Source organism: Lactobacillus sp. M0390 (assembly GCF_016102085.1).
Lineage (GTDB): Bacteria > Bacillota > Bacilli > Lactobacillales > Lactobacillaceae > Lactobacillus > Lactobacillus apis.
The window spans coordinates 403,700-461,370 of the sequence record NZ_JACFPH010000002.1 but is presented as its reverse complement, the minus strand read 5'-3'; the positions used below and the strand labels follow the sequence as shown (position 1 = coordinate 461,370).

Here is a 57,671-nt window from a genome sequence, read left to right as displayed (position 1 = left end):
AATTGGTAAAAAAAGAGGAGCAGATTGTTCAAGTTAAAGCGACACCAAGCTCAATTGCTGAAGTTAAAAAACTTAAAGGTGTTCACAAGGTCCTTATTATGGGCAATCCAGAACAACTTGATCAAGAGCAAAAAGATCTGACTGTCGAATATCCAGACGTGGTCTTAGTTAAATCGGCTCCCAATTTATTAGAAATAGTTGTTAATGGTGTATCTAAAGGCGAGGGAATTAAAGAACTGGCAGAAGAATTTAATGTGAAGCTGACTGATTGTTGGGCATTTGGTGACAACTACAATGATGTTTCAATGCTAGAAACAGTTGGGCATCCATTTTTGATGGGTAACGCTCCAGCAGAATTGAAAAAGCAATTTGTAAATGTGACTTCTGATAACAACCATGATGGCATTGCGCAAGTTCTTGAGGAGCTTAGCTAATTACTTTTTAAGAAGTGGGGACTGTGCTTTATCCCCAAACCACTTATGATTAATTCGGTCTAAGGTTCCATTTTTAGCAAGAATATCTAATCCCTGGTTGATTTTTCGCTGTAAAGTTATATCACTTTTGCGCATACCAACGCCAAATTGTTCCTTTGGAAAAGAACTATCAATTTCAGTGAATCGTTCAGGATGCTTTTGACGCGAAATATAGTAATTGGCATAGGAACTATCAATTAACAAGCCATCAATTCGACCTGCGTTTAGATCGATAAAGGCGTTAGTAAAGGAATCGTAGAGAATTGGATAGTGGCCTTTAATTCGGTTAGCAAGTGCCTTTGGATAATCCATGATGTCATTGTAACCTGATGAACCAGATTGGGCGCCTAGTGCTTTATTTTGCATGTCTTTAACGCTGTTAATGTGATTTTTCTTCAATGCAACTATGACCTGTGTTGTATCCAAATAGGTTTTACTAAAGTTGATTTTTGCCTCTCTAGCGGGAGTTTTACTGAAACCATTCCAAATTACATCAATTGTCCCATTTCTTAACTCAGTTGTATTCATTGACCAATCAATTGTTTGGAAGCTGACCTTGATACCATATAATTTAAAAACTGCATTAGCTAAGTCAACATCATAACCGATTAGTTTTCCGTTTTTTTGTTGAAAGTCCATTGGAACAAATGTGTCGTCAACACCAACAACTACATAGCCTCGATCCTTAATATGAGTCCAATTGTCAGCTTTGTTAGCTTGTCTGTTAACGGAAATACCGCTACAAGCAGACAGAGTAAGAGTAAAAAAGATGGTGGCAAATAATGCCATTAGACGTTTGCATTTCACTTAATCCACCTTCTTAAAATCTAACGCTTTAACCGTGAAAATTTGATCAGCTACTTGATGAGCAAAATCCATATCGTGTGTAACAATAATTTGTGTCATCTTATTGTTGTTTTTCAGTTGTAAAATAATTTCGCCGACTTTGGTACGTAATGCAGGATCCAGTGCTGAGGTCGGCTCATCATAGCATAGAATTTGTGGCTTCATTGCTAATGCTCGCGCAATCGCAACTCTCTGCTTTTGACCACCAGACAGCTGATATGGATACAGTTCTTCTTTGCCAGTTAAGTCTAGATCGTGAAGCAATTGCTTAGCTGTCTGTAGAGCCTGGCTATTATCTTCTTTTAAAACCAATCTAGGTGCGAGTGTGATATTGTCAATGATGGTCAAATTGGGAAACAATTCGTAACTTTGAAAAACAACACCAGTAATTTGATTATCTTTACTTGGTTCAGTTGGATCAAATTCTTGATTGTTCCAGAGAAACTGACCAGAATCGACTTTTTCTAAGCCACTAAGGCAACGTAGAAGAGTTGTTTTGCCGGCACCCGAAGGTCCGACTATTGCTAATATCTCTTGATCGGGAATTGTTAAGTTTAGCTTATTTAAAATTGTTCGAGAGCCAAATTTTTTAGTAATATTCTTTAATTCAAGCATGAATCATTCCCCTTATTATTTCCACTTAGAGTAACTGTGTTCGATTTTCTTTAAAATAAACGATGCAATACCGGTCATTAGTAGATAGATAATACCAACTAGAACTAATGGCACAAGTGTAACGTCTCGTGCAGTTGCAACGTTTCCTGCACGTAGGAGTTCACCCAAGCCAATAACATAAACAAGGGAAGTGTCCTTGACTAAATTGATCACTTCATTGCCAATTGACGGTATAACAATTTTGCTTACTTGGGGAATAATAATATGTCGCAAAGTTTGCCATTTTGTGAGCTGCAGAACGTGCGCACTTTCATATTGGCCGACAGGCACAGACTGAAAACCACCACGGAATATTTCTGCAAAGTAAGCAGTATAGTTTAAGATAAAAGCGAATAAGGCAGCATTGTATCGTTGGAAAATGATGCCAATGATTGGCAGTCCATAAAAAATAAAGATTAGTTGTAGTAACAATGGCGTACCACGCATAATCCAGATATAAAATTTTAAAATAGCACGTATAATTTTAAAATGTGAAATTAAACCCAAACTAACAATGATTCCAAGTGGGATAGAAATGATCAAGGTCCATAAGAATAGAATCAGGGTCATTTTAGCTCCAGAAAGTAGAGAAGGCATGATTGAGATTATATAATTCATCTTATTCTCCTTTAAAGCGTAAACTGAAATAATGAGCAAAAAATTACATTTATGACAGAATAGCACATATTTTTTTAATAATAAAATGGTAATAGTGTAAAAAGTTATTTTAGACTGCTCAGCAAGAAATTTAACAAAACAAAAAGCCGTTTTTTAGACTAAATATCTAAAAACGGCTTTTCACTACAATATGCAAGTTGATTGCTTTACTGATTATGCATCGAGTTCGACCTTGGTTGGCTTATCCCATGATTCAGGTAATTTACCAATCTCTTTTAATTTATCGACAATTTGATTTAAAACAATCTCACGATCATGTTCATTGGTCATAAAATCAAGCTCATCACCATTAATTTCCATTTTAGGTGAATAATCATATTTTTCATACCAAGGCTTATAATAACGTAATAGTCGTTTGTAATAATCTTCAAGCGTTGAATCATAACTAAGCTGTTCGTACGGGCGACCACGCTTTTGAATACGTTTAAGCATCGTCTCGTATGAAACATTGATATGGACGAGCAAATCAGGGTTCTTTTTTGGCATATTTTTGAGCTCATTCATCATATTGTTTAAAAGCTCATAGTAAGTGTCAACTTCTTCTTTAGTTGCACGTCCAATATCGGCATTCATTTGGAAGAAGAGTGCATCTTCATAGATAGAACGATCAAGCACGTTATTATCGTCGGTTAATGCGTCCTTAATGCTGCGAAAACGTGTATTAAGGAAAAACACCTGAAGCAGAAACGCATACTTTTTAGGATCAGCGTAAAAAAGTGGTAAGACTGGATTATCGTCAACACTTTCGTAAAATGGCTTAGTTCCTAAATATTTGGCTAAAATACTGGTTAAACTGGATTTACCGGCTCCAATAGGGCCACTTAAAACAATAACTGTCATCACGTTCCTTCTTATTCTAGACTGCCAATTTCACGCAGCTTGCTATCTATCTGGCTTAAAACTTCCTTTTTAGCACCTTCATCACCGATAAAGTCATACTTATCACCGTCAATTACAATCTTAGGTGAGGCATCATACTTTTCGTACCAAGGCTCATAATAGCGAATTAAGCGTGCATAATAATCTTTCAGACTGGGATCAGTCGAGATTTGCTCATAAGACCGACCACGCTTCTCGATTCGTTTTAGCATGGTATCTAGTGACACACGGATATAAATCAAGAGATCAGGTTTTTTACTAGGATTTCCTGGGGTATCTTCCATCATGTTTTCAAGTAAACTGTCGTAAATCTTAAATTCGGTAGGATCAGCGACGTTGCTTTCCGCATTCATTTGGAAAAAGAGGGCATCTTCGTAAATAGAACGGTCAGAAACACTGTTTTTCTCTTTAACTGCTTGATTGATTTGCGCTAACCGGTGGTTAAGTAGATAGATGTTAAGTAAAAAAGTGTACCGTTTCATGTCCTGGTAATATAAAGGAAGAACCGGATTACTATCAACGCCTTCATAAAAGGCTTGAGTTCCTAAATGTTCAGCTAAAATACTGGTTAAACTGGATTTACCGGCTCCAATAGGCCCGCTTAAAACAATAACTTGAATCACGCTCTTTCTTAAATACAATATATAGATTAATATCTAGTTTAATACGAGATATAGTGGTAAACAAGAAGAAATTTAATTTGCATTGAGGCAAAAATGTCAAGTGATTTTGCATAGTGCAGACTAAAAAATTTGCTTATAGTTTGATAAAGATATGTAAATATATATTTTCAAGATAAAAAGATTTAAGGATTGTTACACGTGAAACTAAGGTAAAACAAAAAGTGAAGTGCATAGTTTGAAACACTTCACTTTTTGAATAGATTGGTTAAGATGCGCTACTTAACACGATCTTCTTTCTTTTCTTCTTTTTTATCTTCAGCCTTATCTTTTTGTTCGTCAATCTTTTCTTTGGCGTCTTGAGTGGCACCGGTTAGACGATCTTGCAAGCTGACAGAGTCCTTTTCATGCTCTTCCTTGGTCTTGATATCAACTACTGTGACGTTAACTTCAACAGTATCTAAGCCTGTCATTTCTTTAACCTTGTCATAAATCTTTTGTCTAATTTCGTCATAAAGTTTAGGAATGTCAGTACCGTATTCTGCAACGATTTCAATGTCGACAGCAACTTGCTTTTTACCGACTTCGACGTTAACACCATTAGTTACGTCATCACTGTTAACAATCTTATCAGCTAAGTTAGAGAAGAAGCCGCCATTAACAGTTAATAGTCCTTTAACGTCTGCCAAAGCAATGCCGACAATCTTTTGGATTACTTTAGAGTCATATGTTAAGTCGCCTTTAACTTCTTGTTTTGAGTTGTTGTTATTTTGTACCATAATAATTCAATTCCTTTCATTTAGTGTTGTTGTTTACTTACCAAGCTTTTTAACAGGGGCCAATAATGCCCAGCTAGAAAGCCTAATGCTAGTAACACAATGACAAAAATAGTTTTAAAAAAGCCTAATCCCAAAAAACAAAATGCTAGTAACAAGCCGATTACTGCACCGCATATTTCTGGGAGGTGTTCCTGCAAAATTTTATTCATTTTTGCCTCCTTTATTGAACGCGTGTCTCGGGCTTATCAGAGTTTTGATAGTTAACAAACTTAATTTTGATTTTTGGTTTCTGCTCGATTCCCAAAAGTTGACTAAGATTACCTTTAAGCTCTTCAAGGTATTGCTCAAGAACAGCGTTAACGTTGTCGCCATGTCCTAAATTACCACTAATCCTGATTTTGATTTTATGATTAGTAAGCTTAGAATCAACTTTTGCCTTATTAATAAAAGGTAATTCAGATAAAGAATTCATGACGTAACCGTTAATCGCCTTACTATTAACTCTGACTTGTCCATCGCGCTTATGAATTAAGGTGAAGTAGCGCTGAACTGGCCAGAATAGAATGATTAATAAACTAATGATTAAAGCCAAAAGAACAATGGCACTAGCACCGATTAGATACCATTCGAAAATAGGATTTAATGTACCCAATTTGGGGATGCTAAGCCTTAAATACTTTTGCCAAAAGCCACTAGTTTCCCATAAGAGATAAATTGGCAGAGGCAGTAGTAAAAGCAGAAAAACTACCAGTAACCATTTTTTACTTCGTTTCAATTTATCACATCCTCTCATGCTCTAACCTAATCATAATACGGATTATTTTGTTAGCGTTAGTGATATGCACCTGTTTATATACAGCGCTAATACGAAATATTAGTGGCACAAAAAAACGATGCAAGTTTGCATCGTTTTTAATCTGTTAGTTAAGTTGTCTAATTAGTTCTTTGATTCTTCACTGAGCTTGCTTGCAGCAGCATCGTCAATAATTAATGTGACATTAGAGTGATTTTGTAAAACGGAAGCAGGAACGTCTTCAGTTACAGGACCTTCGACCATTTTCTTAACGGCATCAGCTTTATTTTCACCAAAAGCCATAATAACGATTTCCTTTGCACTCATGATGTTAGCAATTCCCATACAAATTGCTGATTTTGGCACATCATCAATATTGCTGAAAAAGCGTGAATTAGCTTGAATAGTGCTCTCAGTTAACTTGACTTCGTGAGTAACAGAGTCAAAAGAAGTACCTGGTTCATTAAAAGCAATATGACCATTTTGACCAAGACCTAATAATTGAATATCAATTGGGTTTTCTTCAATGATCTTGTTGTAGTCATCAGAAGCACCTTGAGGGTCATTAATGGCTTTAATACCGTCTGGAATATATGATTTCTTGAATGGCTTCTTGTCAAAAAGATTTTTTTGCATAAAGTAGTGGTAACTTTGATCATTATCAGGAGTTAAACCAGTATATTCATCAAGGTTGATACTAATAAGATTGCTATTATCAAGGTCACTTTGAGTCCATTCGTTGTATAGAGCTACAGGGGTAGAGCCAGTTGCTAAGCCGATTACCTTAGCACCATTGTCAATGCTCTTTTTAAATAGCTTAAAGCCTTCAGTACTACCGTTTTCTTTGTTGTTTGTAATGATAATTTTCATAGTTGAGCCTCCAATTAAGTTAAATTCATTATAAATTGGTATATGCCAATTTGTCAATTAGCTTTGTTAAAATTTTTTACTGCTGACGCGTTTTTAACTAAGGCCAATTTTGATAACAAAAAAGTCTCAAATAATGTTTGTTTCACATGTAACATTATTTGAGACTAATTAAATGAAATTAGCGACTATTCACTTCTTAGTGCAATTGCGGCATCTTTCTTAGCTGCCATTCTTGCAGGAAGATGTCCACCTAGCATAGTTAAGATAGTAGAAATGACAATTAAAATCAAGGCGTGTACAGGATTTAATTGAGCAACATTTGCTAAGTCAGTCATTGAATATAAAATGCTGTTGATAGGGAAGATGAGTAGTTGAGCAATTACTACACCTAAGATACCCGAGAATATACCAAGGATAAATGTTTCTGCATCAAAGACGCGTGTGATGTCTTTCTTACGAGCACCTAAGGCCTTTAAAATACCAATTTCTTTTGTTCGCTCCAAAACTGAAGTGTAAGTTAAGATACCAATCATAATCATTGAAGTGACAAGTGAGATTGCTGCAAAGGCAATTAATACAGCCGTGATACCACTTAACAAACCACCTGTCATAGAGGTAACGGCACTCGACATGTCAGTGTAGATGATTTTATCTTGTTTCTTTTTACCCTTATTCCATTGATCAAGGTAATCTAAGACTTTATCTTTTGAATCAAAATCATTTGGATAAATCATAATACCGGCAGGAAGAGAAGAACCACCAATCGATTGCATCATCAGCTTTTTAGCATTGCCATTCATGTTTTGACCAGTCATTACATTACGGTCAGATTTCTTTTGTGCCTTTACAATAGCAGAATTTTGGTTCTGCTTGATAACCTTAACAGCCAAACGATCACTATATGCAATTCCGCTTGATAATAGAGCCATTGAATCCTTATTCTTTGGTCTTATTACACTAACAATGCGTAACTTGATTTTGCTATTGTTGTACATTGCCTGGTTAGGTTTTTGTGGCACAAACATACCAGTAGGCAGTTCTTGATAATAGTCATTATTGTCGACTACTTTGAATTCTTTACCAATTAACTTATTAAAATTAAGTTTCTCATCTGCCTTAACTTTAATGCCCAGGTTTTTCAGAATGTTAATGTTAAGGGAGTTCTTGTTATCAACGACCATAACTAAATCAGTTGGTTTCGACGGCCAAGCACCAGATAGTAATTGGTAGTTATCCTTTAAGAAGTTACCTTTTTTCTTATCTAATGAGGTTGGAAAGACAGTTGAACCCATAAAGGACATGCTTGCTGCTTGAGACTGCATTTGCTCGTACGCTTGAGAAGCAGCCGTGCCAGCAGGTAGCGGTGAAAATTGAACGGGCTTAACCTTACCATTTTCCTTACCAATTAAATTGAGGTTAACACCAACTTGATAAGAAATATTGTTAGCATATTCAGGATTAATCTTCTTTACGTAATCGACGTATTTTTGTGTAATTTTATTTTTATGTGCCGATTGCTGCAATTTATCCTTTTTAGCAGTTAAATAACCACGATTTTTAACGTTCTTTTCTGAATCATCACGGTCACTGATACTATTAACGTCCGTGGCCGTTTGCGAGATTGTAACAGGATATTTGGCAAGTGCCTTACTCATCGTAGTATCAATTTGCTTCTGAAAACCATTGGATAGCGATAAAACGATGGCAATGGAAATGATACCGATACTTGAAGCAAAAGCTGTTAAAGTTGTACGACCCTTTTTGGTCATAATATTGGTAAAACTTAACTTGATAGCATTCCAATAAGACATCTTTGTACGTTTTAAGTTAAATGTGTCTTTTTCATCTTTTGGTGTGAATGGATTTGAATCATCTAAAATTTTACCGTCTTGGAAATTAACAATCCTAGTTGCGTACTCCTTTGCTAGTTCTGGGTTGTGTGTGACCATGACTACTAAGCGATCTTTTGACAAGTTCTGAATTAGCTTCATGATTTGTTCAGAAGTCTCGGTATCGAGAGCACCAGTTGGCTCGTCACAAAGTAAAATATCAGGATCATTTGCTAAGGCACGAGCAATTGCTACACGCTGCATTTGCCCACCAGATAGTTGGTTAGGATTTTTCGAAATGTGATCTTTTAAGCCGACTTGTGTTAAAGCATCAACTGCACGTTGGTGTCTTTCTGAAGCAGGAACACCAGATAAGTTCATTCCTAATTCAACGTTAGCAATGATTGATAGGTGTGAGATTAGATTGTAATTTTGAAAAACGAAGCCAACCGAGTTATTACGATATGCGTCCCAATCAGTTTCTTTGAAGTTCTTAGTGGATTTACCATTAATGATTAGATCACCGCTATCGTAACGATCTAGTCCACCAATAACGTTTAACATTGTCGTTTTACCAGAACCACTGGGGCCTAGAATTGCGACAAATTCTTGATTGCGAAACGAAATTGAGACATCGTCCAACGCCTTAGTCGTAGTATCACCAACGTGGTAAGACTTACGCAGGTTTTTTAATTGAAGCATGAGTTATTTCTCTTTTCCTTTTTATTAATTCATAAAAAATAATTTAGCACTTATAAATAAGTAACACTAAAATTCTTATTATATTAAGCCAATTAGTTAAAAAAAGCCATCCTCATTTTGAAAATTTTTAATTTAGCAATTAAAAAAGTCTCTTAAACAAATTAGAGACTTCTTATCTGAGCTATTGTGCGATTTTAGTATATTGCAATAGTGCATATACTAGGAAGAAAAGAATTATTAAGCTAATAACTATGATATGACGCTTTTTATTGGTAACTAAAATAGCTGCAAATTCGCGAACGATTGCATTGGGCAAGAAATAAAATCTTGTGTATGAACCAACTCCGTTTGCATTCAGCCCAGCTGCTTTAGCAAATAAAGCGGCACGAAAAATATGGTAGTTATTACTGAAGAATTTGGCACGATATTTTTCGCCGCCAAAGTCTTTTGCTGCTACTTTGGCTGAAAATTGCATATTTTGGTAAGTATTTTTTGATTTATCTTCTAATAAGATAGATTCAGGACTAATACCACGACCGATTGCGTATTCGGCCATTGCTTTGGCTTCCGGAATCTTTTCATCTCCTCCTTGACCACCAGACATAATTAATTTTGGCATTTTCCTTCCTTTGTCGACCTGTTTTTGCGCATATTGAATTGCTCGATTAATGCGACTAGCAAGAAGCGGGGTAACAGTCTCACCTTTTGCTAAGCCAGCCCCTAAAACAATGAGGTAGTCTTGATTATATTGACGTGGTACAAATTGGTAAAGTGCTAGGTTAATAAGAAAGTTATAAGCGACTAATAATAGGTAGTTTACTACTGCAGAAGGTGTATATATTAAGGTCTTTTGCCAGGAAGGCAGTTTGCTAAATGGTGCAATAAAAATAATTAACCAAGAAACAAGTAGTGCAATACCAATGAAGAGCGTCAATAAATTTGATAGCGTATGTGCTTCTCTTTTCCAGACAAAGTAAGCATTCCACAAAAAGAAAAGCCAGGAAAAGGTGGTTACTAACGTAATTATGGCAATTATCAACACGATAATGACTTCGTAGGTTAGAATCAATGGCCGCAAACTAGTTGAAAGAACGGCAACAGTTAACCAGACACCAAGCAAGAGAAGAAAAATTGTGAATAATATGCCATTAAGTAAACGGCGTGGTTCTTTAAGCCATGAAAGTAAAAAAAGGGCTAAAGAAGCCAAAACAATTAGCGACAAATAAATAAATGGCTTGTTTTGAGTAAAAAATTGAACAAAGTTAGACATATTTTCCTCCTACAAGATATATTCTAACCTTATTATAGATTAGCTAGGTTAAAAGTCATAGTAATTGACTAGAGCAAAATACACGTTGTGTTCACTTTGAAAAAATATTCCCTAGGAAATATTCTGGTATACAAAAAAACTGCATCGAATCTATCTAAGGTGACCTAATGATAAGATATTAACGTCAGTATATGATAATATTAGTAGTTAAAGTCTGAAAATCACCACCACTTAATGTATGAAGGAAGAAAATACTAATGAAGAGATTTTTTTATTTCCTGGGTAATATTGTGACAATTATTGTGTCATTTTTTATCTATTCACTCATTCAACTGCTTTATTTTTATCCATTTAAACTACAACGAAAATATCATTTGGATAGTAAGCTCTTTATTGCCATAACTATCTTATTCACTATTATTGGCATATTAATTGTTTATGGAATGTATCGCAGACAATTAAAAAACGAAAATGATTGGGGGTTTAATAGGAAATCTCATTGGGATTGGCATCGCCTTTTGCTTTCTTTTATCGGTGCCATCTTACTGGTACTGGTTAACATAGCTGTTCAGGCTGCATTGGGACTTAGTACTAAGACAACATCAGCTAATCAGTCAGCGCTAGATGCATTGGCGCGACAGGCAGGTGATTTTTATAAGCCCATGATTGTTTTGATAGCACCAATTTTTGAAGAGACCATTTTTCGGGGTATGGTGTTCAACACTTTTTTTGCAAAGGAGACTCCTTTAAATAGGTGGGTAGGAATAGTATTTAGTGGTTTTCTATTTGCCGTCCTTCACGATTCGGGCTTTACTAAGTATATTTTTGTTTATTGGGCGCTTGGATGTGTACTTGCATGGATTTATACCCAGACAAAGGATTTGCGTTACTCAATTATTGCCCATATGCTGTATAATTCACTTGGTTTTCTCTAAATAATGGAAGAAATAAAAAAGAAAGGTTAAAAACCTTTCTTTTTTTGCTTTAGTAGTAAGTATGTATTAGTTTTTAGTCAAACTATTCTTTAGCAACAAGACCTGTTTGTTTAGGATTTTTAGGCTTAGTTTTGGCTAAAAGAGCTAAACTGATTGAAATCATATCAACAACTTCTTGTAAGATCGCGCCCCAGAATGCTGGAATAACACCAGTGAATGCAACTAACTCGATAAGAATAACAATCGTGATAGCAGTCAAAACATCAACGTTTGCTACCTTCATTGTGTGTTTCGAAATTGCAACGGCGTCATTAATTTTGGATAAATCATTAACCATAATAATGGCGTCTGCACTTTCACTTGCTGCAGATGCACCTTTGGCCCCCATCGCAATCCCAACATCAGCAGCTGTTAGACTAGGAGCGTCGTTAATTCCATCACCGGTCATAACTACAGGGCGATTATCCTTAGTTACATCTTTAATTGCTTCTATTTTTTGTGTTGGCAACAAATTAGAGCGAATATCTTTAATACCAACTGTTTGACCAATTTGATTGGCAACATCTTCATGGTCACCAGTTAGCATAATCATATGTGCATCACTTTGACGTCTTAAACGAGCAACTGTTTCAGCACTTTCAGGACGTACCTGGTCTTTAAAAGTAATGTAGCCAGCGTATTGTCCATCAATTGAGATATAAATCGCAGTAGAGTTAACCGATTTTGCGTGTTTTTCAGAAGTGACAAAACCTAATTTACCAACTTTGACTTCATGACCATCAACTGTTCCACTAACCCCTTGACTTGTTGTTTCTTTAATATTAGTAGCCGGTTTTAGCATTTTCTTGTCTGTTACACTAACGAGTGAATCAGCAATGATATGGCTGGATTGTTGTTCAACACTTGTAGCATAGCTTTGTAAAGTTTCAGCTGAAAAATCACTATTCTCTGCGGGTACGATTTGGTCGATTACAAGTTTGTTTTCTGTTAATGTACCAGTTTTGTCAAATGCAAAGGTTTTAGCAGTTGCAAGTTTTTCGATTGTCGGACCAGATTTAACAATAATATGATGCTTTGACATTGAACTCATCCCTGAAACGAGTGCAACTGGAGCGGAAATTAAGAGTGGGCAAGGGGAGGCAACAACCATTACTTCCGCAAAATTAATTGGGTTTCCTGAGTGAATCCAAGCAGCAATACCGATAGCCAAAGAGATAGCTGTAAATGGTACGGCATAGCGATCGGCCATTTTAACGAATTTAGCTGGTTTAGCTTGTGAAGATTCAACAAGTGAAACAATTGTTTGATATTCTGAGTCACTCGCCTTTTTAGTAACAACCATTTTAACGGCAACATCGCCATTAATTGAACCAGACATTAAGTCGTCTCCAACATTTTTTTGAACTGGGACTGACTCACCTGTAAGTGATGATTGATCAAAGCTTGATGCACCGTCAATCACTTTACCATCAACAGGAACCTGTTCACCGGGTTTGATTAAAACTTGATCATTGATTTCCAACTGATTAACGTCAACTGAAACCAATTCATTTCCGACAATTTTGTTAGCCGTGGTTGGAGAATTACTTAGTAATGAACGAAGCTCTTTGTCTGCTTGTCCGGTAGCGTAATTTTCAAGCGTTTCACCACCAGTCATCATTACTAGAATCATCCATTCTGCCCAGATGTCACCAATTAAAATGGTTGAAACAACGGCAATAACAGCTAAAATATCAACACCATATCGTCCTGACCTAAAATCATTGATGATTTCAAGGAGTAAGGAAAGTGCCATTGCTATTCCGATTACATCTATCAGGATAGCTTCGAAGGGAAATTGTAGATTACCGATTTGAAAAAGGCTTTTGGTATGAATACCAAATTGGCAGACAAGCCCAATTAAACCAATAAAAAGGACAAGGATAAATTTCCACTGTTGCTTAAAACTCATAGTTTGTTCCTCTCAATATAAAAATATAACTTTATGTCTTTAGATTTTAACACTAATTTTTTTAAATTAGAATAAGTCTAAACAACTTTGTTTAAAAATTTTTATTTGGCAAAGAAAAAAGCTAAACCTATTTCATAATTCATGGTAAATAGTAGAGTATGCTACTGGTTGCCAATGCATTGAAGCGAAATAGTTTAGCTTTAAACTAATAGTCCTTTAAATTAATGATATTGTCATTAGGATCTTCAGTTTTATCATCTTTATCGGATTTATGAACATTTTCCCTTTTTGGTTTTTCATCAAGCGTAAAAGTTTTAGTACGCTCAATCGAATCGATTACATCTGTTGATGAGAGGGTAACGAAATTATCGTTATCACCGTGATCAGTTGATTCCTCAAAGTATTGGTTGATTTTCTTAATACCATTTTCTGAAAAATGCTCTTCGTGTGCCAAATCAAGTAGTAGTTTCTTTAAACGGCTTGCAGAAACAAGTTCGTGTTCCAAAATTTCTAAAACCCAAGAGAAATTAGTATCCATTGACCGAAAGTGTTTAACCACTCGATCTTTATAAAAGGCATCGGTAATCACTCTGGCGTCCTTTAGATCACTTGAATTTTCTGCCATTTTTTTTAATTGTTCGGCTAGGTCGTGTCGCTCTTTTTCTGATAGTTCTAAGCCCCCTGGGTAGGTACCATTTTCGATAATAGCCTTGACTAAAAATGCTAATTGCTCAGAAATAGTTTTATTTGTCATTTTAGTATCTTCCATTCTGATTAATAAAAGAATAATTGCGCAAATCGCATTTATATAATTAGTAAATTGTTATTAAATAAAATAACTAGCGAAAGCAGCAATTATAGTTATAAATATGTATATAAATACACAAATAAGCGTATAGATAACATAAAATGTACTAATTTTTATAGCATATAGACAAGCAGTGATAATAATATATTCTCAATAAGATAATTATATTACAGTTTAAATAAAAATGGTAAAAAAAGCTTAAAATAATTTCAATAAATAAAATAACGTTAGTGACTTAATTTTTGTCATCAATTTGTTTAACTTGATATTTCTTTTCATAATTATGAGCAACGTAATTAAATGCCTTAATCCACTCGCGGCGTGTTAATAAACCTTGGAAAACACCATAGTCGTCTACTACTGGCAGAAATGCATTATCGACCAGTAAATGCAGCTGGGTTTCAAGTGTTGTTTGGGCAAAATTAATTTTGTCAAAATTTGTTTGCATGACGTCTTTTACCTTTAATTCTGTTAAAGGATCAAGCGTAATTTTGTCGGTTACCATCATTTTATCGGTAATCATGGCGAGACTTAACAGACCAACAACACGATTCTTATTGTCAAGCACCGGAATTTTTGAATATTTGACACGTGTCAATATCATAAATGCATGGTAGAGAGGATTATCATCTTCCACAAATGCAATACGCGATGCAGGAATAATGAATGAGCCGGATTTATCTTCTAATAAACGTTGAATAGATGGTGAAAACATGTAATATGCCTTTCGTTAGTGAATAGTTGTCGTATAAAAATATCCTACAGCAAAGGAAAAAGGCCCGCAAATTATGCGAGCCTGTTAGTTTTCATCTACTTTGAAGGAGTAAGAATGAATGAAATAAAAAAGTGGGAGTATGTAGTAAGCTGCTATTACTTACTACATTTAGAATACTAACCCATAAATATGAAGTAAAGTTACAAAATATCTTATGAAATAGTAAAGAATTCCTTTAGAAGTTTTAAAGGCATAGAAAAACTCACGTAATGCACGTGAGTCGAAAGGGATAGATATGAAAACGACCGTAAAGGTCATTTCAAGTTTTTTCATTATTTATACTTGGAGGAGTATGAATGAAAAACAAAAAGTTGAGTATGATATGAGATGGAATCTCTTCTATCTCATATCACAGCTTTAGTATAGCTAGTAAATGTGAAAAAAGTATGACGAAAGCAAAAAATAGCATAAAATTTCTGATTTGCAAAAAATTGTTTGTCAAAAGGCGCATTGCTATAATTAGAAAAAGTTTTATTAATTAGTCAGATTTAACTAGAATTCAAGGGGAAATATGAAAGAACAATCAGCTCGTAAAAAAATCGTTTTTTGGCTACGTGTATCAGGCTGGCTTTGCCTATTACCAGCAGCCGCATGGCTTTATCTATTTAGAATAATGATCGGCCACCAGTATCTCTTTTTAATAGAAGTCTTTTTAATCGTCATCTTTGCAGTTTATATTTTAACTACTGCTGATAGCGAGCGCTGGCAGAATCCAGATAACATTTTCAAATTAATGATGTTTGCAATTATTTTTGTCAGTGTAATTGACTTTTTTACTTTATGGTTTGCATACAATGCTAGTCGAAAACTAAATAAGCACTAGCATCTGTAAAATTTATTTAAATTTTGTAAAAAACTTCTTAATGGTGTATTATCCTTTTAAAACAGTAGTACTATATTTGATATAGTATTGTAATGCTGAAATAATAACTGTTGAAAGAGAATGAAGATATATGGTTAAAAAAGAAAGAAAAACTTCGCGGGCGCAACAAATTGGCAAATTTGTTTTAACGACAATCATTTATTGTGCTATCTTAATGGTATTAATTTATTTATATCAATATAGCGGCCTAACTTCGGTTCACTTTATTTACAACGAATTTTAAGGTGGTAAACAATGATTAAAGATGTAATAAAAAAGATTGATGAAATTGCCTTAAACGAACCGAATCGTATTGCGTATGACTATCTTGGTCAAACCAATACTTACGGTGATCTGAAAAAACGCTCGGATGCATGGGCATATCAAATTAACCAACTAGGTCTTTCTCCAGGTAGCCCAATAATGATCTGGGGTGGCCAAACATTTGAAATGATTGCTAGCTTTTTAGGCTGCGTTAAAGCAGGGCATGCTTATATTCCAATTGCCAGCTATTCCAATGCGGATCGAATCTTAACTATCCAGGAAGTCTCTGAAGCAGAAGCAATTATTGCGATTGATCAGCTTCCTGATATTACTCTTCCACCAATGCAAGTTATCAAGCCAGATGAAGTCAAAAATGGTGACTTTACCCCTGATGTCGAGCAATTTGTTGAGGGAGACGATAATTTTTATATCATCTTTACATCGGGAACCAGTGGGAAGCCAAAAGGTGTTCAAATTAGTCATAATAACTTACTCAGCTTTATTAACTGGGAAATGACTGACTTTGCTTTGCCGGACCATCCAAGTTTCTTATCACAGGCACCATATTCCTTTGATCTTTCTGTCATGAGCCTCTACCCAGCACTAGTTGGTGCTGGTAAGTTAGTGGTTCTGCCGCATGATGTTACAGAAAACTTTGCCCAACTATTTGCGACAATGCCTAAATTGCAATTTAACGTTTGGGTCTCAACGCCTTCATTTGCCCAGATGTGCTTTTTGGACAAAACATTTGATGGTGAACATCATCCAGATCTTACGCATTTTCTGTTCTGTGGGGAAGAACTGCCACATACAGAAGCCAAGCTGCTAAAACAGAAGTTTCCAAATGCAAAAGTTTTCAACACCTACGGCCCAACTGAAACAACAGTTGCAGTAACGCAAGTGGAAATTACCGATGAAATTTTGGCTAAATATGATCGTTTGCCAATTGGTAAAGTCAAGGAAGATACTAGAATTACCATTGACAAATCAAAGGGCGATCAGCCTAACCAAGGCGAAATTGTCATCGAAGGGCCAAGCACATCAAAGGGTTATCTAAATAACCCTGAAAAAACGGCAAAGGCATTCTTTAAAGATCCTGCTGATCAATATGCAAGTCACCGTTCAGGTGATGAGGGTTTCTTTGACGGCGAAATGTTATTTTACCGTGGCAGAATTGATTTTCAAATCAAATTTAACGGTTACCGAATTGAGCTTGAGGAAATTAACTTTTATTTGGGTAAAAACAAGTTAGTAAGCCATGGAGTTGCCGCACCGAAATATAGCAAAGATCACACTGTTAAACAAATTGTGGCTGAAGTTGAACTAAAAGATGGCGTCAAAGAGCAGTATTCAGAAGAAGAAATCACCAAAATGATTCGCGCTGATTTAGCTGAGAACCTGATGCCTTACATGATTCCGCAGCGCTATGTTTATCGGGAAAAATTGCCGGTATCACAAAACGGTAAGGTTGACATTAAAGCTGTGATTGAGGAGGTTAATAAGTAGTGAATTTTAACTTCATTAATTTACAGCCTTACGCAAATCCCCACTACTTTATTTACCTAATGATTGGACTAATTCCAATTATTTTAGGCCTATATCATGGGCATCGTTTTAAGATCTATGAATGCATCTTTTCAGTTGTTTTCTTATTTCTTGTCTTTGATGCAGATAAATGGCAACAAGGTGTTAGTTTAATTATTTACCTGTTAATCGAGCTAGTAATTACATATTGTTATCTCTATTATCGTAAAAAGGGTAAAAATAAAACGTGGGTCTTTTACCTGGCTGTTTTCCTATCAATTGTTCCCTTAATAATGGTAAAAGTACAAACGGCTTTTCCAAAAGCAAAAATACCGGGTGTATTAGCATTTTTAGGGATTTCGTACATTACGTTTAAAACCGTTCAAGTAATTATGGAAATACGTGACGGTGCCATTAAAGAGGTAAATCTTGGTACCTATCTACGTTTTCTACTATTCTTTCCAACGTTTTCATCAGGTCCAATTGACCGTTACCGGCGCTTTGCTAAAGAATGTGATATTGCCCCTAAGCGTGATCAATATGTGAATGATTTGGGCTTGGCAACACGTTACCTGTTCCAAGGATTTTTATATAAGTTTGTCTTAGGCTGGTTCTTTGGCACTTACTGGTTACCGCGCATTTCGCGGATGGCACTAATTGCTGGTACTGCGAATGGTGGGCTGAAGCTGTCATGGTGGCTACTAGCTTACATGTACTGTTACAGCATGTATTTGTTCTTTGACTTTGCGGGCTATTCACTATTTGCTGTGTCAATTTCCTATTTTATGGGTATTCACACACCAATGAACTTTAACAAGCCGTTTCTGTCACAGAACATTAAAGAGTTCTGGAACCGTTGGCACATGACGCTATCATTTTGGTTCCGTGACTACATTTACATGCGCTTCACTTTCTTTGCAATGAAGAAAAAACTGTTCAAAAATCCAGTTAGACTTTCGCAAGTAGCCTATTTACTTCTGTTTTTAGTAATGGGCTTCTGGCATGGACTGACTTGGTACTACATTGTTTATGGTTTGTTCCATGCGATTGCAATCATTATTAATGATTACTGGATTAGATATAAAAAGAAGCATAAAGATAAACTGCCATCAAACAAATTTACCAAGTGCTTGTCAATTTTTGTTACATTTAACGTTGTTTGTTTCAGCTTTTTGATCTTTTCCGGCTTCCTTAGCCAGTTATGGTTTGGCTGGATGTAGTAAAAAGTTATTTAAGGAGATTTAATTATGAATACCAAAGAAGAAGTTTTAGCAATTTTACAAGATTTAACTGGTGAAGACTTATCAGATAAAATGGACGAAAACATTTTTGCCAACGGCCTAATGGATTCAATGGCTAGTGTACAAATGCTGTTAAACTTACAGGAAAAATTTGAAATTGATGTACCTGTTTCTGAATTTGATCGTGAAGAATGGGATACACCAAGCAAAATTGTTGCAAAGGTGGAAAGTTTAGAAAATGAGTAACAAACGCCGACTGTGGCAGATTTTTGGCCCAGTTCTTTGCGCTTTTATCTTGTTACTGGTTATCTTCCTATTACCTTGGGAACGTACTTTTTCACGGGACTCGATTTACCAGGCCGCCAATTCACAAACAACGACGGTTTTTAAGGGCTCGTTAATGAAGCAGGATGCATTTGAAAATGGTTATGTACCATTTTATGGTTCTAGTGAATTATCGCGTCTTGATCCACTTCACCCTAGTGTAATTGCCCAAAAGTACCAGCGAAACTATCGTCCTTTCCTATTAGGGGGACCTGGTAGTCAGTCACTGGCTCAATTTTTAGGGATGCAAGGAACAGCAGACGAGCTCAAGGACAAAAAAGCGGTAGTGATTATTTCACCGCAATGGTTTACCAAAATGGGGCAAAACCCCGATGCCTTTGCGCTTTACTATTCGCCTTTACAAGCCTGCAATTTTTTACTAGGTATTAAGAAGGATAGTGTTTCCAGCCGTTATGCTGCCAAGCGCTTTTTGGCAATGCCTGAAGTTAAGGGCACCATTAAGCGAGGGATGAAGCGAGTAGCAGCTGGTGAAGAATTGACTGATGCGCAACGTTTTATCCTTGAAAATCAGCGGCGTGTACTTAATAACGAAGATAAGTTTTTCAGTACATTCCAGTTACGTGACCGGATTAAGAAGATTAATACGCGGGCCAAACTATTACCAGACACATATTCAGTTAAAGGCTTGAATGAGGTAGCAGACCAAGAGGCTGCTAAGAATACCAATTCAAATTCGTTTGGAATCAATAATCGTTTCTTTAAAACGCGCTTAAACAAGCGAAACTTAATGAAGTTGAAGGATAGTCAGCGTGACTTTGACTATACCAAGTCAGTTGAATACAGTGATTTTGAGTTGATGTTGCAGCAATTTGCTAAGCAGCATACTAATGTGCTATTTATCATTCCACCAATTAATCAAAAGTGGTCAGAATATACCGGTTTATCAGAAGAGATGTACCAAAAATCTGTATCAAAAATTAAGTATCAATTGGCAAGTCAAGGCTTCAATAATGTAGAAGACCTCTCAAGGCATGGTGGTGAAAAGTACTTCATGGAAGATACCATTCACCTTGGCTGGCGCGGTTGGGTTGCAGTTGATCAAGCGGTCAAGCCGTTTATGCAACGCCCTAATGGCCGTTATAACTACAACATTCATGATTATTTCTACACTAAAAAGTGGCAAAAGGAACCGCACAAGATTGGTTCAACGGATAAGAGTCCAGTAAACTACAGCTTAAAAGGAAAATAGTGCGCCAGCAAATTGATGCTTTAGGCATCAAGGGTTCAGTTTTGGTCATCAGAAAGGGTAAGATTTTACTCAATTATGCTGATAGCAATACTACTGACACTAGTTACTTAATTAATTCAGCACAAAAGTCGCTAACTGCGGCCATGGTGATGAGATTGGTTCAAGATGGTAAGCTAAGCTTACAAGACCGATTGAGCAAGTTTTATCCGGAGATTCCAGGTGCGAAAAAAATCAAAATTGAGCACTTGTTGGCAATGCGAGCAGGTTTGAACCTCAAGCCGGGTGCCAAACTTGGTAGAAAACACTTTGTTTCAGACCAAGACAATATTGCCTGCGATGTGAAAAAGACTGTTTTTGACCCTAAGTTGTTAGGAAAATGGCATTATAGTTCACTTAATTATGTCTATCTATGCGGAATTATTACTAAGGTGACCAATAAGAGTTATGAACAGTTATTCCATGAAACTTACGTTGAGCCGCTAAAGCTGAAGCATACAGAATTCTTGTGGTCAAAGCCACATCGTATTTTGAAAAGCGGACTAGTGCCCGGGTTCTTTTATCGTAATGGGCATTATGATATTATCAAGCACGAAGCAGCTCTGCGGGATGCGCATAATGAACTTGGTGCAGGCTCAGTTGTAATGTCCAATCAGGATTTGGCAAAGGCAATTCGCTACGTCTTAACAGGTAACTTGTTAACTAAGAGGAGTCGTAAGCTTCTCTATGATGCACAACCGCCAAGTTACTATAATGGTGGCTTATATCACAATGACAAGCAGAAGACTAAACTGGCCAATGGCGCAGGTGAAGGCTATTATACTTTTATGCGTACCACAAATGATGCCAAAACGATGATCATTATTCAGTCGAATCGCACACGCAAAAACGAGTTCGATAAGTTGAAAAAGTCAGTCAATCAAGTCATGCGCCAACTGCTTGAAAGCAAGTAAGGCTGTGAAAATATAATCTGCCGTATCTTGTTTTTTAGTTAATTGCATGCTAAAATTTTGTTGTGTCGCCAGAGAAGAAGTACGAGTTTTCTCCGGTAGCGAAAATATAATATTTCTATATGTGGTCAGTAATGGCGGCACAAACACTGTGTGAGCTTAGTTCCGATGTTGGTGGAACTAGGCTTTTTTGATGCCTTTTGCTAACAGATGAAAAAAAGAGTAGAATATAATTAAATATATCAATAACAGTAAATCATAAAGGGGATAAAATAATGACCAGAGCAGAACTAAAAACGGAGGCCAAAAATCAGCTTCGACACAATTGGGGTTGGGCTGTTTTAGTGACGCTTATTTTTACCGTCGTCTATATTATCTTTTTAGTGCCTAGTGTTAACCGGTCGCTTCAAACTACCAATGGCGTTAATGATGTTATGGGAGGCGCATCCATTGTTTCTATTCTTGCTCCTAATGGCTGGGCTCGTGCGCTTGGCGAAGATGTCCTAGACATTTTAAGTGGGTTCTTTTTTGTTAGTTTTCCACTTGTGTTTCTCCACTTCATTCATGGCGAAAAAATGGGCTATATTAAGGGGCTTTTCGCTGTTTTCACTGATGGCCGCTTTGTTCCTGAGTTTCTTAATTATTTTTTAAGCTACATTTTTCAATGGCTTTGGACGCTGTTGTTAATCATCCCTGGGATTGTTAAATCATACTCTTACGCATTAACACCATACATTGTTAATGATATGGTAGCCAGTGGAAAAGAAGTACACGCTACTACTGCTATTACTGCAAGTCGTCAGTTGATGAAGGGCCATAAGTGGGAACTGTTTGTCTTAGACTTAAGTTTCATTCCTTGGTACCTGCTCGGCATCATTACGCTTGGAATTGGCTATCTCTGGTTAGTTCCCTATATTTCAACCACTAAAGCCAATTTTTATCGTAACTTAGCAGGTGATCAATTCAGTAATTAAGGCTAAAAATTAGGCATGTAATGCAGAAATAACTATATTAGTTAGAATAAACCGCAGATAATAATAGAGTATCTGCTAAGAAAGCCACTTAAGTAATTTTACTTAGGTGGTTTTTTAAGGAAAAAAGAGTAGTAATGCAAAGTATCATAATCATCTTTTGAATATCTTGATCATTTAGGATAAAATGATCAAGATATTAATGGGATGAGCAAGATAAAGTGGGTGATGGCGATTAAGAAGTTTGATTATCAAAAACTCAATAATTTTAAATATACAAACACATTAATAAACAAACTAACGCAGATTTACAACCTTAGCGGAAAAACAGACAGTTATGAAACTAATTATCGCGATACTTTAAATAGATTAGTTGAAGTTGCTAAAGTTCAGAGTACTAGTGCATCTAATAGAATTGAAGGAATCTATACCACTAATGAGCGACTTAACAAAATTATGGAAAAAAAGACCGATCCTAGGAATAGAAGTGAGCAAGAAATCTCAGGCTATCGTAATGTATTGGAACTAATTCATGAGCAATATGATTATATACCGATAAATTCTAATTCAATTTTAGATTTACATAAAAGATTATTCGCTTATACTGATAGCACTTGGGGCGGACAATTTAAAGATAGTGATAACCAAATTATTACTGAATATTCTGACGGACGGCGAGAAGCTAGATTTAATCCACCATCTGCACTTCTTACACCGCGGTTGGTACAGGAGCTGTGTGATTCTTATAATCAAGCTTTACAGGCTAATACTAATAGATTTTCTCCATTGATTTTATCGGGAGCATTTGTTTTTGACTTCGTGTCGATTCATCCGTTTCGAGATGGTAATGGCCGAATGTCGCGTTTGTTGATGTTGCTGACAATGTATAAAGCAGGCTTTGACGTAGGAAAATATGTTAGTATTGAAAAATCTATAGAAGATACTAAGTCAGAATACTATCGAGTTTTAAAAGAGAGCTCGGTCGGTTGGATGGATAATACCAATGATTATTTACCATTCTTGGATTATTTTTTAAGTGTAGTTTTGGAAAACTATCGTGAATTTAATGAGCGAATGAGTATTATTAATCAATCAGATTTACCTGTCGATAAACTTGTTTTGAAGACTTTGAGAAAGGCCTTGCAGCCGTTATCTATCAAGGAAATTAATAATAGCATTCCCCAGTACAGTGAGATAACAATTCGTCGCGCGCTTAAAAAATTGCGAGAAGATGGCAAAATTGAGAAATTTGGTAACGCACGTGCAACGAAATATGGTTTGAAGATTAATAAGTATTGAGATAATAGAACAATGTAGTCTTAGAATGGACATCCTTAAGCATGACTTTATTCATAATAAAAGACAACTAAGTTGATTATTTACAGCTTAGTTGTCTTTTTAGTTTATAGATATTAATTAGAATCTGTTTAAATCATCAAGGTTAAACAATTTCCCCGCATATTCTGAACTGATATCATCAGCATCCTTTAGTGCTTCCTTGATTTGATTGGAATTTAAATGATCAATGAGGTAAGCCTTCAAAGCAGCATTGGTCAGGTCATCTAAGTCAGTTCCGGTAATCTGAAGATACTTTTCTGCCAGTTTTTCTACTTTTCCATTTAATTCGATTTTTTTCCTACTCATTTTTCCACCTTCTAATAATCGTTTCTATTATAACATTTTCGCTAGGTTACAAGACGGCAAATTGATCATTTGCTGCCACACTTAAAAAATTGAAGCCCTTAGACAATTGGAGTAATATTTTAATTCAAAGAGATACAACAAAGTAGGACTTGCTCAATGATTAACTTATCTACTAAAACTATATTAAAAATCAGGCAGTGGTCATTTTTCCGCGCCGCGCAAAGAACTCTGGTGATGTTAATGCCAATTGCTGTGATTGGAACATATTTTAATCTTTTTAATGATTTGATTTTCTCACCAGATGGCCTAATTTATAATATCTTTGGCCTAGATAAGATTATGACAGATCATTTTTGGTATGCAGGCTCATTTGTTTGTCGTGGCATGATTGAAGTTACTTTTGGAGTTTTTGGTATTTATGCCAGTTTTTTTATGGCGCGTTACACGGCGCGAATCTACCACAAAGATTCTACAATGTCGGGAATCGCTGCCGTTTTAATTATGCTTTTCTGCTCATATGCAACAAGCAATAGTCGGCCAAGACATGGCTCTTTTACAGGTGGTTTTTTACAAATAAATGCCCTTTTTATTGCGTTGCTTGTTGGCTTTGGTGTAGGGCAAATTTTTCATTTATGCGGTAAAAATTATCAGCAAGTGGAAAATGAGGACACGAAGTGGCTACGACGACGGGTTTGGAATGCTACCTTGCCATTTATGATATCCATTGCTTTTGGAATTTTGCTTGGTATTGCTCGCTATGAGTTACAAATAAAGGTGCTTGATACGGCAAGCTTTAGTGAATTAGTTGGTCGAATGCAAACGACTAATAATTTGGCAGAAGTGTTGTTTTTGTCGGCAATAACAACACTCTTGAACTGGATGGGGATTGGCTATCCAATTCACGCACTTTCCGGCACAACGAGTAATGCATATACAGCCGAAAACTTAACCTATGCGTTTCAGAACGGTAGCTCTTGGAATGTGCCTTACAAATTTCTAGGCAGTTCTTTAATCAAAACATATGGCACGATGGGTGGTGCCAGTGTGATTTTGGCAATTATTGTTGTTTTACTTATGCGGCGCACGAAGAAAAACAATGAAGCCAATGTTGCCATTGCAAAAATCAATTTGTTACCGGTAGCGTTTGGCTCAAGCTTGGGCTTTTCGGCGGGCTTGCCGGTAATTCTTAATCCACTCTTTGTTCTACCTAGTGTCATTATTCCATTGGTTAATATGGCGTTGGCTGGGCTAGCGATTAGTTTACACATGATTCCAGTATGTGCTTATCCAATATTGAAAGGAACGCCTGGAGTGTTGCTTTCCTTTTTTGGCACTAATGGCAATTGGGGGACTTTATGGTTTACTATTGCGCTTTTTGTACTCGATGTTTGTATCATGTGGCCGATTATGAAAATTAATGAACAGGTTGAGGAAATGTTAAAAGCTGGGAAAGGAAGACAGTTCTAATGCAGGTACGAAATAATCCTAATTTTAAATGGCTGCTGATGCTAGTGGCGTTGTTAGTAGTGATTGCCATTCCCAGTTATTATTGGATGGAAAAGGAGAATAATGCGCACGCAGAGCGTAGTCGCTCGCTGCTTTCACCAGTCATCATGGTACCCGGCTCGAGTGCCACAACTGAGCGCTTTAATGAACTAATTGATCAGCTGAACAAAACGACAATGAATGAGCATAGTGTTCTCAAAGTTACTGTTTCACGTGAAGCAAAATTATCGTATAGTGGTTCGATTAATAAGAATGATCAGGAACCGATAATCATTATTGGTTTTGCCAATAATAAAGACGGTTATGCCAATATAAAAAAACAGGCTTTTTGGCTAGACGTTGCCTTTACGTCTTTGATGCAAAATTATAAATTTAATAACTTTAAGGCGTTTGGGCATTCAAATGGTGGTCTTATTTGGACATACTGGTTAGAACACTACTATGCGCAGTATTCTGATGATGTAAGGATTAAGCGGTTGATGACGTTGGGAACACCTTATAATTTTACTGAAAATAACATCAATAACCGTACACAAATGCTAGCCGATTTTATTAAAAATCGTACAGCACTTCCAGAAAACTTGAAAGTCTACTCATTATCTGGTGGTAAAAGCTATGAATCGGATGGAATTGTGCCAGAAACTAGTGTTGCCGCAGGTAAGTTTATTTTTCAAAAACAGGTCAAATCTTACACGGCAATGACGGTCACTGGCGAAAAGGCAGACCACTCGGATTTGCCACAAAATAAACAGGTAATACAAGCCATTCGGGAGTATTTGCTAAAAAAACCTGATAGACCTGGGAGACCAGAAAAAAATTTAAAGCCAAGAAGAAGGAGAAGTAATCGATGAAATATCATGAACAGCCAACTAAGATTGAAGTTATCGGTGGCAAAGTTAATAACTTAAAGAACATTAATGTTGATATCCCACTACATAAATTCGTGGCAATCTCAGGCTTGAGCGGTTCAGGGAAATCGAGTCTCGCAATGGGGATTCTTTATTCAGAGGGAGCACGACGTTATCTCGATTCACTTGCAGCTTATACTAAAAGGCGGATTAGTCAGGTCGGTAGGGCACAGGTTGATGAAGTGCGTCATATTCCTTCTGCACTTGCTTTGCGCCAACGCCCAACTATTCCTGGTGTTCGGTCAACCGTAGGCACAGTAACAGAGGTTTTTAACGTCCTACGTTTGATTTTTTCACGCTTGGGCTCACCTGTATGTCCTAATGGGCATAGATTAGCGCCAACCATTAAAATTGCTGAAGCGATGGACTTAACTGGAGAGGCAATGGGACGTGTTACTTGTCCAACCTGTGGTGTTCAGTTTTATGCTTTTAGTGCTGAAGACTTTGCTTTTAACTCAGATGGTGCATGTCAAAAGTGTCAGGGGTTAGGAACCGTTGAACAAATTGACGATGATAAGATTATTGCAGATGAAAATCTATCATTGGAAAATGGCGCAGTTGCCACATGGCAAATCCCCGGAAGAAATTGGATGTGACGCATTGCCCGTGAGCTAGGTGTTCGGACAGATGTTCCGTATAAAGAATTGTCCGAGGATGAAAAAGAAATTGTTTTACACGGTGAGGAACGGAAAATACCAGTTGATATTCCAACTTCGACTGGGCGAGTTTATCACCTTGACGCACTTTATGAAAATGCCTATAACGCTGTCGCAAATTCACGCAAAACGACTAAGTCTGAACGTGGTTTAGAAAGAATCAACTCTTTTTATCGTTTCAAGCCTTGTCCACGCTGTCACGGCTATCGGATTGATCCAAGTCGCTGGAATCAGTTGGTGGCAGGGAAGAACATTATCGAGGCCGAACAACTTACGCTGGGTGAGTTAGCAGACTATTTAAAGAAAATTATGGCATGGCTTCCAGCAGACATGCATGATTTAGCTGAAAACTTAACTGGTGAACTGATGCATCAGGTTAAACCGTTACTAAAATTAGGTCTAGACTACTTAAGCTTAGATCGTCAAGCTAATAGCTTATCTACTGGTGAGTTGCAACGGATTCAGCTTGGTCGGACCTTGAGGACAGAGACGACAGGAGTGCTCTATGTTTTGGACGAGCCATCTGTCGGACTGCATCCAGATAATGTTGCTGGCTTAATTGAGGTCTTCCATGAGCTCGTCAACCAAGGTAATTCGCTTGTTGTTGTTGACCATGAAACTTCTATTATTGAGGCAGCTGATTGGATAATTGAAATTGGTCCTGGTTCGGGTTCAGAAGGTGGTCAAATAATTGCGCAAGGAACCCCGAAAGAAATTGAGCAAACTAATACTTCATTAATAGGGCAATATTTAACTGGGGATGCACCGTTATATGTAAGAAAAAGTGCTAAACCTGATGATCTTTTTAAAGATGGCACGATTGCTTTAACTGTTAATAAGCGCTTCAACTTGAAAGATGTCCATGCTGAGATACCAGTTGGACGCCTTACTTCTGTTACAGGTTTTTCCGGTGCTGGAAAAACGACTTTGATTCTAGACTCACTTTTACCAGCTCTAAAGGCTGAAAAAGAAGGCAGTGCTAAACCTGAGTGGGTGACTAGTCTTACAAGCAATGGCATCAAAAATGTAATCAGCGTTGACTCGTCACCTGTTGGTAAAAACCAACGTTCCACGGTAGCAACATACACAGACATTATGGATAACTTACGTAAGTTATTTGCACAGCAACCACTAGCTAAAGAATTGAAATATCGTGCCTCCCATTTTTCTTATAATAATAAAGAAGGAGCATGTCCGGCATGTGGTGGAACTGGGGTAATTTCACTTGATATTCAGTATTTACCGGACATGGTGGAAACATGTTCTGTATGTGGCGGCCACCGTTTTAATCAAGATGTTTTAAGGGTTAAATGGCATGATTTAAGTATTGCGGACGTGCTGGATTATTCAGTTGATGATGCATTGAAGGAAAATCTTTTTGGGGATGAACCCAAAATTGCTAAGACGATTGAAACTCTGCATGATATGGGGTTAGGTTACCTTCACTTAGGAGAATCAACGCCAGCATTATCAGGTGGAGAAGCACAACGATTGAAATTAACCAGCCATATTCACCGCCAACAAAAGGGCAGCCTCTTTGTTTTTGATGAGCCAACCGTGGGTTTGCATCCAAGCGACGTTAGAACGTTGCTGCAGGTTTTTCAAAAATTGTTAGACCAGCATGCAACAATCATTACAATTACACATGACCTCGATATTATGGCCAATAGTGATTATATGATTGACATGGGTCCGCGTGGCGGATTGAACGGTGGAAAAATAATTGCCTGTGGGACACCTGTGGATATTTCACACCAAAAAGATAGTTTAACGGCAAAATATTTGCGTGAGCACATAAATTTATATCAAAAATAAACCAAAGTCTAGGCCTTGTAGTAGTCGTAAACGCGATTACTGCAAGGTTTTTTGCTACAAAAGAAATTTCACAAATAAAATGTGGAAAAGTTTTGCAAAAAGGTTGCATTCTGTGGATAACCTGTTAGAATATTATATGTAAGCAATTAGCAGTCGAACACATCGAGTGCTAATTACAGATTTTATCCTATAAAGGGGTGCATATTTATGGCATATTTTGACAACGAATTTGATAATTTATTTAACGAACTTAACAACTCTTTCTTTAACGATGATAATAATGGCTCTATCCCAGTTCACTATTCAAGCATGAACATTTCTCCACAAGGAATTAATCAGAGCGAACAAATGCCTGGTCAACCAAAAAAGGAGAAACCAATTGGTGTTGACCTAGTTGAACAAGCTAAAAACAATAAATACGATCCGGTAATCGGTCGTGATGAGCAAATCCAAGAAGTAATAGAAATTTTGAGTAGACGTAAGAAGAACAATCCTGTTTTAGTAGGTCCTGCCGGAGTTGGTAAAACTGCAATTGTTGAAGGCCTAGCTCAAAAGATTGCACAAGGTGATGTTCCTGATAAGATGAAGGACAAGCATATTATTGCAATTAATATTAATGACATGGTTGCAGGCTCAAGTCTACGTGGTAGTTTTGAAGAGCGCCTGAAGAAAGTCATTGATGAAGCAAAGAAGAACCCTAACATCATCTTGTTCATTGATGAAATTCATAACATTGTTGGTGCAGGTTCAACAGATTCTGAAAACAATAGTGATGATGCCGCAAACATTTTGAAACCTGCTTTGGCAAGTGGCGACTTAAACTTAATCGGTGCAACTACAACAGGGGAATACCGTAGAATTGAAAATGATGCTGCTCTAGCACGTCGTTTCCAACCAGTCCAAGTTCCAGAACCTTCAACTGATGTAACTGTTAAAATTCTGGAAGGGTTAAAGAAAAAATACGAAGACTATCACCACGTTAAATACAGTGACAGTGCTTTGCGTTTAGCAGTTGAATTGTCACAACGGTATATTCAGGGACGCTATTTACCTGATAAAGCAATCGATTTAATGGATGAAGCTGGTGCTAAAAAAGGTCTCGACAGCGTTCCAAGTGATGAAGCCACTCTGAAAAAGAGAATTAGCAGCCTTGAAAGAGAAAAAGCAGAAGCAGCTAAAAATGAAGACTATGCAAAGGCAAGCGACTTGAAGAAGAGAATTGAAAAACTTCAAGAACAGGCCGAGCATATTGATGAAACTGCAACACCAAAGGTAACTGATCAAGATATTTACGCTTTAATTGAAGCTAAGACCAAGATTCCAATGAGCGAATTGCATGCTAACGAAAGTCAAAAGAATCTCAACTTGGCTGAAAAATTGAAGAAAGCTGTTATTGATCAGGACAACGCTGTTGATGTTATTACTGATGCAATTGCTCGTAAGCAAGTCTTCAAAGATAACAATCGTCCTACTGGTTCATTCTTATTAACTGGACCAACTGGAGTGGGCAAGACAGAATTGGCTAAGCAACTTGCTATTCAATTATTTGGTGGCGAAGATCACCTAATTCGGCTTGATATGTCAGAATATCAAGATCAAATGGCAGTTAACAAGTTAATTGGTTCTGCACCTGGCTACGTTGGTTATGGTGAAGGCGGCCAATTGACTGAAAAAGTTCGCCACCAACCATACAGCTTAATTCTGTTCGATGAAATAGAGAAAGCTAACCCCCAAGTCTTCAACGCATTATTGCAGATTATGGATGATGGACGTCTGACAGATGCTCAAGGCAGAACTGTTTCCTTCAAGGACACAATTCTAATTATGACCTCAAACGCTGGTTACTCTGACAACTTGTTAAAAGATGGTAAAGTGGATCACGATAAGATGATTAAGGCTTTAGAAGCATACTTCAGACCAGAATTTTTGAACAGATTAGACGCAATTGTGCCATTTAATTCATTGACTGAAACTGACATGACTAAGATCATCGACATTTACCTAAAGAAGATGTCACATGTCTTGGCAAAGAAAGATGTTAAAGTTGAAGTTTCTGATGATGCTAAAGCTTACTTCGCTGAAAAAGGTTATGACAAGAAATTTGGTGCACGTCCTCTTCGTCGAGTAGTTGAACAAGACATGGAGACGCCAATCGCTAAATTATTGCTAAAAGAGCCAGATACTAAAGAAGTTAAATTTACTGCTGATGATAAGCATGTTTATCTCAATGGTGAAGTAATTTTAGATATTGAGCCAAAAGCTGATTCAAATGATGAGCAAACTGAAGCTGAAGAAACAAAAGAATAATTGTTGCTTAAAAGTCATTCCGAAAGGAATGGCTTTTTTGCTTTATAAACTTTTTACGAGTAAATAAGGTGGTGTTTCACGTGTGACATTTTTGACGGAGAGACTCTTAGAATTAATCTTTGGAAAGCTGTTGACAGTAGTAAAATTATGGTTTACATTAGTTAACAATTAAATAATAATTAAAAGTTAAAAAGAGATTTTTAACTGATGTTTTTAAGGAAAAAGTAGGAGCATTGCTATGAAACAAAAAGTAGAAGACCTTGACTGGAAAAATTTAGGCTTTGTTTATCGCGATTTACCATATCGTTATGAGGCTAAATATAGAGACGGCGAGTGGCAAGAGGGAAAATTGATTGAAGATTCTACTCTTGTTCTTTCCGAAGGTGCAGAAATTTTGCACTACGGTCAAGAAATTTTTGAAGGATTGAAGGCTTATCGTAGAGAAGACGGTAAGATTAACTTGTTTCGTCCCGATGAAAATGCGCATCGATTTGCGTTATCTGCTGAGCGTTTGGCAATGCCACCATTTCCAGAAGATCGCTTTGTTGAAGCTGTTAAGCAAGTAGTTTTGGCAAACAAGGAGTATGTGCCACCTTATGATAGTGGTGCAACGCTTTATTTACGTCCATTTATGATTGGGACATCCAATGTTTTGGGTGTCCAGGCGGCCAATGAATATACCTTCCGCATTTTTGCTGTTCCGGTTGGCGCTTATATTAAGGGGCTTAACCCAGCAGATTATATTGTTAGTGAATATGACCGTGCTGCCTATGCTGGTACGGGTCAAGCAAAGACCTCTGGTAACTATGCCAGCAGTTTGCTGCCATCAGTTGAAGCTCATAAAAATGGCTTTGCGGATTGTTTATACCTTGACCCACGAGAGCACAAATATGTTGATGAATTTGGTGGCGCTAATTTTTACGGTATTACCCAAGAAGGTCAATTTGTTACACCAAAATCTAAATCAATCTTGATCTCAATTACCAAGAGGTCACTGCTGGAACTAGCTAAAAAGCAGGGCTTAAATCCAGTGGAAAGACAAATCACTTTAGAAGAAGCCTTTAACATGAAAGAAGCTGGAGCTATGGGCACTGCGGCAGTTATTTCACCAGTGGGTTCGATCACTTATGAAGGTAAAAAACATGTCATTTACAGTGAAACAGAAACAGGTCCAGTGACAACTAAACTCTATAATGAGCTAGTTGATATTCAATATGGAAAGCAAGAAGGTCCAGAGGGCTGGGTCCAAACAATTGATTAATTAAAATAGAAAAGGTGCCGAGATATCAAATCTCGGCACCTTTTTAATTGGCAATGTTCTTTAGAACCTGTTCTAACATTTTTGGAAAACTCTTATCAGCAGGTAGTGATTTATCCGCAAACCAACCAGTTCCAACATTTACAATATCACCGATAGTTAAATCACGAAGATAGCGACTAGCAAGCAACTGCTGTTTTGGATCTGAGTATTCAGTAGCCAATAGTTGATTTATCAAAGAGCGTAGCTGCTCAAAGGCTGCAGTTACTTCGGGATAAGCATTAGTCCGAGGCATTTTTAGAACTAGCTGAGTTAGTTTGAAATGCTTGAGTGCAAGTGTGCGGAACTCTGTAGCCAAAGCGATAATGCCCTTGATTCCTGTTTGCCCAAAGATTTTTTGTTGAAGTTGCTGACTTACTTGGTTGATAGCCCAAGCAACGACACAATAGCTTAATTCTTGTTGATTAGAGAAATAACTATAAAGTGCTTGTGAGCGTGTACCTAATTGTTGGGCAACTAGCGAAAAACTTAGTTCACTACCTGATTCGATTAAAGAAACGCTAGTTTCAATGATTTTTTGTTTGGATAAAATTTGACGTGGCATTATTAACCTCGAAAAGACTTGACTGTTACAATATGTAAACTATAATTACATATTGTAAATATAGTTTAGTGTTTAATATTTAAGAAGGCAAATATAATGAAAATTTTTCTATTATTGCTAATCGGTTTGGTGATAGGCACACTTGTTATCCTGTTTGGTGGCGGTGGTGCTGCAATTTATTTAGGAATATTAACAGGTTTATTTAGCTTAAAGGCTGCAAGTGCTTCGGCAACTTCATTAATGACCGCTTTACCTTCATTAATTATTGGCGCATGGAGCTATTATCGTCAAGGAAAAATTAATACTAAAATTGGTAATCAAATGTTATTGGCAGCAATTCCTGCCGTAATAGTTGGTGCACTCTTATCAAAATATATTCCTGCTAATTTGTACAAATGGTTGATAGGTGTGGTCTTAATTTTACTTGGCATCAACATGCTCATCCAAAAGAAAAATAAGACTTCGGATTCAATGCATAAGCAAGGCCATGCCAGATTGCAGGCAAGTTTATTCGGGATTTTTGGTGGACTAATGGTCGGTGTTGCAGGAATGAGCGGAGGAGCTGTAATTATTGCTGGACTGTTTTTGCTTGGCTTAAAGGACTTTCAGGCAACAGCTACTTCAACCTATGTTTTAGTGTTTATGACCGCTACAGGTGCACTGTTTCACATTGCAGGAGGCCAAGTAGATTGGGCAACAGGACTACCGTTAATGATTGGTGCATTAGTAGGAGCAATTATTGCCCCCAAATTGGCGCAACTACTGGCAAAAACAAAGATCACAAAGTATATGAAGCCAACTACTGGGGTGTTATTAATACTGCTAGGTACTAAGTCTTTACTATAAAAAAATCTGGGAAGCGCTTTCCAAAATAGTACAGATGTGCTACTATAAATTTACATTCAAGTTGGATCGTAACAGTTTAGAAACTGGCGAAACCGAAAAAGTATGCATAATTGTATGCTTTTTCGGTTTTTTTGTGCAATAAGGAGAGTAGAAATGGGACAAAGGCAGTATTCTGAAGAATTAATAACTGAACTACAGAAAAATGCAAGAGTAGAAGTTATCAACGGAGTAGAAGAATTAGTTAAACCGGTACCAGGTCAAAAGGGAGAAACAAGGTTAGATATCGTTGACCCACATGTCAAAACAATTATTCAGAAAAAAATGAGTGAAGGAATAGGTTCTAAACCATTTTCATTAAATTTTGATCGAAACCGACCTGAAAATATTACTTATGATTTAACAACAAGTGAAGTGAGCGAAGAAGAGCAACTAGTAGAAGTTGATCATGACCATTACGTCGATACTTTTGTCTTTAAAGCTGAGCATGCTAATAAAGCTAACCCTATTTTGGTTTATTTCCATGGAGGAGCTTTTATGACAGGCAAAATTGAAGAATTCGGTAAGCAAATGAAGTATATTGCTGAACAGGCACAAGCTACCGTTATTTTTCCGCAGTATCGATTGGCACCGGAAAATCCCTATCCAGCAGCAATTAATGATGCTATGGGGATTATTAAGTGGGCAAGTGAAAATCACGAACTACTTGGATCAAATAGTGAAAAATTAGTTTTGGCTGGTGACAGTGCGGGAAGTGGCCTAATCAATTCATGCATTGTTTTAATGAAAGATACCTCAATTATCGCTAGAGCAGTGGAATTATATCCTGCTATTGATAATGATATGAAACCTTATTATGATTGGAGTAAATTTGACGTTTGTCCTGAGGATGAACAGTATGCAAAAAATAGGGTTTGTCGAATGCTTAATTCTATTGATAATTTTGAAAAAAATTATTTACACTACAAGATAGATCCAAGGGACGAAGTAGTAGATTTCTTTAATGTTAGAGACTGGAGCAAAATACCACCAATAACTTTTATTTTAAATCAATATGATTTGATTACATTGGTGGCAGAAGAATTTATAAAAAAGGCACTAGAGCACGACGTACAGTTGAATGTTATTAAATATTTAGGGTGTGACCATGGAAGTCTCAACTTTTTTGGTTCGGAACCGCAGGCAGAAGACATGTGTATCGAGATTGCTAATATTATCAAAAAAAGCGCTTGCATGATTAATGTATAGCTGATAATATAATAAGCGAAAAATATGAATAACGGATCGTAACAGTTTAGAAACTGGCGAAACCAAAATAAGGATTATTAGCACGGACTTTTGCAGTGTTAAGGATTATTATTTTGGTTTTTTGTTTTTTAGGAGGAAAAATAATGGCAATTGTAGGAGCAAGAATTGATAACAGGTTACTTCATGGTATTGTTGCAACTAGTTGGGCACCAGATTCAGGAGCTACAAGAGTAATGGTGATTGATGACAACGTGGCAGATGACCCGCAAAAAAAGCAGGCAATGAAATTGGGACGTCCTTCGGGAATGGCTGTATCTATAATTTCTAAGCAAACTGCTCTAGATAACTTTAAGAATCATAAATATGATCGGCAAAAGGTTTTCATCATTTCACAGACGCCAGATGTTTTTCTTGATCTCCTTAATCAAGGCGAGGACCTGAATGAGCTCGTGTTAGGCGGAACATTGACCTTTGATAATGCGATAAAAGTAACTAAGAGAGCTTATATTAAGCCTGAGCAGGAGGAAACATATCAGGCCATTATTAATAAGGGATGCAAAGTAATCTCTAAATATGTTCCACAGGATGACAGTGTAGATGTAGCTAAAGTTTTACGTAATAAAAAGGCTGGTGCTTAATTATGGGGTTTACAATTTGGCAAGTAATTTTAGTCACTATTTTGGCTTATATACAAAGATTAGATTTTGAAACAACACAAATAGTTCTAATGAATTATATGTTCTGGTCCTGCACTGTAGGGGCTGTATTGGGCGACTTTCAAATGGGACTTGTTGTTGGAGCAACCATCCAATTAATGTCATTGGGAGTTGCTGCCCTAGGTGGTAGCTCTGCTCCGGATTATGCGGTTGCTGCAATGATTTCGACTGCTGTTGCAATTGGTACTGGAAAAGGTATGGCAGCAGGACTGGCATTAGGTGTTCCAGTTGGAATGATTTGTATTCAGTTAGATGTTCTATTAAAGATTCTCAACTCATTTATTACTAATAAAGCACATGAATTGGCCGATAAGCGTCAATACCGTAAGATGCGGATGCTAATTCCTGTAATGACATCATTAATGCCTCTGGAGTCAGCTGTACCTGTCTTTATTGCCGTCTTATTTGGCAGACCAGTTGTTAACGCTATTCTCAATTTTATGCCAACTTGGTTTACTGTTGGTCTGAACGTTGCTGGTGGAATGCTACCAGCGGTCGGAATGGCAATGCTTCTATCCTATATGCCATTGAAAAAATATGGTTACTGGTTATTGGTTGGCTTTGCCTTATCTGCTTATTTGAAGATGCCTGTTTTAGGAGTTGCATTAATTGGTATTGCAGGTGCAATCCCAACATTTATGAACTATTCAACTAGTAGTAATGCAGGAACAAGCGCAAATGGTTTAACTCAGGAGGATATGGAAGATGAGTAAAGAAAAAAATACTATACAAGAAGGAAGAGTTTTAAATAAAAAGGATATATGGCGTGCCATGAGACGACATTATCTAGCCATTAGTACTTACAACTATGATAGTGGATTTGCAGCTACTCTTGTATGGGAGTTGTTTCCTGCTTTAAGTAAAATATATAAAGACGACCCTGATGGTTTACAGGCTTCGATTGATAATCAGTTTAAATTTTATAATTGTAATCCTTGGATGTCTCCAATCATTACAGGAGCGACTTTGGCAGTTGAAGAAAAAGGAAAAACCAAGTCATTACAAGCGGTTCAAGACTTGAAAACTGCTTTAATGGGTCCATTCTCGGGTATCGGTGACGCACTTATTTGGGTTCTATTTCCAACAGTACTTGGTGCAATTGCTGCTTCAATGGGCAAGCATGGTAACAGCATTGGTATGTGGATTTATTTTGCAGTCTATGTTCTATTCTTTTTCTTAAGATCTTTTCTTTATAAAGTCGGTTATGAGTCTGGTGCAACGCTCATGACTAGCATGAGCGATAAGCTATCTGCATTAACAGATGCTGTATCTGTCTTGGGTATTGCAGTGATTGGTGCAATCGTACCAAGTACGGTTAATTTTAAATTGGCCTTAAAGTTTAGCCAAGCTGGTGTTTCTCTAACTGGTCAGCAGATTTTAGACCAAATAATGCCAGGGCTTTTGCCAGTATTATTAACTGGATTACTTTACTGGATGCTGAAAAAAGGGCGTAAAATGACTACACTAATTTTGATGGTAATTGTTATTGCAATGGTTGGTGCAGCACTGGGGATTTTTAAGGCATAGTTATGAAACAAATAGTGATTATTTCGCACAAAACAATGTCAAAAGGAATGACTGAAACAATTAAGTTTTTTGCGGGTGATATAGAAAACTTACATTATATTTGTGCATATGAGAATGGTGAAAATGAATTTCCACTTAATCAGCTAGTTGGATTACTTAAAAAGTTTGATGAACTGGATCAAGTCTTCTTATTAACCGATTTGTTAGGTGGTAGTGTTAATCAAACATGCAGCCAGCTAATTAAAGACTATCATGTAAAGGTTATTACTGGCGTAAATCTCGCATTAGCTTTATCGATTGTTTTAGATCCTTCTGATCAGTTGACCGATGACAAAATTTTCGAATTAATTGAAGAAGCAAAAGGCCAAATGGTTTATATGAATAACTATAACGGTGATAATGAATCAGACGATGAATAGGAAATGGACATGAAAGTAATAAAAGTCTTTAATAATAATGTTGTTTTGGTCAGTGATGAAAAGCATGAGCAAGCAATTCTTTTTGGCAAAGGAATAGGCTTTAAAAAGCAGCCGGGAGATGAAATCTCAAAAGGCAAAAATGTTCAAACCTTTATTAAAAATATTAAAGATCCAGAGTGGCTCAATTCTTTATCAAATTTGTTAGAAAACGTTCCAGTAGAATATTTAGCTGTGTCCAAAAATATTATTAAACATGCAGAAAAGGATCTTAGTACAACTTTCAATCAGTTTTTAGTTATTAGCCTTGCAGATCATATCTACTTTGCAGTTAAAAGAAGTAGCAAGCAAGATGTGTCCTCACTTGTCAGTGTTAAGGAGGTTTATCCTTTAGAATATGCAGAGGCAGAAAAAAGTGTTAAAAGAATTAATACAGCTTTTAACGTTAAATTACCTCCAGGTGAGGCAGGATTAATTGCAATTCATTTTGTTGAAAATGAAATGAGTCCGATTAATGAAAATCAAAAGTTGGGTGAAGACTATGTGAGCTTACATTTAAGTAAGATTTTACAAATAATTATTTCTGACTTGGGGTATCCTGAACAGCCTGCAACACTAGAAAGACTAACAGTTCATTTACGATTTTTAATCACGCAAATTCAAAGCGATAATAAATATATTTCAGACGCCTCCCCAGACAATAAAAAAATATTGGAATCTTTTTTAAAACAATTTCCTGAACTAAGGACTACACTTAAAAAGATCCAAGACTATTTCTATCAAGAAATGAACTACAAGTTGAATAATAGTGAGCGTCTTTACTTAGTTATTCATTTGAAGCAAGTGGAAAATAGTTCAGAAGATGAATAGGATAGTACGGCAAAAATATTTCCTGGGAAATATTTTATAACTAGTTTTTATAGCACTTTTTTAAAAAGTAATATAATAGGGTTAGGTTAATGAAACTAAGAATGATTTATTTTGAAAAGAGTGCAAAATGAAAAAATTAGTTAGAGATAAGATACCGGAATTTGCCACAGAGGCTACATATCGAGAGCTGCCTAAAGAAGAAATTGAGCCAGCCCTAAAAAATAAGTTGATTGAAGAGACGCAGGAAGTTGTTGAAGCTAAGACAGAAGACAATCTGATTGAAGAATTAGGTGATGTCTATGAAGTCTTAACAGCATATTTGAAATTTAAAGGCGTCAGTCAGGAAGAATTTTTAAATCTAGTTGCGACAAAGCGTGATTATAAAGGTGGCTTTACTAAGTTCTTAGAAATGACAACTGAGGATTAATTATTGAAAAAGTGGACTTTAGAGATGACATAATCTTTGAGGCCCACTTTTTACATACGCGTAGTAGCAAAATAACTAATAGTAATTAAGTAAGCTTAATAATAGGTATTTTTAATTTCATACTTTTTGTTAAATAATTGAGTGTATAAAAGATATAGATATTGTGATTTAGAGAAAGAAAATAAATGAAAAGTATTAAAAATCATTTTTTTGAAGGCGAACGAATTCTTTTTGGACTTAAAGATGCAGAAGTAGACGGAGTCACTTTTGGTCAAGGAGAGTCTCCACTCAAAGAAGCAAACAACATTAAAGTGAAAGATTCAATTTTTAAATGGAAGTATCCACTCTGGTACGATCAAAATGTTGAGGTGGAAGATTCTGTCTTTGAAACGATGGCTCGCAGTGGCATTTGGTACACGAAAAATATTTCTATTAAGAACTCTTCTTTACAAGCTCCTAAATTATTTAGACGGGCACAAAAAATTACGTTGGACAATGTTCATTTTGCTAATGCGGAAGAGACTATGTGGTCCTGTGATGGCCTTAAAATTACTAATAGTCAAATTAGCGGCGATTATTTTGGCAAAGACAGCAAAAACATTTACTTAGATCATGTCAGTATAATTGGCAATTACGCTTTTGATGGGGCAGAAAAAATTGAAGTACATAATTCAACTTTTGTTGCTAAAGACGCTTTTTGGAACTGTAAAAATGTAAAAGTTTATGATTCAACTATTGATGGAGAGTACTTAGCATGGAACAGTGAGAATATTGAGTTTATTAACTGCAAAATCATTAGCAGTCAGGGCCTTAATTATATTAACAATTTAAAGTTAAGAGATACTCAGCTACTGCATACAGATTTAGCTTTTGAATATGTTTCAAATATAGATGCTGAAGTGACTTCGAAAATTGATAGTGTTAAAAACCCAATTTCTGGAAAAATTTCTGCTCCTGTAATCGGCGAATTAATTATGGATAAGTCAAAAATAGATCCCGCTGATACAAAGATAGATTGTGATAAGATTGAATTGAACACAAATCAGTCAGATCGGAATCAGGAACCAAAGGATTAATAATGAAAGCTAATTACGATTTTGTTAATGTGCCAGATAGAAGAAAAACAGACTCTGTTAAGTGGGACGTTGCATCAAATGAACTACCAATGTCAATTGCTGACATGGATTTTAAAACAGCACCAGAAATCATTGATGCAATGAAGAAGAAAATTGAACTAGGTGTATTCGGTTATGAATGGCCTAAAGATGATTATTTTAATGCAGTGGCCAATTGGTATGCAGAAGAGCATGGACACCGTCCACAACAAGAATGGATGATTTTCACTACTGGTGTAGTGCCAGCAATTTCATCGATTGTTCGGCGAGTTTCACATATCGGTGATAACGTTCTAGTTCAAGCACCCGTTTATAATATTTTTTACAATTCAATTGAAAATAATGGGCGACATGTTTTGTCCAGTGACTTGGAATTTGATGATGAAAACTATGAAATTAACTGGGAAGACCTTGAACAAAAATTAGCTTTACCACTTACCACTTTAATGATTTTTTGTAATCCTCATAATCCAGTTGGTAAAGTATGGAGCAAAAAAGAAGTTCAGAAGGTTGCAGACTTATGTTTTAAACATCACGTAGTGCTCCTATCTGATGAAATTCATGGTGACTTGGTACGCAAGGGACCAGGGTATACACCTGCTTTTTCGGTTGAGGGTGCTTCACGTGAGGGTGTTATTTCGCTAGTCTCACCAAGTAAGACCTTTAATGTTGCAGCTTTACATGCGGCAACTGCAGTGGTGCCAAATGACAACTTACGTGAGACTGTTAATCGTGGTCTGAACAGTGAAGAACTTGCAGAGCCTAATTTACTAGCTATTCCAGGGACAATTGCTGCATATGAGCATGGTCATGATTGGTTACAAGCATTACTGAAGCAATTAAACACTAATTTTGCTTATACTGAGAAATTTATTAGTGAGAATATTCCAGAAATTAAGGTGGTATCAGGTAATGCAACATATTTAATTTGGCTTGATGTGCGTAAAATTACTTCGAATTCGCAAAAGCTAGCAGAATGCTTAGATAAGGAAACAGGACTAGTTTTATCGCCAGGAAGTATTTATCGCGGCAATGGTAATGATTTTCTACGCATGAATCTCGCTTATCCTTTAGCAACGGTTAAAGATGGTTTAGGGCGACTAAAAGAGGGAATAGCAAAATATTCTAACAAAGCATAAAAAAGCGACTATAGCGTTGGCTGTAGTCGTCTTTTTGGTAGGTCTTAATATATTCTAGGGAGTACAACAAGTCTTTTAGTGTGATTAAAAGCTTTTGAAAAATATGCTGTTTCATGTGAAACACAGAATTACTGTTAAATGTCGAATTGCTAATAAGACTGAATAATCTAGTATTAGTTTTTAGACTTTTTGTGTGAAAATGCTTGAGCAAGCTGAATGGCAGTTGTAACGTAATCTAACACAGTAGTTACTGCTAACGCTATGTTCTTAAAGTTGACGGAATCTTCCAAAACCAGTGGCACCTTAGCGCCTAACGCAATAAACAAAACAATTATCAATAATTTGGTTGGTTCAATCTTACTGCTATTGCCAGCAAATCTATCTAATAAAGTATGAATTTTTTGAGTTGTTTGAGGTGAAAGCTGCATTTTACTAGTAAGTAGCTTTAAAAAAGTTGGATCTTTAAATATTGGAATTAATCTTTTACTAGATACTTGAGCAAGCTTCTTTAGCTGGATTGCAATTTTTTCATTATGTTTAGCGCAGAATTGTAAAAAGCTTTGAACCTGCTCAAGGCCAGAAAGGTTCCATGAATACCTAGTAGAACGCAAAGTATGCCAAAACTGTGAAATTTGATCAGTCGATTGATCAAATAGTTTAAACAATTGCTGTGTCGGGCTTGTATGCAATAAGTTTTGTGACCAGTTTACTAGTTGAGTTTTTAGATGCATAAAAATCGCTTCCTTTTTCTAATTATAGCAAGGGAAGAAGGTGGAATGGATTTAGATGCTTTGGTAAAAGTACTTATAGCCAAAAGTTCAAGTTAGTTTGAGTTTATATCGTCAACTAATAATAGGGACTTGATTGCTTCACGGCGGTCCATTGCCTCATAAGCCTCTTGAATTTGATCAAGCTTAAAGCTTTTGGTAAAGACTCTACCTGGATGAATTTTTCCATTTAAGACAGCATCTAGTAATATTTCACGGTCATAGGTGGTAACCGAAGCTGTACCCCCGCGAATACCAATGTTTTTCCAGAACATTGCGGAAGTATCAACATCGGAATTATGTGGTACACCGACACGACCAACAATTGCGCCTGGGCGGCCGATTGCTAAAGCCGTTTGAATTGATTGATTTGTTCCAACGCATTCTAAGATTGCATCTACACCGTTGTGATTAGTGAGTGACATTACTCGTTGGACAGCTTCTCTCCCACGCTCAGGGACAATATCAGTTGCTCCAAATTCAATTGCTAACTTTTGGCGGTCACGATGGCGGCTCATTGCAATAATCCTCTTTGCACCACGCAATTTAGCAGCAATGATCCCACATAAACCAACTGCGCCATCTCCTAAAACTACGACAGTATCGCCTGGTGTCACTTCAGCACTAGCAGCTGCGTGATATCCAGTTGCCATCACATCCGCTAAAGCTAAAAAGTCATTTAGTTGATCATCACTATAATCAGTTGGCTTACCGGGGATTTTGACTAATGCCCAATCTGCATTATGAAAGTTTAGGTATTCCGCTTGATAACCGCCATTTTTAAAATTGCCTTTGTTAAGACAATTGCCATCAAACCCAGCTAGGCAAGCAGCACATTTGCCACAGCCATGTGTAAATGGGACAATGACAAAGTCACCAGGGTGAATGTTATTAACGTTTTTACCAGTTTTTTCAACAATACCAAGTGCCTCATGCCCAGTGAGCGAATTCGCATCAATCTGTGTTATTCCACGGAACCACCATAGGTCAGAACCACATACGGATGAACGAATAATTTTTAATATTGCATCATTTTCTGATTCTAGCTTAGGCATAGGGTAATCTCCTAGCACTATTTTTCTAGGTTCAATAAATGTTCCTGCTTTCATATAATATCTCCTTAATAAACTGGTCGATCTGCTCCTTGAGTATCTGGATCGGCAATTCTAATATTATCCTTGACATATAAGTTAAGAATTAAATGTAACTTACATAGTTTTCTGCATATGTGCACTTGCAAAAGACACACCTCTTTTGGTGTCAGCTGTAAGTATAGTGGGTTCGAGTAGCTCTAAGTCAAATCTTTTTTGAAAATTACTTTTTGACTGAAAGTGTTAGTATTAGTACAACTTAAATTATTGAACCGCTTTAACTGAAAGGAAATAATATAATGAAAAAATATCGGATAAAGGATGTTAGTGATCTACTGGGAATTAGTACATATACTTTGCGCTATTATGAAAAAATAGGTTTATTAAAGTTTGTTAAGCGTGATGAAAATGGTGTTAGAGAATTTGAACCTGACGACCTTATGACACTCTGCACTATTATTTACTTGAGAAAAACAGGGATGCCACTTAAAGACATTAAAGATTATCTGCATTTGGCTGAAAAGGGCATTGATACGATTGATCAACGAAAAGAAATGTTCTTAAAGCAAAAGCAAAAAGTGCAAGAAAAAATGACGACTTTAGAAAAATCTATGGAAGTAATTGATCGAAAACTAAATTTTTATAGTGAAGCCAGCAAAAAGCATAGTATGAATGTTTGCCAAGATGAGCGTGAAAAATGGTTGAAGGATATACTAGCAGGTAAAGAAAAAGTGCAGTAATACACTAATGAAGTAACTTCTAAATGTAGTGGTTATTTTTATGGTTAAATTGTCAAACAAAAAAGTGAGTAAACATTTTTACTCACTTTTCTTTTAATTTGTTAATAAGTCACCCGGATACTTACCAATAAGAAGTATAGGTGTTTCTGATATATTACCGTACTTTAAAAAACGTTTTAATTGTTTTGCTTATTTTTACTAGCCATTGCCCTTAGTTCGAAAATAGGTTGCAAATCCTTATTAGGTAGATTTTTGTTATAAATATCATTCACGCAATTTGTATAGCACTTTATATTTACCACCCTTAGAAACCATCAGGAACGCAGTTTTTAATGATTGACGGCTTTTTAACCTTAAATAGTGTGGTTCTTAATAAGTTTCTTTAATACCTTTTAGTTGTATGGTTTACCGCCGTAAAGTACTTGAATAAATAAAAATTAAACCGAAAGCAACATAATACCTCTTTATTTTGACATACATAGTCTTGCTTGAAAGATTTGCATTTTTCTTCTAGTTCTATGGCCCAATTAACTTTATTAAACTAAGTGCGCTTTTGTAGTACTGAATTTAACCATAGTAAAACCCTCTAGATGGATTTTTGCTCCAATCTAGAGGGTTGAATTCATGCGTTAAAAGCAGTTCTGCACTTTTTATCTCATTATTGCAAAATGAAATGCTGATTATTCATAGTTATTAGCTTTTGAAGGTAGAAGCATTAAGATGACAAACCATAGTTGGCCGATGAAAGGAAGGATATTAATCAAAATCCACCAACCGGAGTGGTTAGAGTCGTGTAAACGTCTGAAGCGTAGTGAAAGTGTGGCTAGCCAGACAATAAATGAAATGATTAGAGAACCAGTTTTGGCACTCCAGTCACCCCAAGTATAGATGTCTTCAATGGAGTGGCCCAAAATCTGTTGTACCAGTGCCATCAAAATAAACCCTAAAATATAGTTAATAATAACTGGAATCCAATATTCGCCGCGACTAGCAACGCCAGAAAAGTTAAAAATGTTACTCCAGAATTTTTTGTAAGCTTTAATCATTAAGCTCAGCCTCCTTGATTACAGTACTTTACACCATCATTGTAAAACCAAACCGATCTCTGTAGCAAAGAATATGATTTGTTTATACTTTATAAGCATATGTTTTGTTTTAAAAAATGAATCGCTGTAAATTGAAGGTGGATTCTAAAGAAGGGAGATCTTTACAATGGACAATAGTTTATCTGATCCGCTAAAACGTTATCACACTGGTGATTTTTCTAAACAATCACAGGAATATCCAGGTGTACAAAGCAAAATGGATCCAGTACCTGCTGGTGATATGACTGATTACGAAGGGCATGGCTTACTTGAAGGACGCCATGCCATTGTCACTGGTGGTGACTCGGGAATTGGTCGTGCTGTTGCAATTGGCTTTGCTAAAGAAGGAGCCGATGTCGCAATCCAGTATTTGCCTGAAGAAGAAGCTGATGCCAAGGAAGTAGCAGAGTTAATTGAAAAAGCAGGCCAAAAGGCAGTTCTTTTACCAGCTGACTTCCGTAAGCGAGGTGAAGCAGAACAAGTAGTTCAAAAAGCTGTCGATGAATTCGGTAGCTTAGAATTATTGGTGATGAACTCCGCAATTCAACAGCATGTTTCAAGCTTAGATGAATTGACGATGGATCAAGTCCATGACACTTTTGAAGTTAATATTATTTCAATGTTTGAAATGGCTAAAGCTGCAGTGCCTCATATGAAACCGGGCAGTGTAATCTTAACTTCTACCTCTGTACAGGGCTTTAGTCCAACACCTATTTTGCTTGACTATGCCTCTACAAAGGCTGCGATTGCTAACTTTTCAATTAACTTGGCGCAAGAGTTAGCGCCAAAAGGAATTCGCGTTAATAGTGTAGCTCCCGGTCCAGTTTGGACACCGTTACAAACATGTGGCGGTCAACCAACAGATGCGCTTTCAACTTTTGGTCAGGAAGAACCATTGAAGCGTGCAGGTCAACCCGATGAAGTAGCCCATGTTTACATTTTCCTAGCTTCTAATTTAGCTAGTTATGTTACAGGTCAAGTTTATGGCGTAACCGGTGGACAACCAATTAATTAAAAATATAGCTAAAAACGTTTCTACATAGCTTAGTGCTTATGTAGAAACGTTTTTTTGTTGTTTGCTTTTTGAATTACCTTTGGGTATATTGGGTAATAATATAATGTAATAAGTTAATAAGGAAAACTCAAATGACTAACAGTATTTTTAAAAAAATTGACCAATTATCGCAGGCTAATGCAGAAATAATTGCTAATGATTGGCATTACGAGGGTGAATATTCTTTTTATGATATGGAAAATGATCAAGAAGATTATGACGAAATAATGTCTCAAGAATTAAGAAGTGATCACTATTATCAGGTTTTAGACGGTGACAATAAATTAGTTGCATTCTTTTGTTTGGAGCCAGATGATCAAGATTCAATGAAAGCTGAGATAGGACTTGGCTTGGCTCCATCTTTAACAGGTCATGGTTTAGGAAAAGAGTTTATAAAGGTTATTGAGGACTATGTGAAGCAAAACTTTGCTTTTAAAACTTATATTTTGTCTGTTGCGGAATTTAATAAGCGTGCAATTAAGGTTTATCAAAAAGCTGGTTATCAAGAAACTGGTTCGGAAAACGTTCATACCAACGGTGGTATTTACAAATTTATTATTATGACTAAAAGCGTTTAGCTTTTCTCAATTTATTTAGCTAAAAAGAGAGTATGATAATGGAGAAAAAAGTAGAACAATTTTGGCGTACCTTTTGTAAGAAGCATAACTTGGGGGAGGATACTAAAGTAGATGCGTGGTCATTTGGAGCAAGTAAGGAAGAAGCGAATGAATTAGCAGACTTAGTAAAAAGAGGTATTAAGACTGCAACAACTGCAGCATTTTTCCAGGAAAATGAGATGCCAAGTGTTGGCGACTGGAATATTATCCTTGATTGGAATGGTAATCCCGTTTGCGTGATTCAGGACAAGGTAGTTGAAGTTATTCCATACAATCAGATATCTGCAGAGCATGCATATCATGAAGGTGAAGGAGATCGTAGCTACCAGTATTGGCGTGAAGTTCATGATCAATTTTTTGAAGCGGAATTTGCAGAAAGTGGACAGAAGTTTTATCCTCAGGCACCAATGATCTGTGAGGTCTTTGAAAAAGTTGATTAAATTATAGCAAGCTTTACGTAGCATATTGCAATTCAGCTATTTTTACAAACCACTAGTCGATTAGACCAGTGGTTTTTGTCTTAAATAAAACTACATTATTTCCTAGGGAATAATATCCCCAAAGAAATCGTTACAAACTATTAAAGTAATATATCAATCAAATCACAACATAGTTCAGGCTCGTGCATGTATAATATATTAAAAGTAAGTTGATTTTGATTGGGGGAAAAAGATGAGTAAACCAATTATCGGCATTGCTGGTTCAGAAATTAGAGATGCAGAAGGACCTTTTTATGGTTATAGACGTAGTTACGTTAATGAGGACTATGTTGATTCTGTCGTTCAAAATGGTGGAATTCCTTACATTATCCCTTTTACTGCAAATGATGAGGTTGTTATAGGCCAAATAGAACATGTTCAAGGACTTATTTTATCTGGTGGACATGATATTGATCCACATTTATATGGTGAAGAACTGCAACCAAAGATAGGTGAAATTTGGCCAGCACGTGACCATTTTGACATGCTATTGTTAAAAATTGCAGAAGAAAAAGGTCTCCCAATTCTTGGGGTTTGCCGTGGGGCTCAACTAATTAACGTTGCTCACGGTGGTAACTTATATCAAGATGCTGGTTATCGCAAAGAAAAAACTTTAAAGCATAATCAAGGCCATACACCTGATTTACCAACGCATGGCGTTAAGCTTAAAGAAGGTAGTTTACTTGCACGGACAATAGGTAAAACTGAGTTCTTAGTTAATTCATTCCATCATCAATTGATTAAAGATGTTGCACCGGATTTGCGCGAAGTTGCGACTGCAACTGACGGTGTCCCAGAGGGCTTAGAAAACGAGAAGGGCAATATTTTGGCAGTTCAGTGGCACCCTGAGATGCTGCATAAAAATCCTAACACGCCTTATATGAATAATCTATTTAAATTTGTTGTTGAAAATGCTAAGTAAGAAAGGCTAACTATCGTGAACACAAGTAAGGATACAGAACGAGCAAATGACAAACTAGGCTTCTGGTCAATTGTTCTTTTAGCAATCAACTCTATTATTGGCTCAGGTATTTTCTTAACACCGGGAAGCGTAGTCAGCCAAGCTGGTAGTAAATCTCTAGTTGTTTATTTAATTGCTGCAATTTTTGCCGCAATTCTGGCGATTTCTTTTTCAGCAGCAGCTAAATATGTGACAAAATCAGGCGCTTCGTATGCCTATTCCAAGGCGGCTTTTGGTGATAACGTTGGCTTTTATGTCGGCATCTTGCGTTACTTTTCTGCCAGCGTGGCTTGGGGCGTAATGGCTGTCGGTGTAATTAAGTCAACCATTTCGATTTTTGGCGGCAATCCTGATAGCGTTATGAACGTTACAATCGGGTTTCTAGTTTTGATGTTGCTAATAACAATTATTAACTTGTTTGGACAAAAATTTGTTAAGTTTGTAATGAATATTGCTACTGCAGGTAAGTTATTCGCTTTGGTTTTAATCATTGTTGCTGGAGTTGTTCTATTACTTACAACAGGAGCTTCACATAATTTGGCGATGGTTGATCAAATTACGCAGAATGGCCATAAGATTGTTCCTACATTGACAACTACAGGTTTTGTAATGGCCATCGTGTCAGCTTTTTACGCTTTTACAGGCTTTGAATCGGTACCTTCAGGTTCAGATGATATGCAAGAGCCTGAAAAAAATCTACCAAGAGCAATACCATTAGCAATTTTTGTTATTGCTGCAATATATATAGGGGTTGTTGCAGTTGGGCTTGTTCTCAATCCGAAAGCTTTGATGACAACTAAGCAGGTTGTGGCAATTAGTGCAATTTTTGACAATGAGATCTTACGGGACGTGATTTTAGTTGGTGCCTTGGTATCGATGCTTGGCATCAATGTTGCTTCCAGCTTCAATGCGCCACGAATTTTAGAGGCAATGGCACGTGAAAAGCAGCTGCCGTCATCATTAACTAAGAGAACGAAAAACAATTTTCCAATTAGGACATTCTTTATTTCTGAAGCGCTAGCGATTTTGGTACCACTGGCATTCCAATATAATATGGTTAACCTAATTACATTAAGTGCAATGGTTAGGTTCTTAGGCTTTATTATTGTGCCACTAGCAGTCATTTGCTTCTATTTTGGTAAAAATAAAGAGCAGGTTTTACCAGCACCAAAAAATGTTTGGACTGATATCGTAATCCCAATATTATCAATTATTGTCGTTATTTTCTTATTAGTTAAATATAATTGGCAAGCACAATTTGGCATTATTAAAAATGGCCAAGTTGTTGGTATTAACTGGTATGCGATTTTGATGATGGTCTTTGGCTTTATCATCTTGCCACTTTTGATGTTTTTATTCACAAAGAAAAAAAGGAAATAGCAAAGAAGCTAGTCACTGCTGAAAAACTAGTTCAAGAATCAATTTCCCAATTGAAGCAATGGATTGATAACAAAGTTTATGCTAATATTCCTACTCTTTTAATCGGTAATTTTTAATTTAATGCTGCTATCAAAGTGACTCTCTTATTAATTTGCAAAACACATGGAACAGCTTAAATTGAAGATTAAAATTTTTAAATAAGCTGAAATGAAGCAATTGGGCTAATTGTGAAATTACCTGATAATGAAAAAGAAAAGACTGTTAAACCAGTCTTCCTTTTTGCTGTAAGGTTGTGGCATTATAGCTGTGAGCTTTGTAGAAATTTCATTTAATCTACACTATATTAAGTTTTTGTTATAGTTTAAATCTAAAACACATTTTTATTTTAAATGTTTTGTTTTTTTAATATTTTAATATATACTAAGGCATAACCGAATAGACAGGAACAACTGGTGCCATTGGCTCAGCCTGTTTTATGAAAGTCAGAAATGATTTGGACTATATGAATAATACACATCCACACAATTATCTTTATATGGATGTCAACCTTACAGGAACTTATACCATAGCAGCTCTTTAATCATAATTAACAGAAAGTGTGTTGAGCTTATGTTTGAATCAATAGGATACATAGCTTTTATAATCGCAATGTTTTGCTTTTCGCAAATTTATAAAGATAAACCCTTCTTTAAATTTATGAAACAAAATCGGGGTACTCTCCTGCTTTCCTGCTCGTTACTAATCCTTTTCGGATTTGGAATGGTGCAGGGATTTAGCAACTTATTCCCGCCATTTACCACAATATTATTAGTGTTCATGCTGGTTGGCGCGTTCTATATTTTTAAAGATCGCCAAATAAGCTAGATTAAATTATAATTACTAATTCTATAGCAGTCTTCTCTAACTCAATTAGGGATGATTGCTATTTTTGATATGAAAGAAGATTAGTTTGCAGCTATCAAATCAAGTAGGGGGTTCAACTTAAAATTTAATTCTTTTTGTTTAGATGTCATAAAAAAGCCCCAAAAGTTGTTCAACTTTTGGGGCTCAGTATATTTTTACTTATTTAATTAATTATGCTTTTTCTTTAATTGGAAGTAATGAACAATGCTGTAGCAGAACAGAACTGCCATACCAATTCCAGCCATTGTCATGTCAGAACGAGGAGTTCCACCGCCAAAAGTTGTACCTAACCAGTTAACAATTGTTGGTGAAGCGGCACAACCAATATTAACTAGGATTAAGGTAATGGTTGTTGCGAAGTTAACGGAGTTCTTTGGAGCTGCTTCATCAAGCCAGTTAAAGATATAAGGTACGGACAAACCGAAGCCAGCACCTAAAACAATAACGGCTACAACTAACATTGGTAGGTTAACTGCGTAAGCAATTGCCAATAAACCAGCAACTTGTAAGAATAAACCAATTGGTAAAATTAAATCCTTTAACTTCTTCTTTAAAAGACCATAGCACATTCCAACAGGAATACCGATTAAAGTAACTACACTTGAAACAAAGGCAATTTGACTAACACTAGCAAGTTTTTGGCTTGTAGCAAGTTGTGGCAACTTGAATGACATTGGCATAAAGAAGACATACATAAAGAACATGATAATTGCTATTTCAATTACAGCACCATTAATCTTGTTTTCTTCTTTAGTAGCAGGTTGCGCTTCTGTATCGACGCTTTGTGACTGTCTAGGTAATTTAACCACGCAGCCAAATAGCAATAGAATTGGCAAAGCAGCCAAGTAAATTGCAAAAGTAGCGTGCCAACCATTAACAGCTAATAAGCCAACACAGAATGAAAAGATTGCTGCACCGACACTACCCATTGAGTTTTGGAAACCAAGCATTGATGATAGTTCATCGCCTTGGTAAAACTTCGATAATAAACTAACGGCTAATGAGTTGAATAAACCAATACCAGCTCCCAATAAGAAACGAGAGATTAAAATTGTTGTGTATCCCGTTGCGTATATTGGGTATGTTCCAGCTAATAGAGCAATTACTAACCCAGTGATAACAGTGTTTTTAGTACCGATTAGTTTAATTAAAAATGGACTTATGATTAGTCCGATAACTATTCCGATGTTTGGAATTGTACTTAATGTTTCAACAGCAGCCCGTGAAACGCCAGGAAATGACGAGTACATTAGGGGCAATACTGAGGAAATTTGCGGCGCAATCATCAATAATAAGGATATTGATAATAAGGCGACTTTGAACAACCCAGATTTTGGATTAACTTTTTTCATGTTAAGTTCCTCTATTCTCTAACTTTTATTGTATTCGCTAATATTATACTTGCTTTTTGATTAACAAATAGCGCTTTCAGTCACCTTAATCTGGCGCTGAGGAACCTTCGCGTATTTGTCTGCTGGTTTGTCCGTAATTGTTAACCATTGCACGGTTAAGTGATCTAACACCACTGAAACCATTATTCATGGCAACTGCAGTAAAGGTATTTGTAGTCGTAGTAAGTTCTTGGTAGGCTTTTTGTGCACGATAATTTTTGATGTACTCTCCTAAAGTACACCCCATATTTTCGCGAAAAATTCGTTGGAGATATTGACGTGCCAAATGACAAGAATCCGCGATTTCTTGAAGAGAAAAGGGTTCGTGATAGTGCCTTTGTATAAAGTCAAGCGCGTTACGCAAATGCCCAGTGATGACTAAATTGTGTGACAGTTGGCTGTTATTTTTACGAGGTTTTAAAAAGTACTTAAGTAGTGTTTCAAGAACCTGATAGCTAAGGATAGTTAACTCGATATTTTTAAAATTACTCTCTTTACCCAGCTTAATATCAGTAATTTGCGTAAGAAGATCTTGTAAATGGTGATATTGAGCTACTTGCTGAAGTGATAACTTGCTTAATGGACCAAGCTCAAAAAAATATTGGTCAATTTTAGGAAACACTTGCAAGACCAGAGGATAGGGGAAGAGGAGCGTCAACATTAAATCATCTTTAGTGTGGATACGACTATGTACACTATGCACAATTTGAGTATTAACAATTAAGATTTCTCCAGGATGTGTTTGATGATCGACACCGCCAATTATAAAATGATCAATTTGTCCCCGAATGGTAAAACTCAATTCAATGCTTTGATGCCAATGAGACGGCACATCGGAATCATTGCGATCGTGGTGGATTTTAATGTGTAACGGTAATTCATCTAGTTGAATTAGTTCGTGTTTGTCGCCTGCCATAAGTTCCTCCTAGAAAAAAAGGTTGAACTAAATAGTTCAACCTTTATTTTACAATGAACTAAGCACTAATTGATGTACTTACGGAAAAAGTTAAGTTCGTCCAAATTACATTGCTTAGCTAAATCATCTTTTTGATTAACATTAAAGACGTGTCCACGACGATTATCTGGATCACCATAAAAATGAATTTCGTGGTAAATGCCTTTGGCACGTAAGTAGCCGGAAAGCATGTATGCATTGTCACGTAAGAAATCATCTGTGCAAGTCATTAAGAAAAGTGGTGGCAAATCTGTAGTTAAAAATTGTTCAGCGTTTAATTGATCATGTTCCGTTAAACGAATTTCTGGACGGAAATATGCTTCTGGTGCACCCGCAATTGAATTAATTTCAGTTAAGAAATATGCACCGCAATTTAATGCCGCAGCCTTAATTGTTAGGTCAGGAACAGAGTAACCAAAGTATTTACGATAGTCAGCGTTAGTATAAGCAGCTAAAATTTGTTCACCCATTTGACCACCGGCACTATCACCAACGATAAAGACATTGTCTAAGTCTAATTGATATTTGGCAGCGTTAGTTGAATCTGCTACCCAATGGAAGACGCGGTTGACGTCATCCAATTCACCTGGGTAAACAACATCTGGTGCTAGACGATAATTTGCATTTACTACTGCAAAACCCTCTTTAGCAAGTGCCATGCAGTAAAATTGATAGGTTTCTTTTGTACCGTATACCCAGCCACCACCGTGAATGTTAACAATTACTGGTAGTTTAGCGTCTGTGCGCTTGCTTGGTAAATAGACATCAAGTAATTGATATTTAGGATCTTTACCGTAAGCAATGTCATCAAAGCGCTCTACTTCAGGGATGCTGGTAGGTAAGCCCTCATCACGCTTATCATCACCATCTTTAAAAGCTTTGCGCATCTCATCGACTAATTTTTGATAATTTACTTCTGCCATTTTAATGACTCCTTTTTTGTGAAATCGCTTTATTAAAAACATTGTACTTCATTGAAAGGAAAAAGAAAGACCAAAAAAGCACCTCAAACTGGCAAACAAGGCTTTTTGCTGAAGTGCTTTCAAACATAAATTTAGGTAGAACGTAATTTTTTATTAAAAAGTTTATATATAAACAGTAAATACAAAATAACTTGGAAGGTTAGTTAGCTTTTTTTGCAATAAAAGCTTGATAAGCTTCATCTTCTTTAGTTGGAGTAACTGAAAAATCAGAAAAACTAAGGAAAGGTTGATGTAATTCACCTTCATCTACTTCAATTTCTGCCATTACAGTCGCATTACCAATTAATTCAACCCAATAGCTGTCATCTGTTTGATGAACCTTAGTTTGAACAAATCCACCAGGATTAGTAACAGTAAGTAAGCGCTCAAAAGCGTGTTCTTGCGGTTGAGTTAGGGCAAATACGAGACTTGCGGCAGACATCCCAGTGCCACAGGCATTAGTAAAACCGACGCCGCGCTCATAAGTACGGACAAAAAGATGATCAGAATCAATTACTTGTGCCAGACTAACATTAACACCGTCAGGGAAGTAGGGGTTAGGTCGGTTTAACGCTGCACCCAAAGTTTTTAGAAAATCGCTGTGTAACACATCAGCTGAAACTAAGCTGATAAGGTGAGGATTAGGCACAGCGACTGCTGTAAAGGTCAAATCATCATCAAAGGCAGGAACATTTTGGTCGATTAATTCATCAGTACCTAAATTGTTAAATGGTAAGTCTTTTGCTTTAAAGCTGATAGGACTAATTTCTACTCCGACTGCCTTAACATTTTCTGCCCAATCTGGTTGACATGTTACAGCAAGATCGGCTTGATCTGTTTCCACTTTAAAAGATGTTTTGTGGTATTTTTCCGCTAAATAACGACCAACAGTGCGCAAACCATTGCCACACATTGATGCAAACGAACCGTCTGCATTAATTACTTGCATCCTCCCTAGAGCGTCGGGATGGCTGGACTCGCTAATGACTAGTAAACCATCTGCTCCGTCCAAAAAGTTAGTTCGTCTATCCGTTAATTGACGTGCTAAGTTAACTAATTCGGGGTCGGTAAGTGGCTTTTCTAATTGAGTCTGATCTAATAAGAAAAATTGATTTTGCGAACCATGCACTTGTTGCATTTGAATCATGATTTTGCTACTCCTTTAAAAAATTGTTGATAAATTTGGCTAACAGCATTTGCTGCGTCTTCTTTCTTGGTGCCTAACATAATAGAAATACGCGATGCACCCTGATTGATCATGTGAATGGCAATATGCTCTTTGGCTAAGGGGGTAGTGATATTCTTCATTGCGCCAATTTTATTCCGCATCCCTTCGCCAACTACCATAATGATAGCATAATCATCAATCCATTCTAATTGGTCGGGATGAATCACTTTTTGAATTTCACTGCACATTTGCGCGCGCAGTTCTTCAGTAAACTGCCGTTTGTCAAAGATAACCGTTAGATCATCTATACCTGAGGGCATGTGTTCGTACGAAATATTAAACTTGTAAAATATTTCTAGTAATTTAAGAGTAAAACCAGTTTCTTTATTAAGTAGATATTTGTGTAAATATAAAGCGGAAAAGTGATTTGAGCTGGCAACTCCTGTAATCGTACTTTTAGGATGAAAATCTTTTTCAGGTACAATCATCGTTCCTGGTAATTCAGGGTGATTAGTATTTTTAACATTGATGAAGACCTGGCCTTGAATTGCCGGAATCAACGCTTCGTCATGGAAAACTGAAAAACCAGCATAAGATAGTTCCCGTAATTCCCGGTAAGTCATAATTTTAATTGGATGAGGGTTAGCAACAATTCTAGGATCCGCGGCATAAATTGCATTTACGTCAGTAAAGTTTTCGTACAAGTCTGCTTTAATTCCTCTTGCCCAGATTGAACCGGTGATATCCGATCCACCACGTGAGAAAGTGGCAATTTTGCCCTGAGTTGTAACACCATAAAATCCCGGAACTACTAGTATTTCTGGCACTTCACGCCATCTAAGTAAATTTTGATAAGTTTCAGGTAGGACTTGAGCGTCGCTGGCAGCACTGCTTACCAAAAAACCAGCGTCCTGTGGGTCTAGAAAGCGCGTTGGCAAACCTTGCTCTTGTAAAATTAATGCTAGTAACTGTGCGCAGAGTTTTTCGCCGTGTGCTTTGAAAGCTGCCATTAGGTATTCTGGCTCGTCATTAAAAACTATTGGTAAGTCAACCAACTCTTGGTGCAAGAACGCAAATTTTTGGGGCTCAAGTGCAAAAAAAGCGGCAATTTCTTGATACCTCGTCCAAATTTGCTGAATAATTTCAGTAGTGTCTTGTTGTTTCATTGTTTTTTGGGCATATTCAATTAACAGATCTGTAACTTTTACATCTTCCGCAAATCTTTTTCCTGGTGCGGAAGTAACGATTACTTTTCTGGTGGGGTCAGCATTAATGATATTTAGCACTTTTTGAAATTGTTCACCGCTTGCAAGTGAACTACCACCAAATTTAACAACTTTCATTTTTGCAACACCTACTTAATTAAAATAATTTAAATTCGATAGTAACGCATTTTAACATTTTAATTTTTATCTGCAACTAAAACATAACTGCAGTCATGTTTTTAAAAATAAAGTTAATTAATTATGAAAAAGTCGTTGACAATTAATATTAATAATAATAATATTTTTATAAATCAAACGAAGAGGTCGCAACTAACAAAAGTACCTAGTGGAGTTTCTGCAAAAACGGTGAAGCTAGCGAAAGGGGCGGTTGCCGAAGCGTTAATTATTGCGGTAGTTAATCGGCTGGGACGTAATCTAATAAATTACGGACTGTCGCAAATTTAAATTTGCGGAGCGCTATCGCCAAAACTGAATCAGATCAAGGTTTAATCTGAAAGACTCTTTTGTACGCTATGCGCGTATTAAAGGGTCTTTTTCTTTACCAAAAAACGGGGGTTATTAGATGTCAACGAATGATTATTACCAGACGAATGATCAAGGTCACTTAATGATTGGAGGTGTAGATGCACTTAAGCTAGCCGAAAACTTTGGCACGCCATTGGTGGTTTATGATGTTGCCCAAATTAGAAAACAGTTCAATGCACTTAAACAAGCTTTTGTTGCTGGACAGGTTGATTATGCCATCAGCTATGCTAGTAAAGCTTTTACCTCGATTGCAATCTATCAAGTAATCAACGAATTGGGTGGCCACATTGATGTTGTTTCAGGTGGAGAACTGTATACAGCGTTGAAAGCCGGCTTCCCAACGGAAAAAATCAGTTTTCATGGTAATAATAAAACAAAAGATGAACTGTTAATGGCCGTTGAAAATAATGTTGGGGTAATCATTCTAGATAACTTTCATGAAATTGAACTCCTGAAGCAAGTACTGCATGAAACAAACAAAAAAGTGCAAGTAATGCTCCGCATCACTCCTGGTGTGAGTGCACATACGCACGAATATGATCAAACCGGTCAAGAAGACAGTAAATTTGGGTTTGATGTTCGTTCGGGTCAAGCAGAAAAAGCCTTTTTACAAGTTGAAGCGGAAGAGCAAATGGAATTGATTGGACTTCACGCTCACATTGGTTCACAAATCCTTGAAACTGAAGGTTTTAATCTTGAAGTGGAAAAATTGATGCAGCTAGTTCACGAATGGAAGCAAAAGTATGATTATCAGCCACAGGTTCTAAATTTAGGCGGCGGTTTTGGCATAAGATATACTGCTAAAGATCGTGTGATTGGGCTAGGTACATTTGTTGAACAAATCATTGCCAGTGTCCGTACATTAGCTGAACAGTATCAGTTAAACGTACCAGCAATCTGGGTAGAACCCGGGCGCTCAATTGTTGGTGAAGCAGGATATAGTCTTTATACCGTTGGCTCCAGAAAGGATGTGCCAGGTTTAACTCCTTATGTGACCGTTGATGGCGGCATGGGTGATAACATTCGACCTGCGCTTTATCAAGCAGAATATGAAGCACTGGTTGCCAAGCGACCAGCGGCTGAACCAGTTGAAAAGATCCATTTAGCAGGACGCTATTGTGAATCTGGTGACATTTTGATTGATCAGGCATGTTTACCAAAAA

The 57,671-nt window shown here is 36.7% G+C and carries 56 protein-coding genes, 1 pseudogene and 1 riboswitch (2 of these 58 running past the window's edge); of the genes and pseudogenes, 33 read left to right on the top strand and 24 right to left on the bottom strand.

All coding sequences use genetic code 11. The annotated features are described in order from the left end of the window. Nucleotides 1-434 carry the 3' portion of a Cof-type HAD-IIB family hydrolase gene (locus H3R25_RS06185; RefSeq protein WP_198194607.1) on the top strand. The gene continues 361 nt to the left of window position 1, outside the view, so only the last 434 of its 795 coding nucleotides appear in the window; its start codon lies beyond the left edge, outside the window; it ends in the stop codon at nucleotides 432-434. Here the strand turns inward: H3R25_RS06185 and H3R25_RS06180 are convergent, their stop codons facing one another. The 11 genes from H3R25_RS06180 to H3R25_RS06130 form a co-directional block, all read right to left on the bottom strand. Continuing rightward, a complete protein-coding gene (locus tag H3R25_RS06180; RefSeq protein WP_198194632.1) occupies nucleotides 435-1,262 on the bottom strand; it encodes an amino acid ABC transporter substrate-binding protein in 828 nt (275 codons plus the stop codon). Between the two features lie 18 nt (nucleotides 1,263-1,280). Beyond that, entirely contained in the window at nucleotides 1,281-1,934 is a 654-nt protein-coding gene (locus H3R25_RS06175; RefSeq protein WP_198194606.1) for an amino acid ABC transporter ATP-binding protein, read from the bottom strand. Between the two features lie 15 nt (nucleotides 1,935-1,949). Then, complete coding sequence (locus H3R25_RS06170) at nucleotides 1,950-2,591, bottom strand: amino acid ABC transporter permease (protein WP_187158206.1); 642 nt, start codon at nucleotides 2,589-2,591, stop codon at nucleotides 1,950-1,952. Nucleotides 2,592-2,804: 213 nt separating this feature from the next. Then, nucleotides 2,805-3,491 carry a deoxynucleoside kinase gene (locus H3R25_RS06165; protein WP_046308050.1) on the bottom strand — a complete coding sequence of 229 codons (687 nt, stop codon included), beginning with the start codon at nucleotides 3,489-3,491 and terminating at the stop codon, nucleotides 2,805-2,807. An 11-nt stretch (nucleotides 3,492-3,502) separates the two neighbouring features. Beyond that, entirely contained in the window at nucleotides 3,503-4,153 is a 651-nt protein-coding gene (locus tag H3R25_RS06160; protein WP_198194605.1) for a deoxynucleoside kinase, read from the bottom strand. A 275-nt stretch (nucleotides 4,154-4,428) separates the two neighbouring features. After that, nucleotides 4,429-4,929, bottom strand: a complete 501-nt coding sequence (locus H3R25_RS06155) for an Asp23/Gls24 family envelope stress response protein (protein ID WP_046308047.1) — start codon at nucleotides 4,927-4,929, stop codon at nucleotides 4,429-4,431. A gap of 20 nt (nucleotides 4,930-4,949) precedes the next feature. After that, a complete protein-coding gene (locus H3R25_RS06150; protein WP_109716003.1) occupies nucleotides 4,950-5,138 on the bottom strand; it encodes a DUF2273 domain-containing protein in 189 nt (62 codons plus the stop codon). Between the two features lie 11 nt (nucleotides 5,139-5,149). Next, the gene (gene amaP, locus H3R25_RS06145) at nucleotides 5,150-5,704 is read right to left on the bottom strand and encodes an alkaline shock response membrane anchor protein AmaP (protein WP_162542528.1); all 555 of its coding nucleotides are present in this window, start codon (nucleotides 5,702-5,704) and stop codon (nucleotides 5,150-5,152) included. Between the two features lie 162 nt (nucleotides 5,705-5,866). Beyond that, nucleotides 5,867-6,592, bottom strand: a complete 726-nt coding sequence (locus tag H3R25_RS06140; RefSeq protein WP_187158208.1) for a glucosamine-6-phosphate deaminase — start codon at nucleotides 6,590-6,592, stop codon at nucleotides 5,867-5,869. A gap of 185 nt (nucleotides 6,593-6,777) precedes the next feature. Then, entirely contained in the window at nucleotides 6,778-9,123 is a 2,346-nt protein-coding gene (locus H3R25_RS06135) for an ATP-binding cassette domain-containing protein (protein ID WP_198194604.1), read from the bottom strand. A gap of 181 nt (nucleotides 9,124-9,304) precedes the next feature. Then, on the bottom strand, nucleotides 9,305-10,393 hold the full coding sequence (locus H3R25_RS06130) for a YdcF family protein (RefSeq protein WP_187158210.1): 1,089 nt from the start codon (nucleotides 10,391-10,393) through the stop codon (nucleotides 9,305-9,307). A gap of 257 nt (nucleotides 10,394-10,650) precedes the next feature. On the opposite strand from H3R25_RS06130, the gene H3R25_RS06125 reads away from it, so the two are divergent. Further along, nucleotides 10,651-11,328, top strand: a complete 678-nt coding sequence (locus tag H3R25_RS06125) for a CPBP family intramembrane glutamic endopeptidase (protein WP_198194603.1) — start codon at nucleotides 10,651-10,653, stop codon at nucleotides 11,326-11,328. Between the two features lie 82 nt (nucleotides 11,329-11,410). On the opposite strand, the gene H3R25_RS06120 is transcribed toward H3R25_RS06125, so the two are convergent. The 3 genes from H3R25_RS06120 to cbpB all read right to left on the bottom strand — a co-directional run bounded on the left by H3R25_RS06120 (nucleotide 11,411) and on the right by cbpB (nucleotide 14,802). Beyond that, nucleotides 11,411-13,279 carry a heavy metal translocating P-type ATPase gene (locus tag H3R25_RS06120; protein ID WP_198194602.1) on the bottom strand — a complete coding sequence of 623 codons (1,869 nt, stop codon included), beginning with the start codon at nucleotides 13,277-13,279 and terminating at the stop codon, nucleotides 11,411-11,413. Nucleotides 13,280-13,484: 205 nt separating this feature from the next. Beyond that, nucleotides 13,485-14,033, bottom strand: coding sequence for a hypothetical protein (locus tag H3R25_RS06115; RefSeq protein WP_109715997.1), 549 nt, complete (start codon nucleotides 14,031-14,033; stop codon nucleotides 13,485-13,487). Between the two features lie 289 nt (nucleotides 14,034-14,322). Continuing rightward, complete coding sequence (gene cbpB / locus H3R25_RS06110) at nucleotides 14,323-14,802, bottom strand: cyclic-di-AMP-binding protein CbpB (RefSeq protein WP_109715996.1); 480 nt, start codon at nucleotides 14,800-14,802, stop codon at nucleotides 14,323-14,325. Nucleotides 14,803-15,373: 571 nt separating this feature from the next. On the opposite strand from cbpB, the gene H3R25_RS06105 reads away from it, so the two are divergent. The 9 genes from H3R25_RS06105 to H3R25_RS06065 all read left to right on the top strand — a co-directional run bounded on the left by H3R25_RS06105 (nucleotide 15,374) and on the right by H3R25_RS06065 (nucleotide 23,504). Next, on the top strand, nucleotides 15,374-15,685 hold the full coding sequence (locus tag H3R25_RS06105; RefSeq protein WP_198194601.1) for a hypothetical protein: 312 nt from the start codon (nucleotides 15,374-15,376) through the stop codon (nucleotides 15,683-15,685). A gap of 130 nt (nucleotides 15,686-15,815) precedes the next feature. Then, nucleotides 15,816-15,968, top strand: a complete 153-nt coding sequence (locus H3R25_RS06100; protein ID WP_046308033.1) for a teichoic acid D-Ala incorporation-associated protein DltX — start codon at nucleotides 15,816-15,818, stop codon at nucleotides 15,966-15,968. Nucleotides 15,969-15,979: 11 nt separating this feature from the next. Then, a complete protein-coding gene (gene dltA, locus H3R25_RS06095; RefSeq protein WP_198194600.1) occupies nucleotides 15,980-17,494 on the top strand; it encodes a D-alanine--poly(phosphoribitol) ligase subunit DltA in 1,515 nt (504 codons plus the stop codon). Continuing rightward, entirely contained in the window at nucleotides 17,494-18,732 is a 1,239-nt protein-coding gene (dltB, locus tag H3R25_RS06090) for a D-alanyl-lipoteichoic acid biosynthesis protein DltB (RefSeq protein WP_187158215.1), read from the top strand. Before dltA ends, dltB begins: the two co-directional genes overlap by 1 nt. Nucleotides 18,733-18,759: 27 nt before the next feature. Continuing rightward, a complete protein-coding gene (gene dltC, locus H3R25_RS06085) occupies nucleotides 18,760-18,999 on the top strand; it encodes a D-alanine--poly(phosphoribitol) ligase subunit DltC (RefSeq protein ID WP_046308026.1) in 240 nt (79 codons plus the stop codon). Further along, nucleotides 18,992-20,287, top strand: a complete 1,296-nt coding sequence (dltD, locus tag H3R25_RS06080; protein ID WP_198194599.1) for a D-alanyl-lipoteichoic acid biosynthesis protein DltD — start codon at nucleotides 18,992-18,994, stop codon at nucleotides 20,285-20,287. Before dltC ends, dltD begins: the two co-directional genes overlap by 8 nt. After that, on the top strand, nucleotides 20,287-21,237 hold the full coding sequence (locus H3R25_RS06075; RefSeq protein ID WP_074426182.1) for a serine hydrolase: 951 nt from the start codon (nucleotides 20,287-20,289) through the stop codon (nucleotides 21,235-21,237). Before dltD ends, H3R25_RS06075 begins: the two co-directional genes overlap by 1 nt. 272 nt (nucleotides 21,238-21,509) lie before the next feature. After that, a complete protein-coding gene (locus H3R25_RS06070) occupies nucleotides 21,510-22,208 on the top strand; it encodes a DUF975 family protein (protein WP_198194598.1) in 699 nt (232 codons plus the stop codon). Nucleotides 22,209-22,412: 204 nt separating this feature from the next. Continuing rightward, entirely contained in the window at nucleotides 22,413-23,504 is a 1,092-nt protein-coding gene (locus H3R25_RS06065) for a Fic family protein (protein WP_198194597.1), read from the top strand. A gap of 117 nt (nucleotides 23,505-23,621) precedes the next feature. On the opposite strand, the gene H3R25_RS06060 is transcribed toward H3R25_RS06065, so the two are convergent. Beyond that, nucleotides 23,622-23,849, bottom strand: coding sequence for a hypothetical protein (locus H3R25_RS06060; protein WP_198194596.1), 228 nt, complete (start codon nucleotides 23,847-23,849; stop codon nucleotides 23,622-23,624). 156 nt (nucleotides 23,850-24,005) lie between these two features. On the opposite strand from H3R25_RS06060, the gene H3R25_RS06055 reads away from it, so the two are divergent. The 5 genes and pseudogenes from H3R25_RS06055 (at nucleotide 24,006) to H3R25_RS06035 (ending at nucleotide 32,302) form a co-directional block, all read left to right on the top strand. Beyond that, the gene (locus tag H3R25_RS06055) at nucleotides 24,006-25,316 is read left to right on the top strand and encodes a PTS sugar transporter subunit IIC (protein ID WP_198194595.1); all 1,311 of its coding nucleotides are present in this window, start codon (nucleotides 24,006-24,008) and stop codon (nucleotides 25,314-25,316) included. After that, complete coding sequence (locus H3R25_RS06050) at nucleotides 25,316-26,206, top strand: alpha/beta hydrolase (RefSeq protein WP_198188143.1); 891 nt, start codon at nucleotides 25,316-25,318, stop codon at nucleotides 26,204-26,206. Before H3R25_RS06055 ends, H3R25_RS06050 begins: the two co-directional genes overlap by 1 nt. Beyond that, nucleotides 26,203-28,734: pseudogene (locus tag H3R25_RS06045) on the top strand (ATP-binding cassette domain-containing protein). The gene H3R25_RS06050 and the pseudogene H3R25_RS06045 overlap by 4 nt, the downstream one beginning before the upstream one ends. Before the next feature lie 207 nt (nucleotides 28,735-28,941). Next, nucleotides 28,942-31,041, top strand: a complete 2,100-nt coding sequence (locus tag H3R25_RS06040) for an ATP-dependent Clp protease ATP-binding subunit (protein WP_198194594.1) — start codon at nucleotides 28,942-28,944, stop codon at nucleotides 31,039-31,041. A 238-nt stretch (nucleotides 31,042-31,279) separates the two neighbouring features. Beyond that, nucleotides 31,280-32,302, top strand: a complete 1,023-nt coding sequence (locus tag H3R25_RS06035) for a branched-chain amino acid aminotransferase (protein ID WP_198188139.1) — start codon at nucleotides 31,280-31,282, stop codon at nucleotides 32,300-32,302. Nucleotides 32,303-32,345: 43 nt separating this feature from the next. Here the strand turns inward: H3R25_RS06035 and H3R25_RS06030 are convergent, their stop codons facing one another. Next, on the bottom strand, nucleotides 32,346-32,903 hold the full coding sequence (locus H3R25_RS06030) for a TetR/AcrR family transcriptional regulator (RefSeq protein ID WP_198194593.1): 558 nt from the start codon (nucleotides 32,901-32,903) through the stop codon (nucleotides 32,346-32,348). A 96-nt stretch (nucleotides 32,904-32,999) separates the two neighbouring features. On the opposite strand from H3R25_RS06030, the gene H3R25_RS06025 reads away from it, so the two are divergent. The 10 genes from H3R25_RS06025 to H3R25_RS05980 all read left to right on the top strand — a co-directional run bounded on the left by H3R25_RS06025 (nucleotide 33,000) and on the right by H3R25_RS05980 (nucleotide 41,204). Continuing rightward, nucleotides 33,000-33,749 carry a sulfite exporter TauE/SafE family protein gene (locus tag H3R25_RS06025; RefSeq protein WP_198194592.1) on the top strand — a complete coding sequence of 250 codons (750 nt, stop codon included), beginning with the start codon at nucleotides 33,000-33,002 and terminating at the stop codon, nucleotides 33,747-33,749. Nucleotides 33,750-33,902: 153 nt separating this feature from the next. Further along, the gene (locus tag H3R25_RS06020) at nucleotides 33,903-34,994 is read left to right on the top strand and encodes an alpha/beta hydrolase (RefSeq protein WP_198194591.1); all 1,092 of its coding nucleotides are present in this window, start codon (nucleotides 33,903-33,905) and stop codon (nucleotides 34,992-34,994) included. 143 nt (nucleotides 34,995-35,137) lie between these two features. Next, entirely contained in the window at nucleotides 35,138-35,632 is a 495-nt protein-coding gene (locus H3R25_RS06015) for a PTS sugar transporter subunit IIB (RefSeq protein ID WP_198194590.1), read from the top strand. Between the two features lie 2 nt (nucleotides 35,633-35,634). After that, nucleotides 35,635-36,423: a PTS sugar transporter subunit IIC gene (locus tag H3R25_RS06010; protein WP_198194589.1), complete on the top strand. Its 789-nt coding sequence runs from the start codon at nucleotides 35,635-35,637 to the stop codon at nucleotides 36,421-36,423. Then, nucleotides 36,416-37,237, top strand: coding sequence for a PTS system mannose/fructose/sorbose family transporter subunit IID (locus H3R25_RS06005; protein ID WP_198194588.1), 822 nt, complete (start codon nucleotides 36,416-36,418; stop codon nucleotides 37,235-37,237). The genes H3R25_RS06010 and H3R25_RS06005 overlap by 8 nt, the downstream gene beginning before the upstream one ends. A gap of 2 nt (nucleotides 37,238-37,239) precedes the next feature. Beyond that, a complete protein-coding gene (locus tag H3R25_RS06000; protein ID WP_074426196.1) occupies nucleotides 37,240-37,656 on the top strand; it encodes a PTS sugar transporter subunit IIA in 417 nt (138 codons plus the stop codon). A gap of 9 nt (nucleotides 37,657-37,665) precedes the next feature. Then, nucleotides 37,666-38,523 (top strand): PRD domain-containing protein, encoded by an 858-nt coding sequence (locus H3R25_RS05995; RefSeq protein ID WP_074426197.1) that lies wholly within the window; start codon nucleotides 37,666-37,668, stop codon nucleotides 38,521-38,523. 127 nt (nucleotides 38,524-38,650) lie between these two features. Continuing rightward, nucleotides 38,651-38,950 carry a nucleoside triphosphate pyrophosphohydrolase gene (locus tag H3R25_RS05990; RefSeq protein ID WP_198194586.1) on the top strand — a complete coding sequence of 100 codons (300 nt, stop codon included), beginning with the start codon at nucleotides 38,651-38,653 and terminating at the stop codon, nucleotides 38,948-38,950. 185 nt (nucleotides 38,951-39,135) lie between these two features. After that, nucleotides 39,136-40,026: a DUF3737 family protein gene (locus H3R25_RS05985; protein WP_198194585.1), complete on the top strand. Its 891-nt coding sequence runs from the start codon at nucleotides 39,136-39,138 to the stop codon at nucleotides 40,024-40,026. Between the two features lie 2 nt (nucleotides 40,027-40,028). Then, nucleotides 40,029-41,204, top strand: coding sequence for a MalY/PatB family protein (locus H3R25_RS05980; protein WP_198194584.1), 1,176 nt, complete (start codon nucleotides 40,029-40,031; stop codon nucleotides 41,202-41,204). Between the two features lie 173 nt (nucleotides 41,205-41,377). On the opposite strand, the gene H3R25_RS05975 is transcribed toward H3R25_RS05980, so the two are convergent. Together H3R25_RS05975 and H3R25_RS05970 are read right to left on the bottom strand one after the other, a co-directional pair. Then, the gene (locus tag H3R25_RS05975) at nucleotides 41,378-41,935 is read right to left on the bottom strand and encodes a hypothetical protein (RefSeq protein ID WP_198194583.1); all 558 of its coding nucleotides are present in this window, start codon (nucleotides 41,933-41,935) and stop codon (nucleotides 41,378-41,380) included. Between the two features lie 92 nt (nucleotides 41,936-42,027). Next, nucleotides 42,028-43,080: a zinc-dependent alcohol dehydrogenase family protein gene (locus H3R25_RS05970; RefSeq protein WP_109715974.1), complete on the bottom strand. Its 1,053-nt coding sequence runs from the start codon at nucleotides 43,078-43,080 to the stop codon at nucleotides 42,028-42,030. Between the two features lie 281 nt (nucleotides 43,081-43,361). Here H3R25_RS05970 and H3R25_RS05965 point away from each other — a divergent pair, with 281 nt between their 5' ends. Then, nucleotides 43,362-43,802 carry a MerR family transcriptional regulator gene (locus H3R25_RS05965; protein WP_198194582.1) on the top strand — a complete coding sequence of 147 codons (441 nt, stop codon included), beginning with the start codon at nucleotides 43,362-43,364 and terminating at the stop codon, nucleotides 43,800-43,802. Between the two features lie 680 nt (nucleotides 43,803-44,482). Here H3R25_RS05965 and H3R25_RS05960 read toward each other — a convergent pair. Next, nucleotides 44,483-44,848, bottom strand: coding sequence for a DUF805 domain-containing protein (locus tag H3R25_RS05960; protein ID WP_074426202.1), 366 nt, complete (start codon nucleotides 44,846-44,848; stop codon nucleotides 44,483-44,485). Nucleotides 44,849-45,014: 166 nt separating this feature from the next. Here H3R25_RS05960 and H3R25_RS05955 point away from each other — a divergent pair, with 166 nt between their 5' ends. From H3R25_RS05955 to H3R25_RS05935, 5 genes are all read left to right on the top strand, one after another. Then, nucleotides 45,015-45,902 (top strand): SDR family oxidoreductase, encoded by an 888-nt coding sequence (locus tag H3R25_RS05955; protein ID WP_198194581.1) that lies wholly within the window; start codon nucleotides 45,015-45,017, stop codon nucleotides 45,900-45,902. Nucleotides 45,903-46,033: 131 nt separating this feature from the next. After that, the gene (locus H3R25_RS05950; protein WP_074426204.1) at nucleotides 46,034-46,519 is read left to right on the top strand and encodes a GNAT family N-acetyltransferase; all 486 of its coding nucleotides are present in this window, start codon (nucleotides 46,034-46,036) and stop codon (nucleotides 46,517-46,519) included. A 38-nt stretch (nucleotides 46,520-46,557) separates the two neighbouring features. Next, nucleotides 46,558-46,998 (top strand): ASCH domain-containing protein, encoded by a 441-nt coding sequence (locus tag H3R25_RS05945; RefSeq protein WP_198194580.1) that lies wholly within the window; start codon nucleotides 46,558-46,560, stop codon nucleotides 46,996-46,998. Between the two features lie 232 nt (nucleotides 46,999-47,230). Beyond that, nucleotides 47,231-47,959 (top strand): gamma-glutamyl-gamma-aminobutyrate hydrolase family protein, encoded by a 729-nt coding sequence (locus H3R25_RS05940; protein WP_198194579.1) that lies wholly within the window; start codon nucleotides 47,231-47,233, stop codon nucleotides 47,957-47,959. A gap of 15 nt (nucleotides 47,960-47,974) precedes the next feature. After that, entirely contained in the window at nucleotides 47,975-49,378 is a 1,404-nt protein-coding gene (locus tag H3R25_RS05935; protein WP_109715969.1) for an APC family permease, read from the top strand. A 1,070-nt stretch (nucleotides 49,379-50,448) separates the two neighbouring features. Here the strand turns inward: H3R25_RS05935 and H3R25_RS05930 are convergent. From H3R25_RS05930 to H3R25_RS05910, 5 genes are all read right to left on the bottom strand, one after another. Continuing rightward, nucleotides 50,449-51,633: an MFS transporter gene (locus tag H3R25_RS05930; protein ID WP_198194578.1), complete on the bottom strand. Its 1,185-nt coding sequence runs from the start codon at nucleotides 51,631-51,633 to the stop codon at nucleotides 50,449-50,451. Between the two features lie 85 nt (nucleotides 51,634-51,718). Further along, entirely contained in the window at nucleotides 51,719-52,588 is an 870-nt protein-coding gene (locus H3R25_RS05925; RefSeq protein WP_198194577.1) for an AraC family transcriptional regulator, read from the bottom strand. Between the two features lie 65 nt (nucleotides 52,589-52,653). Beyond that, nucleotides 52,654-53,550, bottom strand: coding sequence for an alpha/beta hydrolase (locus H3R25_RS05920; RefSeq protein WP_198194576.1), 897 nt, complete (start codon nucleotides 53,548-53,550; stop codon nucleotides 52,654-52,656). Nucleotides 53,551-53,749: 199 nt separating this feature from the next. After that, the gene (dapF, locus tag H3R25_RS05915; protein WP_198194575.1) at nucleotides 53,750-54,736 is read right to left on the bottom strand and encodes a diaminopimelate epimerase; all 987 of its coding nucleotides are present in this window, start codon (nucleotides 54,734-54,736) and stop codon (nucleotides 53,750-53,752) included. Next, nucleotides 54,733-56,100: an aspartate kinase gene (locus tag H3R25_RS05910; RefSeq protein WP_198194574.1), complete on the bottom strand. Its 1,368-nt coding sequence runs from the start codon at nucleotides 56,098-56,100 to the stop codon at nucleotides 54,733-54,735. The genes dapF and H3R25_RS05910 overlap by 4 nt, the downstream gene beginning before the upstream one ends. A gap of 172 nt (nucleotides 56,101-56,272) precedes the next feature. Continuing rightward, a riboswitch (Lysine riboswitch) is annotated at nucleotides 56,273-56,450 on the top strand. A gap of 95 nt (nucleotides 56,451-56,545) precedes the next feature. Here H3R25_RS05910 and lysA point away from each other — a divergent pair. Beyond that, on the top strand, nucleotides 56,546-57,671 hold the 5' portion of the coding sequence (gene lysA, locus H3R25_RS05905; RefSeq protein WP_198194573.1) for a diaminopimelate decarboxylase. Its footprint extends 185 nt past the window's final position; only the first 1,126 of its 1,311 coding nucleotides appear in the window; it begins with the start codon at nucleotides 56,546-56,548; the stop codon falls past the right edge of the window.

Excerpts from the sequence above, each read along its gene's own strand:
- H3R25_RS06135 (WP_198194604.1), bottom strand. The coding sequence starts at position 9,123 with ATGCTTCAATTAAAAAACCTGCGTAAGTCTTACCACGTTGGTGATACT.
- H3R25_RS05985 (WP_198194585.1), top strand. The coding sequence starts at position 39,136 with ATGAAAAGTATTAAAAATCATTTTTTTGAAGGCGAACGAATTCTTTTT.
- H3R25_RS06050 (WP_198188143.1), top strand. The coding sequence starts at position 25,316 with ATGCAGGTACGAAATAATCCTAATTTTAAATGGCTGCTGATGCTAGTG.
- H3R25_RS06120 (WP_198194602.1), bottom strand. The coding sequence starts at position 13,279 with ATGAGTTTTAAGCAACAGTGGAAATTTATCCTTGTCCTTTTTATTGGT.
- H3R25_RS05925 (WP_198194577.1), bottom strand. The coding sequence starts at position 52,588 with ATGGCAGGCGACAAACACGAACTAATTCAACTAGATGAATTACCGTTA.
- H3R25_RS05990 (WP_198194586.1), top strand. The coding sequence starts at position 38,651 with ATGAAAAAATTAGTTAGAGATAAGATACCGGAATTTGCCACAGAGGCT.
- H3R25_RS06065 (WP_198194597.1), top strand. The coding sequence starts at position 22,413 with ATGAGCAAGATAAAGTGGGTGATGGCGATTAAGAAGTTTGATTATCAA.
- H3R25_RS05960 (WP_074426202.1), bottom strand. The coding sequence starts at position 44,848 with ATGATTAAAGCTTACAAAAAATTCTGGAGTAACATTTTTAACTTTTCT.
- H3R25_RS06140 (WP_187158208.1), bottom strand. The coding sequence starts at position 6,592 with ATGAAAATTATCATTACAAACAACAAAGAAAACGGTAGTACTGAAGGC.
- H3R25_RS06015 (WP_198194590.1), top strand. The coding sequence starts at position 35,138 with ATGGCAATTGTAGGAGCAAGAATTGATAACAGGTTACTTCATGGTATT.
- H3R25_RS06150 (WP_109716003.1), bottom strand. The coding sequence starts at position 5,138 with ATGAATAAAATTTTGCAGGAACACCTCCCAGAAATATGCGGTGCAGTA.
- H3R25_RS06165 (WP_046308050.1), bottom strand. The coding sequence starts at position 3,491 with ATGACAGTTATTGTTTTAAGTGGCCCTATTGGAGCCGGTAAATCCAGT.
- dapF (WP_198194575.1), bottom strand. The coding sequence starts at position 54,736 with ATGATTCAAATGCAACAAGTGCATGGTTCGCAAAATCAATTTTTCTTA.
- H3R25_RS05940 (WP_198194579.1), top strand. The coding sequence starts at position 47,231 with ATGAGTAAACCAATTATCGGCATTGCTGGTTCAGAAATTAGAGATGCA.
- H3R25_RS05965 (WP_198194582.1), top strand. The coding sequence starts at position 43,362 with ATGAAAAAATATCGGATAAAGGATGTTAGTGATCTACTGGGAATTAGT.
- H3R25_RS06180 (WP_198194632.1), bottom strand. The coding sequence starts at position 1,262 with ATGGCATTATTTGCCACCATCTTTTTTACTCTTACTCTGTCTGCTTGT.
- H3R25_RS06000 (WP_074426196.1), top strand. The coding sequence starts at position 37,240 with ATGAAACAAATAGTGATTATTTCGCACAAAACAATGTCAAAAGGAATG.
- H3R25_RS06035 (WP_198188139.1), top strand. The coding sequence starts at position 31,280 with ATGAAACAAAAAGTAGAAGACCTTGACTGGAAAAATTTAGGCTTTGTT.
- H3R25_RS06005 (WP_198194588.1), top strand. The coding sequence starts at position 36,416 with ATGAGTAAAGAAAAAAATACTATACAAGAAGGAAGAGTTTTAAATAAA.
- cbpB (WP_109715996.1), bottom strand. The coding sequence starts at position 14,802 with ATGTTTTCACCATCTATTCAACGTTTATTAGAAGATAAATCCGGCTCA.
- H3R25_RS06175 (WP_198194606.1), bottom strand. The coding sequence starts at position 1,934 with ATGCTTGAATTAAAGAATATTACTAAAAAATTTGGCTCTCGAACAATT.
- H3R25_RS06105 (WP_198194601.1), top strand. The coding sequence starts at position 15,374 with ATGAAAGAACAATCAGCTCGTAAAAAAATCGTTTTTTGGCTACGTGTA.
- H3R25_RS06125 (WP_198194603.1), top strand. The coding sequence starts at position 10,651 with ATGAAGAGATTTTTTTATTTCCTGGGTAATATTGTGACAATTATTGTG.
- H3R25_RS05975 (WP_198194583.1), bottom strand. The coding sequence starts at position 41,935 with ATGCATCTAAAAACTCAACTAGTAAACTGGTCACAAAACTTATTGCAT.
- H3R25_RS06040 (WP_198194594.1), top strand. The coding sequence starts at position 28,942 with ATGGCATATTTTGACAACGAATTTGATAATTTATTTAACGAACTTAAC.
- H3R25_RS06115 (WP_109715997.1), bottom strand. The coding sequence starts at position 14,033 with ATGACAAATAAAACTATTTCTGAGCAATTAGCATTTTTAGTCAAGGCT.
- H3R25_RS06155 (WP_046308047.1), bottom strand. The coding sequence starts at position 4,929 with ATGGTACAAAATAACAACAACTCAAAACAAGAAGTTAAAGGCGACTTA.
- dltC (WP_046308026.1), top strand. The coding sequence starts at position 18,760 with ATGAATACCAAAGAAGAAGTTTTAGCAATTTTACAAGATTTAACTGGT.
- H3R25_RS05920 (WP_198194576.1), bottom strand. The coding sequence starts at position 53,550 with ATGGCAGAAGTAAATTATCAAAAATTAGTCGATGAGATGCGCAAAGCT.
- H3R25_RS06100 (WP_046308033.1), top strand. The coding sequence starts at position 15,816 with ATGGTTAAAAAAGAAAGAAAAACTTCGCGGGCGCAACAAATTGGCAAA.
- H3R25_RS06010 (WP_198194589.1), top strand. The coding sequence starts at position 35,635 with ATGGGGTTTACAATTTGGCAAGTAATTTTAGTCACTATTTTGGCTTAT.
- H3R25_RS05950 (WP_074426204.1), top strand. The coding sequence starts at position 46,034 with ATGACTAACAGTATTTTTAAAAAAATTGACCAATTATCGCAGGCTAAT.
- dltA (WP_198194600.1), top strand. The coding sequence starts at position 15,980 with ATGATTAAAGATGTAATAAAAAAGATTGATGAAATTGCCTTAAACGAA.
- H3R25_RS05980 (WP_198194584.1), top strand. The coding sequence starts at position 40,029 with ATGAAAGCTAATTACGATTTTGTTAATGTGCCAGATAGAAGAAAAACA.
- H3R25_RS06070 (WP_198194598.1), top strand. The coding sequence starts at position 21,510 with ATGACCAGAGCAGAACTAAAAACGGAGGCCAAAAATCAGCTTCGACAC.
- H3R25_RS06020 (WP_198194591.1), top strand. The coding sequence starts at position 33,903 with ATGGGACAAAGGCAGTATTCTGAAGAATTAATAACTGAACTACAGAAA.
- H3R25_RS05970 (WP_109715974.1), bottom strand. The coding sequence starts at position 43,080 with ATGAAAGCAGGAACATTTATTGAACCTAGAAAAATAGTGCTAGGAGAT.
- H3R25_RS05945 (WP_198194580.1), top strand. The coding sequence starts at position 46,558 with ATGGAGAAAAAAGTAGAACAATTTTGGCGTACCTTTTGTAAGAAGCAT.
- H3R25_RS05930 (WP_198194578.1), bottom strand. The coding sequence starts at position 51,633 with ATGAAAAAAGTTAATCCAAAATCTGGGTTGTTCAAAGTCGCCTTATTA.
- H3R25_RS05955 (WP_198194581.1), top strand. The coding sequence starts at position 45,015 with ATGGACAATAGTTTATCTGATCCGCTAAAACGTTATCACACTGGTGAT.
- H3R25_RS05995 (WP_074426197.1), top strand. The coding sequence starts at position 37,666 with ATGAAAGTAATAAAAGTCTTTAATAATAATGTTGTTTTGGTCAGTGAT.
- H3R25_RS06055 (WP_198194595.1), top strand. The coding sequence starts at position 24,006 with ATGATTAACTTATCTACTAAAACTATATTAAAAATCAGGCAGTGGTCA.
- dltD (WP_198194599.1), top strand. The coding sequence starts at position 18,992 with ATGAGTAACAAACGCCGACTGTGGCAGATTTTTGGCCCAGTTCTTTGC.
- H3R25_RS06060 (WP_198194596.1), bottom strand. The coding sequence starts at position 23,849 with ATGAGTAGGAAAAAAATCGAATTAAATGGAAAAGTAGAAAAACTGGCA.
- H3R25_RS06130 (WP_187158210.1), bottom strand. The coding sequence starts at position 10,393 with ATGTCTAACTTTGTTCAATTTTTTACTCAAAACAAGCCATTTATTTAT.
- H3R25_RS05910 (WP_198194574.1), bottom strand. The coding sequence starts at position 56,100 with ATGAAAGTTGTTAAATTTGGTGGTAGTTCACTTGCAAGCGGTGAACAA.
- H3R25_RS06170 (WP_187158206.1), bottom strand. The coding sequence starts at position 2,591 with ATGAATTATATAATCTCAATCATGCCTTCTCTACTTTCTGGAGCTAAA.
- H3R25_RS06030 (WP_198194593.1), bottom strand. The coding sequence starts at position 32,903 with ATGCCACGTCAAATTTTATCCAAACAAAAAATCATTGAAACTAGCGTT.
- H3R25_RS06025 (WP_198194592.1), top strand. The coding sequence starts at position 33,000 with ATGAAAATTTTTCTATTATTGCTAATCGGTTTGGTGATAGGCACACTT.